The 57,671-nt window shown below is 43.6% G+C and carries 37 protein-coding genes (1 of these 37 running past the window's edge); 16 read left to right on the forward strand and 21 right to left on the reverse strand.

The window, feature by feature from the left end; all coding sequences use genetic code 11:
• Positions 1 to 463 precede the first annotated feature (463 nt).
• From OS173_RS10315 to OS173_RS10335, 5 genes are all read left to right on the forward strand, one after another.
• Positions 464 to 1,699: a hypothetical protein gene (locus OS173_RS10315; RefSeq protein ID WP_267184205.1), complete on the forward strand. Its 1,236-nt coding sequence runs from the start codon at positions 464 to 466 to the stop codon at positions 1,697 to 1,699.
• Positions 1,689 to 2,624 carry a hypothetical protein gene (locus tag OS173_RS10320; RefSeq protein ID WP_267184206.1) on the forward strand — a complete coding sequence of 312 codons (936 nt, stop codon included), beginning with the start codon at positions 1,689 to 1,691 and terminating at the stop codon, positions 2,622 to 2,624. Before OS173_RS10315 ends, OS173_RS10320 begins: the two co-directional genes overlap by 11 nt.
• Positions 2,621 to 3,433 carry a crotonase/enoyl-CoA hydratase family protein gene (locus tag OS173_RS10325; protein WP_267184207.1) on the forward strand — a complete coding sequence of 271 codons (813 nt, stop codon included), beginning with the start codon at positions 2,621 to 2,623 and terminating at the stop codon, positions 3,431 to 3,433. Before OS173_RS10320 ends, OS173_RS10325 begins: the two co-directional genes overlap by 4 nt.
• Before the next feature lie 684 nt (positions 3,434 to 4,117).
• Positions 4,118 to 6,337 (forward strand): S9 family peptidase, encoded by a 2,220-nt coding sequence (locus OS173_RS10330; RefSeq protein WP_267184208.1) that lies wholly within the window; start codon positions 4,118 to 4,120, stop codon positions 6,335 to 6,337.
• Positions 6,338 to 7,076: 739 nt separating this feature from the next.
• Positions 7,077 to 8,303 (forward strand): phosphopentomutase, encoded by a 1,227-nt coding sequence (locus OS173_RS10335; protein WP_267184209.1) that lies wholly within the window; start codon positions 7,077 to 7,079, stop codon positions 8,301 to 8,303.
• 8 nt (positions 8,304 to 8,311) lie between these two features.
• On the opposite strand, the gene OS173_RS10340 is transcribed toward OS173_RS10335, so the two are convergent.
• Both OS173_RS10340 and OS173_RS10345 read right to left on the reverse strand, forming a co-directional pair.
• Complete coding sequence (locus tag OS173_RS10340) at positions 8,312 to 8,926, reverse strand: rhomboid family intramembrane serine protease (protein ID WP_267184210.1); 615 nt, start codon at positions 8,924 to 8,926, stop codon at positions 8,312 to 8,314.
• A gap of 57 nt (positions 8,927 to 8,983) precedes the next feature.
• Positions 8,984 to 10,120: a CSLREA domain-containing protein gene (locus OS173_RS10345; protein WP_267184211.1), complete on the reverse strand. Its 1,137-nt coding sequence runs from the start codon at positions 10,118 to 10,120 to the stop codon at positions 8,984 to 8,986.
• A gap of 212 nt (positions 10,121 to 10,332) precedes the next feature.
• Between OS173_RS10345 and OS173_RS10350 the strand changes: the two genes are divergently transcribed.
• Complete coding sequence (locus OS173_RS10350) at positions 10,333 to 11,169, forward strand: pirin family protein (RefSeq protein ID WP_267184212.1); 837 nt, start codon at positions 10,333 to 10,335, stop codon at positions 11,167 to 11,169.
• 29 nt (positions 11,170 to 11,198) lie between these two features.
• Positions 11,199 to 12,173 (forward strand): glutathione S-transferase family protein, encoded by a 975-nt coding sequence (locus OS173_RS10355; RefSeq protein ID WP_267184213.1) that lies wholly within the window; start codon positions 11,199 to 11,201, stop codon positions 12,171 to 12,173.
• Here the strand turns inward: OS173_RS10355 and OS173_RS10360 are convergent.
• The 6 genes from OS173_RS10360 to OS173_RS10385 form a co-directional block, all read right to left on the reverse strand.
• Positions 12,170 to 14,323 (reverse strand): acetyl-CoA hydrolase/transferase C-terminal domain-containing protein, encoded by a 2,154-nt coding sequence (locus OS173_RS10360; RefSeq protein WP_267184214.1) that lies wholly within the window; start codon positions 14,321 to 14,323, stop codon positions 12,170 to 12,172. The two genes, OS173_RS10355 and OS173_RS10360, sit on opposite strands and share 4 nt — an antisense overlap.
• A gap of 96 nt (positions 14,324 to 14,419) precedes the next feature.
• Positions 14,420 to 15,799, reverse strand: a complete 1,380-nt coding sequence (locus OS173_RS10365) for a cryptochrome/photolyase family protein (RefSeq protein WP_267184215.1) — start codon at positions 15,797 to 15,799, stop codon at positions 14,420 to 14,422.
• Positions 15,800 to 15,925: 126 nt separating this feature from the next.
• The gene (gene holA, locus OS173_RS10370; RefSeq protein WP_267184216.1) at positions 15,926 to 16,936 is read right to left on the reverse strand and encodes a DNA polymerase III subunit delta; all 1,011 of its coding nucleotides are present in this window, start codon (positions 16,934 to 16,936) and stop codon (positions 15,926 to 15,928) included.
• Positions 16,936 to 17,445 carry an LPS-assembly lipoprotein LptE gene (locus tag OS173_RS10375; RefSeq protein WP_267184217.1) on the reverse strand — a complete coding sequence of 170 codons (510 nt, stop codon included), beginning with the start codon at positions 17,443 to 17,445 and terminating at the stop codon, positions 16,936 to 16,938. The genes holA and OS173_RS10375 overlap by 1 nt, the downstream gene beginning before the upstream one ends.
• Entirely contained in the window at positions 17,442 to 19,883 is a 2,442-nt protein-coding gene (gene leuS, locus OS173_RS10380) for a leucine--tRNA ligase (RefSeq protein WP_267184218.1), read from the reverse strand. Before leuS ends, OS173_RS10375 begins: the two co-directional genes overlap by 4 nt.
• 174 nt (positions 19,884 to 20,057) lie before the next feature.
• Positions 20,058 to 20,582 (reverse strand): peroxiredoxin family protein, encoded by a 525-nt coding sequence (locus tag OS173_RS10385; RefSeq protein ID WP_267184219.1) that lies wholly within the window; start codon positions 20,580 to 20,582, stop codon positions 20,058 to 20,060.
• Positions 20,583 to 20,917: 335 nt separating this feature from the next.
• Between OS173_RS10385 and OS173_RS10390 the strand changes: the two genes are divergently transcribed.
• The 4 genes from OS173_RS10390 to OS173_RS10405 all read left to right on the forward strand — a co-directional run bounded on the left by OS173_RS10390 (position 20,918) and on the right by OS173_RS10405 (position 29,542).
• Positions 20,918 to 24,919, forward strand: a complete 4,002-nt coding sequence (locus tag OS173_RS10390) for an Ig-like domain-containing protein (RefSeq protein WP_267184220.1) — start codon at positions 20,918 to 20,920, stop codon at positions 24,917 to 24,919.
• A 140-nt stretch (positions 24,920 to 25,059) separates the two neighbouring features.
• A complete protein-coding gene (locus tag OS173_RS10395) occupies positions 25,060 to 27,015 on the forward strand; it encodes an acetoacetate--CoA ligase (RefSeq protein WP_267184221.1) in 1,956 nt (651 codons plus the stop codon).
• A gap of 2 nt (positions 27,016 to 27,017) precedes the next feature.
• The gene (locus tag OS173_RS10400; RefSeq protein ID WP_267184222.1) at positions 27,018 to 27,968 is read left to right on the forward strand and encodes a helix-turn-helix transcriptional regulator; all 951 of its coding nucleotides are present in this window, start codon (positions 27,018 to 27,020) and stop codon (positions 27,966 to 27,968) included.
• The gene (locus OS173_RS10405) at positions 27,965 to 29,542 is read left to right on the forward strand and encodes a DUF748 domain-containing protein (RefSeq protein WP_267184223.1); all 1,578 of its coding nucleotides are present in this window, start codon (positions 27,965 to 27,967) and stop codon (positions 29,540 to 29,542) included. The genes OS173_RS10400 and OS173_RS10405 overlap by 4 nt, the downstream gene beginning before the upstream one ends.
• On the opposite strand, the gene ppnN is transcribed toward OS173_RS10405, so the two are convergent.
• Complete coding sequence (gene ppnN, locus OS173_RS10410; protein ID WP_267184224.1) at positions 29,539 to 30,924, reverse strand: nucleotide 5'-monophosphate nucleosidase PpnN; 1,386 nt, start codon at positions 30,922 to 30,924, stop codon at positions 29,539 to 29,541. The genes OS173_RS10405 and ppnN overlap by 4 nt on opposite strands.
• Before the next feature lie 319 nt (positions 30,925 to 31,243).
• On the opposite strand from ppnN, the gene OS173_RS10415 reads away from it, so the two are divergent.
• The gene (locus OS173_RS10415) at positions 31,244 to 31,573 is read left to right on the forward strand and encodes a DUF3301 domain-containing protein (RefSeq protein ID WP_267184225.1); all 330 of its coding nucleotides are present in this window, start codon (positions 31,244 to 31,246) and stop codon (positions 31,571 to 31,573) included.
• A 2-nt stretch (positions 31,574 to 31,575) separates the two neighbouring features.
• Entirely contained in the window at positions 31,576 to 33,336 is a 1,761-nt protein-coding gene (locus OS173_RS10420) for an ABC transporter ATP-binding protein (protein ID WP_267184226.1), read from the forward strand.
• On the opposite strand, the gene OS173_RS10425 is transcribed toward OS173_RS10420, so the two are convergent.
• The 5 genes from OS173_RS10425 to dksA all read right to left on the reverse strand — a co-directional run bounded on the left by OS173_RS10425 (position 33,331) and on the right by dksA (position 37,405).
• A complete protein-coding gene (locus OS173_RS10425; RefSeq protein ID WP_267184227.1) occupies positions 33,331 to 33,972 on the reverse strand; it encodes a LysE family translocator in 642 nt (213 codons plus the stop codon). The genes OS173_RS10420 and OS173_RS10425 overlap by 6 nt on opposite strands.
• A gap of 7 nt (positions 33,973 to 33,979) precedes the next feature.
• The gene (locus OS173_RS10430; RefSeq protein ID WP_267184228.1) at positions 33,980 to 34,327 is read right to left on the reverse strand and encodes a PilZ domain-containing protein; all 348 of its coding nucleotides are present in this window, start codon (positions 34,325 to 34,327) and stop codon (positions 33,980 to 33,982) included.
• A 22-nt stretch (positions 34,328 to 34,349) separates the two neighbouring features.
• Positions 34,350 to 35,831: a lysine--tRNA ligase gene (gene lysS, locus OS173_RS10435; RefSeq protein WP_267184229.1), complete on the reverse strand. Its 1,482-nt coding sequence runs from the start codon at positions 35,829 to 35,831 to the stop codon at positions 34,350 to 34,352.
• A 16-nt stretch (positions 35,832 to 35,847) separates the two neighbouring features.
• Positions 35,848 to 36,943 (reverse strand): peptide chain release factor 2 gene (gene prfB / locus OS173_RS10440; RefSeq protein WP_267184230.1). Its coding sequence is split into 2 segments (ribosomal slippage): positions 35,848 to 36,870 and positions 36,872 to 36,943, totalling 1,095 coding nucleotides; the frame shifts between segments, so codons are not numbered across the junction.
• Between the two features lie 3 nt (positions 36,944 to 36,946).
• On the reverse strand, positions 36,947 to 37,405 hold the full coding sequence (dksA, locus tag OS173_RS10445; protein WP_267184231.1) for an RNA polymerase-binding protein DksA: 459 nt from the start codon (positions 37,403 to 37,405) through the stop codon (positions 36,947 to 36,949).
• Positions 37,406 to 37,552: 147 nt separating this feature from the next.
• Between dksA and yidD the strand changes: the two genes are divergently transcribed.
• Positions 37,553 to 37,819: a membrane protein insertion efficiency factor YidD gene (gene yidD / locus OS173_RS10450; RefSeq protein WP_267184232.1), complete on the forward strand. Its 267-nt coding sequence runs from the start codon at positions 37,553 to 37,555 to the stop codon at positions 37,817 to 37,819.
• Between the two features lie 50 nt (positions 37,820 to 37,869).
• Here the strand turns inward: yidD and OS173_RS10455 are convergent, their stop codons facing one another.
• Complete coding sequence (locus OS173_RS10455) at positions 37,870 to 39,777, reverse strand: DUF885 domain-containing protein (protein WP_267184233.1); 1,908 nt, start codon at positions 39,775 to 39,777, stop codon at positions 37,870 to 37,872.
• A 155-nt stretch (positions 39,778 to 39,932) separates the two neighbouring features.
• Between OS173_RS10455 and OS173_RS10460 the strand changes: the two genes are divergently transcribed.
• Positions 39,933 to 42,197 carry a TonB-dependent receptor family protein gene (locus OS173_RS10460; protein ID WP_267184234.1) on the forward strand — a complete coding sequence of 755 codons (2,265 nt, stop codon included), beginning with the start codon at positions 39,933 to 39,935 and terminating at the stop codon, positions 42,195 to 42,197.
• Positions 42,198 to 42,285: 88 nt separating this feature from the next.
• Here the strand turns inward: OS173_RS10460 and OS173_RS10465 are convergent, their stop codons facing one another.
• The 4 genes from OS173_RS10465 to OS173_RS10480 all read right to left on the reverse strand — a co-directional run bounded on the left by OS173_RS10465 (position 42,286) and on the right by OS173_RS10480 (position 46,386).
• Complete coding sequence (locus OS173_RS10465; protein WP_267184235.1) at positions 42,286 to 43,335, reverse strand: ABC transporter ATP-binding protein; 1,050 nt, start codon at positions 43,333 to 43,335, stop codon at positions 42,286 to 42,288.
• A 5-nt stretch (positions 43,336 to 43,340) separates the two neighbouring features.
• Entirely contained in the window at positions 43,341 to 44,963 is a 1,623-nt protein-coding gene (locus OS173_RS10470; protein ID WP_267184236.1) for an ABC transporter permease, read from the reverse strand.
• A 21-nt stretch (positions 44,964 to 44,984) separates the two neighbouring features.
• Positions 44,985 to 46,019, reverse strand: coding sequence for a Fe(3+) ABC transporter substrate-binding protein (locus OS173_RS10475; RefSeq protein ID WP_267184237.1), 1,035 nt, complete (start codon positions 46,017 to 46,019; stop codon positions 44,985 to 44,987).
• Positions 46,020 to 46,194: 175 nt separating this feature from the next.
• On the reverse strand, positions 46,195 to 46,386 hold the full coding sequence (locus tag OS173_RS10480; protein ID WP_267184238.1) for a hypothetical protein: 192 nt from the start codon (positions 46,384 to 46,386) through the stop codon (positions 46,195 to 46,197).
• Positions 46,387 to 46,837: 451 nt separating this feature from the next.
• Here OS173_RS10480 and OS173_RS10485 point away from each other — a divergent pair, with 451 nt between their 5' ends.
• Positions 46,838 to 47,596 (forward strand): MipA/OmpV family protein, encoded by a 759-nt coding sequence (locus OS173_RS10485; protein ID WP_267184239.1) that lies wholly within the window; start codon positions 46,838 to 46,840, stop codon positions 47,594 to 47,596.
• On the opposite strand, the gene OS173_RS10490 is transcribed toward OS173_RS10485, so the two are convergent.
• Positions 47,593 to 48,075, reverse strand: a complete 483-nt coding sequence (locus tag OS173_RS10490; RefSeq protein WP_267184240.1) for a glutathione peroxidase — start codon at positions 48,073 to 48,075, stop codon at positions 47,593 to 47,595. The two genes, OS173_RS10485 and OS173_RS10490, sit on opposite strands and share 4 nt — an antisense overlap.
• A gap of 440 nt (positions 48,076 to 48,515) precedes the next feature.
• Positions 48,516 to 57,671, reverse strand: the 3' portion of a protein-coding gene (locus OS173_RS10495) for an isopeptide-forming domain-containing fimbrial protein (protein ID WP_267184241.1). Its footprint extends 219 nt past the window's final position; only the last 9,156 of its 9,375 coding nucleotides appear in the window; the start codon falls outside the window, past its right edge — the gene reads right to left on this strand; it ends in the stop codon at positions 48,516 to 48,518.

Genomic DNA, 57,671 nt, shown 5'->3' on the forward strand with positions numbered 1-57,671 from the left:
GCACATAACTGAAAAACAGTTTTTGCCAAGTCAATGCCAAGTAATTTACAATGTTTCATGATGAATGTCTCCGGTTGTTAGTCCTTGTTATTTTACAAGACAGGTACTTTGATACCGTCCTGGAGGCGTTCATCACATCATACTTACATCCTTGTAAACGATCCATCTCAAAAAGTATTTGGGTTGCCGACTTTTGTCTGCTCCTAAATAGTCAAATTTTTATTTAACGTTTGTAAGTATAAATCTCTAATAACAATTACTTAACATAAAACCTTTAAAGGAATATGTGTTGTTGTCTTACGCGTTTTAATTACGGGTTGTTTTTATTAATCATTAAAATTAGTTATAAAAAAGCTTACGGTGATGGTAACCAGACAAACAGGTATAGTCTTTTGATATACTGCATCAGAAGTCTGAGTTAGAAGCATAGATTAATATAAAATCAAAACATTTAAGCAAAGCCATGAAGAAAAAGTTGTTTGTTATATTAGCTGTAATGTTCTTGGCCATGTGGTTATTTTCTTCAGCTAATAAAACCCACACAAATCAGAAGTCACCAAATATCATCAGTCATGTTGAACAACCACCTGTTATCTTAAAAACCTCGCCAACCACAAATAAAAATCAAAGCCCACAGCCAATCACCTCAATGGCAACACCTCAAGTTCAAACTAAACCACAAAAAACATCCACATATTCCTATCTCCAACTTTATCGAGACTTTCACAGACTTGAAATATGTCCAATTAATAAAAGAAGTTTAATGGCAGCTAATAGCATCAAAGATTTAAAACAACAGTTGCTTAAATCATTTGAACGTTATGGCATGCAAGTTAATCAACCCGTTTCAGCTACTCATCTCAATCATTATGAATCAAATTTAGATCGCTGCATTCAATTGCGTGATAAATATAAGGGCATTGATATGGAGCAACAGTTGTTGAGTGCGCCTACAAAAACTGAAAAAGAAAAACAGCTACAAACATTAAGACGTTTAATTCAACCTTGGGACGATGTTTGGCAACATCTGTTTAATGCATCTAAAGGTATTTCAAGTCCCGAAGCACTAGCAATTAAAAAGAAACTGGATGAATTAGAGGCCATGTGGCGTCAACAATTTCAAGGATCTGAATTTGAATTCACCGAAGCAGAAAGAAACACATATTTTGAAACCAAAAAGACATTACAGGCTCAATTAGAACAATTAACCGATATAAACCCCAAAACAAAAAATCAAGCCTGGCAACAAGTTCAAAAACTGACTGCTAAAATTAAAACATACATGCGATTACAAGACCCTGATTTGTTTTTTGAGGCATCGGCCTTGCTCAATGACGATAGACAACTGCGGTTCTTTAATGCCAGCGCTCATGGAAGAAGCTTTAAGCGAGAGAACTTAGAAAAGCTTAAAATCCCCTATATAAAAGTGGCAGAAGAAGTTAATCAGTTGACCGGTCAAATCAGTAAATTAAACTTTTTGGCGATTGCGCCTTATGCTAACCAGCTGTATTTATGTACTTTAGGCCAAGACTGCTCACCCGGCTCAACACTGATGAATCATTACTGTTTAAATACCGAATACCCGACAGCCTGTGAAAAAAATCTGGTGACATTTTTTATGGATGATTACCTCAGCCCGAACCAACTCCAGGACGTCCTTAATTTACACGAACAACTGGAGATTATCTATGCGCCGTAAGTGGGTATCTGTTTTTATATGTTTACTTTTGACGCTGTTATTTTTTGCCTTTTATTTTAAATATGAACGCTCTAAAACCAACAGTAACAACACCTCAACTGAAATTGAGACTAATCCTCCACTCAATACGCAACAACAAATCGACTATAAAGAAAAAGTACCGAAATCAGGAAAAACCTCAGAACCATACGATTTATCTTCCAAAGAAGAAATCAACGGCATCCCGATATCCCGCTATTTAGCAGAAATTAAAAATCCAATTTACAGCGATGATCCTGTTATAGAAATTGCTTCATTGAGTATGGATTTTCAGGTCTGCAGACTTTGGTATCATAGACTCAATAAAAACATTAGCAGTAACCCTGATTTACAACAATTAAAAAATCAACTGACAGAAAAATGTGAACTATATGGGAAAAAATACCCAGTTTTGTTTGAGTCCAGCAGTCAACATGACAGTGTTTTAAATTTCAAGGCCAACAGTCTATTGGGAGAGCAGTATAAATACCTTCTGGCGGGCTTATATGGTAGACATAATGACATCGATTATAATCAATTGACGGAGAATTTGTTTGAATTAAGTTTGCAAATAAGAAGCCCAAGTCTAATCAGTGTGAGCGCGTTAAACAGCGGCATAGGCCTTTCTGCCGCGGATGGAAAAACTGAATTTTTCAAAGATTTATTACATACTCAGGTCAATATTTGGATTTTTCATGCACATAATCTGGCCCTGCAACTTTTGACATGTGATATGCCCAATAGCCAGACTTGTGAAGCCACCAGTTTTCATATGCTGTACAGATGTGATAATGAACCAGTAGCCTGCGGGTTAACTTTACAACAATGGCATATGAAATACAGTAGTCTAGGCATGAAAAAAGACGTTGAAATTATTAAAAACTATTACCGAGACAATTACTTATGAGTGAAATAAAACGGATTGAGTGTGTGATCAAGGATCAGGTGGCTTATGTCAGCCTGGCACGACCTGATAAACGCAATGCGTTGGATATGGCGATGTTTCGGGAGATTGATGTCACCATTAAACGCTTGCGTAAAGACCGCGCGCTTCGAGCGATAATTATAACCGGCCGGGGTGAAGACTTTTGCTCCGGTTTGGACGTCAAATCGGTGATGGCTTCGCCAAAAAACCCCTTGCGTTTATTGTTCAAATGGTTACCCTGGCGTTCGAATTTAGCGCAACGGGTGTCCACCGGTTGGCGACGGGTTCCGGTTCCGGTGATAGCTACCATTCACGGTCGCTGTTGGGGTGGTGGTTTACAAATTGTCCTCGGCGCTGATTTTCGCATTGCCACTGCCGATGCCTCTTTATCAATTATGGAAGGACGTTGGGGTTTAATTCCGGATATGGGTGGGACCTTAGCGTTACGCGAACATTGTCGACTGGACGTGGCCAAAGAATTGGCCATGACCGCAAAAATAATTTCTGGTGAAGATGCGCTAAAATTGGGTCTGGTAACACATGTAAATAATCAACCCATACAGGTGGCCGAGGCCATGGTCGAACAATTTAAACAGCAAGCCCCCGATGCGGTCGCCGGTGTGAAAAAACTCTATAATAAAAGCTGGTCCGGCAGTCGTGGCATGGCACTACTGCGCGAATCCTGGTACCAAATCCGCGTTCTCACCGGCAAAAACAGCCGCATCAAAGTCTGGAACCAAACCCACGAAACTGAAGAGCATAAGCCCTTTAAAGACCGTAAGCGCTGGTAAATATTCGCTTCGCTTTATTTAATAAAATTTCCAAAAAGTGTCCTTAGAACCGTAGGGTGGGCTCTGCCCACCAAAAACTAAAATTTGGTATTGATGAATTTTGTTAGACTTCACTGTGATGGGCGGAGTCTATCCTACCTGACTATGACCTCTGTGCCTCTGTGGTGAATACAATAAAAGACAACCACAGAGACACAGAGTACACAGAGAAAAGATGTCATTAAATTTATGTCTGAAACAAATTGGCAATTTCTGGTTTTCACTTTGACTTGCTTGGGATTAATTCTTTCGTAGCTGCACTTCTTAAGGTTAACATTTAAAAGAATTCAGAAGATAAAAGTTAGGTTTTACGCTCATATTAAATTCTGATGCGGGGCATGGCTGGGGCAAGCCCAGCAGCTACGATAATAAATTACAAACACTCAACTTAATAGCACGAACTTAATGTCTGCTGTGACGTTAACAAATTCAAACTCTGTGACTTCTGAATCTCTGTGGTGAATATATAAATGTGATGGGCGGAGCCCATCCTACCTTATCTTTGTGACCTCTGTGCCTCTGTGGTTATCTTTTGCCTTTACTACACTGGTCACAGAAAGGTTGAACCCTCAGACATTGATATTTAATCAGTTGACCGTTAGCCGGGATTTCTCTAACATAATGTCTTTTAAATAAAGGAATCCCATGTGGCGTTTTGTTTTGGTTTTATTATTTTCGGGTACTGTGATGGCGGATGAGTTGACTTTAGAGCGGTTGTTTGCAAGTCCGGATTTGGCCGGGGCTTCTTTGCGACAAGCGAAGGTATCACCGGATGGTGCGCGGGTCACTTTCCTGCGTGGTAAAGCGGAGAATAAGGACCGCTATGATCTGTGGGAATACAATATAACCGATAATAAAACACGTCTTCTGGTTGATTCTGACTTATTGCAGCCTGTCCAAATTGAATTATCCGATGAGGAAAAAGCCCGTCGTGAGCGACAACGTTTAGCGGGTTTAAGCGGTATTATTGAGTATGATTGGTCGGATGATGGGCGGTCTTTATTGTTTCCTTTGGGTGGTGATTTATTTGTCTATCATTTGGGTGTGGCTGCGGATAAAGCGGTGACACAACTGACTGATTCCGATGCCTTTGATACCGATGCCCGTTTTTCTCCGAAAGGCAACCATGTTTCGTTTATTCGTAATCAGAATATTTATGTGGTGTCTGTGGATGATGGTGGCGAACGGCAATTAACTTTTGACGGTAAAGGTCCGATTAAAAACGGCATGGCGGAATTCGTGGCACAGGAAGAAATGGACCGTGACACCGGATACTGGTGGTCACCGGATGAACAGCACATTGCTTTTCTGCGAGTGGACGAGTCACCGGTGAGTATCACCAAGCGCTATGAAATTAATGCCAATAATATTGAGGTTATTGAGCAGCGTTATCCCTACACCGGCGAGGCCAATGTCACGCTACGGCTGGGCCGGATTGAACTCAAATCCGGCGATATCCACTGGATTGATACCGGCAAGGAAACCGATATTTATATTCCGCGGGTCAAGTGGCTGCCGGATAGTCAGGCAGTGGCGTATCTACGACAATCTCGTAACCAGCAACATTTGGAAATGATTAAGGTCGACTTAGCCGGAGAAAGTACCTCATTATTCACTGAACAGAGTGATACTTGGATTAATTTGCATCATGATTGGCGGTTTTTAGATGATGGTGGTTTTATTTGGGCCTCTGAGCTGAAAGGCTTTAAGCATTTATACCATGTGGTACCCGGGCAAAAGCCTTTAAAAGCCATTACTGCCGGTGATTGGATGGTGGATGCGATTGTTGGAATCAGTTACGATCAAAGTAAAGTCTATTTTACCGGTACTTATGATTCACCACTGGAAAAACAGTTGTATGTGCAAGACCTTGATACACAAACACCTGACAAACCGAAGAAAATAACCCAAGCTGCCGGCTTTCATGAGATTACCATGGACGATAAGGCCACGGTTTATATCGACACCCGGAGTGACAATGACCAGCCGCCGCAAACCTCTTTGCACCGCGCTGATGGCGAGCGTATTACCTGGCTGAATGAAAACGCCCTCAATAAAAACCATCCTTATTACCCTTATCTGCAAGCCCATCGACCAAATGAATTCGGTACCCTGAAAGCAGAAGATGGTCAGACTTTATACTACCGCATGATTAAGCCAGCCGGTTTTTCTCAAGATAAGCAATATCCGGTGTTTTTCTATACTTATGGTGGCCCTGGCGCGCAATTGGTAAACAAAGCCTGGCCACGGCGTTTATTTGAACAATATATGGCACAGCAAGGCTTTATTGTGTTTGTGCTGGATAACCGCGGTATGGCGCGACGTGGGGTGAAATTTGAAGCACCACTCTATAAGCAAATGGGTTCGGTGGAACTCGATGATCAGTTGGTCGGGGTTGACTACTTAAAATCACTGGACTATGTGGATGCCGATCGCATCGGCATTTTTGGTTGGTCCTATGGCGGTTATATGGCGCTGCGGGCATTAACCCAAGCCCCGGATGAGTTCGCCATTGGCGTGTCGGTGGCACCGGTGTCAGATTTTCGCCTGTACGACACCCATTACACGGAACGCTATATGTCAACGCCACAACTCAATGCCGAAGGTTATGAAAAGACTGCGATTTACGGTGATACGGCAAATTTAAAGGACGGACGCTTATTACTGATTCACGGCATGGCCGATGACAATGTCCTGTTCACCAACGCCACCACGGTCATGAGTAAATTCCAGGATCACGGTATTTTATTCGAGAGCATGGTTTACCCCGGCGCCAAGCACGGCATCAGCGGCGAGCAAGCCCAATACCACGTTTATAAAACCATTTATGATTTCTTTGAGCGGAAACTGACGGGGGTGGATTAATAAAGGGTTTAGATTGGAGTTTACCAAAGCCATAATCGTAAAGCTGGGTTTAATCCCAATCACCCCGTCATCCTCGGGCATCGACCCGAGGATCTCATTAAGTGCGCATAATTTTATAATATTGCAATGAAATAAGAATTTCAAGCAATTATAAGGTATCAGCTTTTATGCATTGCGTGTTAATCAGGAGATTCTCGGGTGGCCTACAGGACGTAGGTCTGTAACATGAGCAGGACGCGGTAGTTACCAAGCCCGAGAAAGACGGCGTTGAGGTCCGTCACCCTCGGACGTAGATCCGAGGGTCTCATCAAGTCTAAGTAATTTTTAAAATTGAGACCATTAAGGTTTTCAATTTCTGAAAACCATTGATTCGTCATGAAATTTTCCATTCACTAACAACAGGGTCTTTCAGGGAGTCCGAGAATGATAAATTTGTTTACTATATTAAAGAACTGAAAGATGGACCTCCGGATCAAGTCCGAAGGCGTCGCAATTTGTGATAGGTTGATTGATTTAAGAACAACTAAAATTTAAAATTTTTTCGAGTCGCGCACAGGATGCAAATGTGACAAGTGAGTATGCAATTATTGCTCTCTGTAATATTTATATCCATGTAAATCGACTCAGTAAGGGTGGGATAACAATTTCGATTGTTAAACATCTGTTGATGTTTGTAGCTTGGCTTTGTGACTCGGTTTATTTATGGTAAATTGTTTCTTTTAGTTATTAGGTTTAACAAATGCCACGAGCGGTAATTTTAGTGTTGGATTCTTTGGGGCTAGGTGCCAGTGCCGATGCCGATCAGTATGGCGATGAAAAGGCCTGTACTTTGGGGCATATAGCACAGGCTTGTGCGGCCGGAGACGCGGATAATGCTGAACGTTCGGGGCCGTTAAAAATTCCGCATTTGACCCAATTGGGCTTAGTGGAAGCACTGGCCGCCAGTTGGGGCAAAAATCCACCGGGCTTAGAACGCATTACAGCACCCACAGGTGCCTATGGCTATGCCGAGGAAATCAGTCGTGATAAAGACACACCCAGTGGCCACTGGGAAATGGCGGGGGTTCCGGTGCCGTTTAAATGGGCCACCTTTCCCAAAGAAGTGCCCTGCTTTCCAAAAGATTTAATCGATGAATTAATTCAACGCTGTGATTTGCCGGGTGTCCTGGGTGAATGTCATGCCTCGGGTACAGAAATTATTGCCCGCTTGGGTGATGAGCATATTAAAACCGGTCAGCCGATTGTCTATACATCGGCTGATTCGGTGTTTCAGATTGCCGCCCATGAGGAACATTTTGGCTTACAGCGTTTACTGCAAGTTTGTGAAGTGGCGAAGGAACTCACCGAACCCTTAAATATTACGCGGGTGATTGCCCGGCCTTTTATCGGCGATGCCCCTGACAATTACCAACGTACCGGTAACCGCAAGGATTTCACCACGGAACCCATCGAACCGACTTTATTGGATGTGATGAAAGATAATGGCTGTGAAGTGGTTTCGGTGGGCAAAATTGCCGATATTTTTGCTGATTGCGGTATCACCAAGAAAGTCAAAGCCAGCGGTAATATGGCCTTGTTTGATGCCATGTTAACAGAACTGGAACAGGCCAAAGACAATACCCTGGTATTTGTCAACTTTGTGGATTTTGATAGTTTATATGGTCACCGCCGTAATGTCCCCGGTTATGCCAAAGCGTTAGAAGACTTTGATGCACGTCTGCCGAAATTACTGGCAATACTCAAAGCCGATGACATCGCTTTAATCACCGCCGATCACGGCTGCGATCCAACCCAACCTGGTTCCGATCACACCCGTGAACATGTGCCGGTGCTGTTTTTCGGACCCAATATCCCGGGGCAAAATATTGGTCTGCGCAATGGCTTTATGGACATGGGCCAAACCCTGGCCAGGCATTTTCAGCTGCCGGCATTAAATCACGGTAAAGTCATTAATTTTCACGATTAATTCGGCGACTAAAACCAGCCGGGATTCAGTAATTGATACCAGAATATTTGGATCATTCTCGGTTCTAAGACGATGGTCATAATTACGCCAAATAATGCGCCATAGAGATGCGCGCTGTGGTTGATGTTATCACTGGCACGTTTATGCGCCTGGATACTAAAGAAAATATATACCACCGCAAACACAATCGACGGAATTGGAATGATGCCGAAGATATATAACAACTCCCACGGTGCAAATAAGATATAAGCAAATAGTACCGCCGTCACCGCCCCGGACGCCCCTAAACTGGCATATTGTTTATTGTCCTTGTTCTGTAGATAGGAGGGAATCATCGCCACCACAATGGCCGCTAAGTAAAACACCACAAAACCGGCACCACCTAAATACTGGCGATAAAATGCTTCAATAATGCGGCCAAAGAAATAAAAGGTGAACATATTAAACAGCAAATGCATACCATCGGCATGGATAAAGCCATGGGTGATAAAACGTTCGTATTGACCTTGTTTAATCGCCGGTGGCCAGAAAATTAAGCGCTCTTGCAAGGCCCGATTTTGCCAGCCCATATAGGTAACAATGCCGGTGACAATAATGATGATAACAGTTTGATTTATGTCCATTGCTCGGTGGTAAAATTAGGGCAGTATAGCATGGACACAAACCAAACCTTTTAGCGATTATTCAAAACCATTTTCAAATATATTATCTTCAACATATTGCTCATAAGCACCCGCATCACAACGTGCACCTTGCGGCCTTGGCATATTGATTTGGTCATATAATACCGCTTGGCCACATTCGGCATCTCCCACCGTATCAAGCACATGGTCTTGGGCGATGCTGGTATCATTTAGAAAAGCGTGTACTTGTTGCTTGCCGCCGGACAAAAACATCAAATCGGTTAAATTTGGATCCAAGCCAATGATGTTATTATCTCCATTTATTGTGCTTGTGGTGGCTTCGATCACACTGTTATTCACAATAATTGGAGACGAGCTGCTCACAATCAGATCAGTCCCTTCATTATCTGCAAATATGGAAGCCTCAATCAGCGTTGGATCGTTGCCACTAACGATAATCCCATTGCCGTTAATATTACCGGCCACAGTTAGATACCGTACAATGGTGGTTGTGCCCGGATTAGAAATAATACTCATACCACTGGTGCCATTTTGATTATTGGAACTGTTACCGCTAACAGTCATATTTTCGATGAGCACCGTGCCGTCACCGCCATTAATGATTACGCCGCCATACGCACTGGAATCGTTACCGGATACTTCGATATTTCTCAATACGGCATTATTTCCATCCGTATAAGATAAACCTGCACCTAAAAACTCATTATAGTTATCAATTATTCTTAAATCCTCTAACAACAGATTACTGGCTCGTGCACTAATACCGGCACCACTTGATGACCCTGTGGCATTGATACTGTTGCCATTGGCAATCGTTAATCCGGATACAGTTATGTTATTGGCAAAATAGCTTATCCATAACACCCGATTGCTATTTTGACCGGACAAAGTAATCACATCCACACCCGGTCCAATGATGGTGATATCATCCCCAGAAATATCAAGTTGACTGGTTAAGGCGATGGTTCCCGTTAAACCTGACTGAAAATCAATGAATGTCGGATTGATTTCAGAATTGGCTATATTAATAGCTTCTCGCAAACTACAGTGCGTATTATCACAACTGCCATCATCACTGTCGCTGAGACTATTCACTTGAAAATAAGTGTTGCCTCCGGCTTGTGCTAAGAAAGCCAGCATGACCCCAAAAAAAATGAAAGAAAATTGTCGCATATGTCACCTTTTAAAATTAAGTTATTTCTATTAGCGAGAAAATTCACCATAACCCTCAAAAACTTCACATATTGCACTTTTTGTCACATCCGATGATCGAGTTCGGCCATATAATAATTGTTCTGATAAATGAAACAGTGTTTTGATATTCAAATGGTTTATTAACGCTAACTATAACAGTACAATGGCCATTATGTTTTGGAGGATTAACTATGACAAACTATAACAGCATTCAAAAGCGCTTGACCGGGCGACCCACATCAGATGGTGCCGGGGTTAAACTGACGCGATTGATTGGTGGTGCGCCATTGCAGGATTTAGATCCATTTTTATTACTTGATCATTTTGGCTCAGAAGAGTCAACAGATTATATCGGTGGATTTCCTGAACATCCGCACCGGGGTTTTGAAACCGTGACTTATATGCTGAAAGGTAAAATGCGACATAAGGATTCAGCCGGTAATGAAGGGGTTATCAGTGATGGCGATATTCAATGGATGACCGCCGGTTCGGGCATTATTCATTCAGAGATGCCGGAGCAAAGCGAAGGTGAGATGAGTGGTTTTCAATTATGGGTGAATTTACCCAAGTCAGATAAAATGACGCCGCCAAAATATCAGGAATATAAGGCCGCTGATATTCCCATTGAACACCGTGACAATGGTGTGCAAATCAAAGTTATTGCCGGTCAAACCGACCAAGACACCCAAGGCGTAATTAACAATGATTATGTTCACCCCAATTATTGGGACGTTAATATGCCAGCCGGTAACACATTGACTGACCACTTACCTGTTGACCACAATGCCTTTATCTATGTCTATGATGGTAAGATAGAAATTGACAAAGCGTATTTAAAAGCCGGTGAATTAGCGGTGTTAACCGCTGCCAAGACGTTATTGGTTAACAGCCTTGAAGATTCACGCTTTTTAGTTATTTCTGGTGAGCCCTTAAATGAACCGGTGGCGCGATATGGTCCTTTTGTGATGAACACGATGGACGAAATCAATCAGGCTTTACAAGATTTTAGAGACAATAAATTAGTTTAAAACACGACACTAACAAACAGGAGCAGACAATGGGATTATTAGTGGATGGCCAATGGCATGACAAATGGTACGACACCGACAGCACCGGTGGCGAATTTAAACGCAGCGAATCACAATTTCGAAATTTTATTACCGCCGACGGCTCCGCCGGACCAACGGGCAAAGGCGGATTTATGGCTGAGGCCGGTCGTTATCACTTATATGTTTGTCTGGCCTGCCCCTGGGCGCATCGAACCTTAATCTTTCGCGCACTTAAAGGCTTACAAGACATGATCGACGTGTCGGTGGTGGATTATTTTATGGGCGAGTCCGGTTGGACTTTTGACCAAGAGCATGACGACATTGTCAGTGACGATTTATACGGGCTGGATTATTTGTATGAATTGTACATTAAAGCTGACGATAACTATTCAGGCCGCGTCACTGTTCCCGTGTTATGGGATAAAAAGCAAGAAACCATCGTCAGTAATGAATCGGCGGATATTATTCGCATGTTCAATTCAGCCTTTGATGACATCGGTGCCAAACCGGGTGATTATTACCCGAGTGATTTACACGCTAACATTGATGAAATCAATGCACGGGTTTACAGCGACATCAATAACGGCGTTTATAAATCTGGTTTTGCCACCAAGCAATCGGTTTATGAAAAGCATGTATCTACACTTTTTGAGGCCTTGGATTGGGTTGAAGGACTGTTAACAGATAACCGCTATTTAACCGGTGATCGTCTCACGGAAGCCGATTGGCGCTTGTTTACCACCTTAATACGCTTTGATGCCGTTTATCACGGCCATTTCAAATGTAATCTAAAACAACTGACTGACTACCCGAATACCAGCGGTTACGTGCGCGAGTTGTATCAAATGCCGGGTATTGCCAAGACTGTGTACATGGATCATATCAAAGCCCATTATTACACCAGTCATCCGACCATAAACCCCAATGGCATTGTGCCACTGGGGCCGATGCAAGATTTCAGTCAGCCGCATAAGCGCGGTTAGTGACGGGTTTGTTGTAACCCATGAATCAATAACCGGCGCATCAGTTTTTCGCCGATGCCCCGGGTTTGATTAAACTGCATCAGTTGTAAATCACTGTGCATATCATCGTCGGCTTTTGCCAAACAAGCCGCTGCCAAAAGTTTTAAGGTTTGCCAGCGGCTTGTTTGTTGTTTTTTAAGCCAGGTTAAGGCTTTGATAATGCGCTGTTCTTGCTCAGTAAAATCATGGCCAAAGGGATATTGAGGAAATAATTTTTGCTGTTGCAGCGGCCCTAAAGCCTGTTTAATTTTTGCCGGGGTATTGTGACGATGATGCTCGGGAATCTGCCAGTCAGCTTTCAATTTTCCATGTTGCACAGCCGTTTGGCGTAAACCTTCCTGAAATTGGCTGTCGGCAATACTAATCAAACGCTGAATGCACACTTCATCACTCTGGCCGCGTAAATCGGCCATGCCGTATTCAGTCACCACAATATCACGCAAGTGTCTGGGGATGGTACATTCGGGGTATTGCCAGACAATATTGGATTCTCTTTTTTGACCACTGCCGTGGGTACTTTTAAGCATTAATATAGAACGACTGTGGCGCAAGGCATGGGCCATGGCCACAAAATTATACTGACCACCGACACCACTGACCACCTGATGATTTTCCAGGGTATCAGAAATGGCGGCACCGGTGACATCAACTTTCATACAGGTGTTGATAAAACGGGCGTTAATACGTTGTGCGCGATCAATGGCTTCGGTGCGATAGAGTTGGTTAATTTGACTGACCGGCGTCATTAAAAACAGCTGGCGTTCAGCATCAGATAATTCCCGCAGAAATTGATAAAAGCGTTTTGAACCTAAAAAGAAGGCCGCGTGTAAAACAGCGCCATGGCCAAGCCGGCTGTTGAGCGCTTGTTCAGCAATACGCTTTAAGTGTTTGGGCTTATTTAAATCGTAACCCAATTTATTGCCTTCACCATCATATAAATTGTTGTTTAAGAATGTGAGGTTATCCTTAAAAATACCGACCTTCTGTAAACGCTGAACATCACGTTCAGTTAATTGTTGGTGGATAATACCTTGATCCAATAAAGTCGTGAGTGTTAAAGCCGACACCTGTTCGCTCAATTGTCCCTCGTTAAGAAGCCGTTGAATATCCGCATCTTCATAGACTTTTCGTTTAATAATACCCGACTTGTACAAATGCATAAAACCTTCGACGAACATCTCACTGGCGGCAAATAAACCGTGTTCGAATGGCTTTGTGCTACCGTGCTCGGCAATCAAATCGTCATAACGCTGATGGATATCCAAAGCCGTTAACGCATCCCGGTAAGCCTGTTGTTGATCATCGCGCAAAATACTGCTGTACACCACCGCATCGGCGAGAGAGCCAATACCAATTTGTAAGGTGCCCTTATCCCGGATTAACGTACTGACATGTAATCCAATGCTGTGATCAATGGCTGAAATGGGCCGGGCCGGTGGTGCATAGGGCTGAAAATAATCATTTGGATTATCCACAATCACATCGAAAAAATCCGCATCCACCACCGCCTCACCTTCTAAAAAAGGCAATTCTTCATTCACCATGGCAATAATCAGCGGACGTGGACGGTTTTTATAGTCAGCGATGCGAACCACATCCAGGGTTAAATCCGGATTACAACTGAGACTATAGCGTGTTTTTTCCCCACGTCGGTCAACGGCAATCATTTGCACAATCACATTAATACCCAGATTGACCATATCACGCGCCACATGGGTGTAATTACAGCTGATGTAATTTTGTTGTGCGGAAACTGTACCTAAAAACTGTCCGGATTGAAAATAAAATTCTTTCAGATGAATATGCTGTGGCACACGGTCTTTTTTGATGTCTTCAATATAACTTAGTTCGGGGTAACTCTTAAAATGACGACCGGTAAATGCCGTTAAAAAACGCTGTTCCAATAAAGAGTCACCTTTAGGTACTTCCAGCGACAAGGCCGTGAATAAAGACATCTCAATGTCAGGTTTATCGACCACATAGTGATATAAGGCGTTAACCAATGGATTGGGTTTACCGATACCCAAAGGTGTACCTATGTGCCAGTTATTGCCAAGTTTATGATGTAAAAAGTCAACGACGTCCTGATTTTCTTGGGTGAACAATGGCATACAGTGCCTTTCTTAGGAAAAGCATTATTGTAACCAATTGTCAGCTCATGATTAAATGTTTTAAGAAAAGCTTTATCATTTAAAAAATAGCGTAATTTATCCAGACTTAAACCAATCCAGTGCCTGCGCCCGGGCTTGCTTATAATCAATAATTGGCGCCGGATAGTCACAGTCCCGCCGCTGTTGTTCGCCGGGATTATGAATCTCTTTGTTCGATAGTTCTTTAAGTTCAGGGACATACTGACGGATGTACTCACCCTGTTCGTCAAATTTTTGGGATTGGGTGGTGGGATTGAAAATACGAAAGTATGGCGCCGCATCACAGCCGGTGGCAGACGACCATTGCCAACCGCCATTATTGGAGGCAAAGTCACCATCAATCAGGTGTGCCATAAAATGCTGCTCACCAATGCGCCAATCATGTAAACACAACTTGGTCAAAAAAGACGCGGTCAGCATTCGCACCCGATTATGCATCCAATGTTCTTGTTTAAGCTGGCGCATACCGGCATCAATGATGGGAAAACCCGTATGGCCGGTTTTCCAAGCCTTAACGATGGCCTCATCATAATGCCAGTCATCCATGGCATCTGTTTTAAAGGTTTTATGTTTCACCAAACGCGGATAAAAAGCCACCAAATCATGATAAAACTCACGCCAAATAAGCTCACTCACCCAGGTGGATTCAAAGGCCGACTCACCCTGTTGTTTTAAAGCCTGTGCAAGACACTGGCGGGCACTGATAATACCCAACGCCAGATAAGGAGACAGTTTTGAAGTTCCTGATATTGCCGGATAATCTCTTAATTTATGATAGCGTTGATTGTCTACAAATTGGCACAACCGTTGTCGGGCTGCGGATTCTCCTATCGGCCACCATGGGTGCTGCCAATCTACGCATAACGAATCTCCTGGTAACTCACCCAAAAATTCATTTTTCACCTGATCAGGCATTGTTAAAGGTGACTCATAGCTGTTCTTAATCTGTTGGATAAACTGTTTTTTATAAGGGGTGAAGACGTGATACATGCCGCCTGAATTTTTTTCGATGGATTTTGGTGATAATAAATAGGCGGGCTCTTTCACTTGTACAGTAACCTGATGTTGCTGTAACAATTCAATCACAGCTTGATCACGTTTCTGCTCATTCAACAAATAATTGCGACTGAAAAAAACTTTCTTTATCGCGTGCATATCCAATAATGACTCAAAAACCGCCGGTACATGATCAAAAAGCGGTACGGATTTTACCATGGATGAAATATTGATTTTCTGAAGTCGCGGTATCAAATCAGCGATATTGGCATCGATAAAGTCAGCTTGTGCTGGGGCACGGTGGTGCTTCTCATCTTGCTCGGGGCATCGTATGAATAAAGCAATTAACGGGCAGTTATCTTGATTGGCCTGATTGACGGCTGCTGTTAAGGCCGGATTATCTGTTAACCGTAAATCATCTCGAAACCAAATAATATGCATACTTTTTTTGATTCTAAATGTGTCATTTAAGCAAATAAACCGTGAAAAATAAGTCTAAAACAGGCTCGTGTATTAATCGTGACCAGAGCTTAAGCCATTTTGGTTTAAATTCATGGGCTTTAGAATTTATAGCCGCTGATTAAAATTGGCCAGCCATTGTTCAGTGGCTTGCCATGGACTGCCTTGGCGACGACCTTTAATCATAAAATCAATGTCACATAATTGTTGCAACAAGTGCTCAATTCTAATTCGATTTAACCGATTTAATACCCGTTGAAAGGTGGCTTGTTGTTTTGGCCAGATCCGCATACGTTGATAATCCGCATTGGAAATATTACTGTTTTTTTCACGCAAAAAAGCCAACTCAGCCAATTGTCTGGTCAGGCTTTCTAAAGCCCAATGCACAATGACCGGCGAGGTGTCATTTTGTTGCAATGATCGCGCCACACGGATGGCCCGACCACTGTCACCATCCATAAGAGCATCCGTTAATCGGAACACATCGAATCTGGCATTATCCGCCACCAGACCTGCAATGTCTTTTATATCAAGATGCTGATCGCCGAAGCGCATTTTTAATTTTTCAAGCTCTTGCGCGGCTGCCAATAGATTGCCTTCTAAACGATAAGCTAACAGCCCAATGGCTTGCGCATCAATATTGAGTTTTAATTGTCGACAACGGGCGGCCATCCAATTGGGTAATTCTTTAACATCAGGTTGATAAACACGCATAAAGACACCTTCGTCTATGAAGGTTTTAACCCATTTGGTTTTATCATTGGCCATGGTCCATTCATCACAGCGAATGATTAACAGTATATCCACAGGTAAATTTTTAACAAACTCGGTCAGGAATTTAGAACCTTTTTGACCGGCTTTACCCGAGGGCATATGCAGATCTATGATGCGCTTTTCTGCAAACAGGGATAAATTGGCTGATGCATTTTGGAGATCGTACCATTGGAACTTGGTATCAACGATGTGCCGCTCTCGCTCGGTAAAGCCCTGCTCTCGGGCTTTTTTTAGTACCGCATCAAACGCTTCTTGTTTCTGTAATGGCTCATCACCCACCAACAAGTAACACTTATCCAACGTGTTATTAATACGAGATTGAAACTGGTTGGCGTAAAGTCGCATTAGGGTTGTGATTCAGCTGTTAGTATCTGACTGCTTTGATTCGCTAAATAGCGGATAATTATCTCAGCCATATCTTGGTACAGTTGCTCTCTTAACAACTGTTCTTCGCTTTGGGCGCCGGTAATTTGACTAATGTCAAAGGCATAATCTTTACTAATCTGTAAGCGTCTAGACGCTAACGCCAACTCACCGTCTATATAGACCTTAAAATCAAGTTGATAATCTAATCGGTATTCCTGCACACGATTATTCACACCAATGGATTGTACTTCTTTTCGCAGTTGGTTAAAGCCAATCACCATTAATGCATCGGCAGAATCCGTATCAACCAAATTAATGCCTTGATTGGTTAAGGCGGTAGCCAGCGGTTGATATAAGGGTGAGGTTAACGCCAGATTTAAATGTGTATTATTTAATGCCGGATGTAACTGGTAAGGCTGTTTTAAATGATAGCCACAACCAACAAATAGCAATACCGTACTTAAAAACAAAACACGAAAATAGATCATGAGACCACCACATTAACCAATTTTTTTGGCACCACAATAATTTTTCGAATGGTTTTGCCATCGACAAATCGCTGAACATTTTCTTCTGCCAATGCAATGGCTTCAACAGACTCTTTGTCAGCATCCGCAGCAACTTTAACTTTTGCCCGTAGTTTACCGTTAACTTGGACCACAATCTCAACCTCATCCTGAACCAATGCGCTGTTATCCACAACCGGCCAATCAGCTTCTGCTAACAGTCCTGTCTGCTCTAAATCTTCCCACAGCACTTGAGTTATATGTGGTGCGAATGGACTCAGCATTTTAACCAGCGTTAACCACCCTTCATGTAACAACGCCACACCGTTGCTACTGTCATCTTTGAATTTAGTCAGTGCATTGGTTAATTCCATCATCGCAGCTATGGCAGTATTAAAATGTTGTCGTTCATCAATATCACCGGTAACCTTGCCAATGGTTTGATGGATTTTATAACGTATTTGTTGCTGTTCAGACGTCATATTTTGTTTATCCAAAGAACCCACTTTGTGATTTTGTGCAATAAATTCCTGAACATTGTGCCATAAGCGATTCAGGTAACGAGAAGCCCCTTCAACACCTTCATCAGACCACTCCAGTGATTGTTCCGGTGGCGCGGCAAACATGGAAAATAAACGCACGGTATCGGCACCATATCGGTCAATTAAAGCTTGTGGATCGACGGTGTTGCCTTTGGATTTAGACATCTTAGCGCCATCTTTCAGTACCATGCCCTGAGTCAGTAAGCGTTTAAAAGGTTCATCCGAATTAATCAGACCTTGATCACGCAGGACCTTATGATAAAAACGGGCGTACAGTAAATGTAAAATGGCATGCTCAACACCGCCAATGTATTGATCCACCGGCAGCCAATAATCGGCTTCATCACTCAGCATTCCCTGATCATAGTCAGGACAGGTATAACGCGCATAATACCAGGATGATTCCATAAAAGTGTCAAAGGTATCGGTTTCACGGGTTGCCGGTTCATGACATTTTGGACACACAGTTTCATAAAATTCAGGCATTTTTTTAATCGGAGAACCACCGGTATCATCAAACACCACATCTTCCGGTAATATCACCGGTAAATCATTTTCTGGTACCGGTTGGGCGCCACATTTATCACAATAAATAATCGGAATCGGACAACCCCAATAACGTTGTCTTGACACGCCCCAATCACGTAAACGGTAATTTATTTGCAAGCGACCGGTACCTTTATCTTCAAAATAGTGCTGCATACGCTGAAAGGCCTGATCAAAATTCAGACCATCATACTCACCTGAATTGATCAGGATACCGTAGTCCGTTTCCGGTGTGGCTTGAATATCGCCATCACCTTCAATCACCCGTTTAATTGGTAAGTTATATTTCAGGGCAAATTCATGATCGCGTTCATCATGACCGGGTACAGCCATCACTGCACCGGTGCCATAAGACATTAACACAAAATTCGCTACCCACACCGGAATCTCCTCACCGGTGAGCGGGTGCACAGCGATTAAGCCGGTGGGCATACCTTTTTTCTCCATGGTGGCCATGGCCGCTTCATTGCTTTGTTCTTTACTGCACTGGGTTAAAAACTCAGCCAAATCAGGGTTGGTGGTTGCTGCTTTTAACGCCAAGGGATGTTCCGGTGCCACCGCCATATAGGAGACACCAAACAAGGTATCCGGTCGGGTCGTAAAAATACTGATGCGACCAAATTCAGGTACCTCAAAATCAAGCTCAAGGCCCTTGGACTTACCAATCCAATTCTTTTGCATGGTTTTAACTGAATCAGGCCAACCCGGCATATTGTCTAAAGACTGTAATAACTCCTCAGCATAATCCGTTATTTTTAAAAACCACTGCGGAATGGTCTTACGCACCACTTCTGCGCCTGAGCGCCAACCTTTGCCATCGATGACTTGTTCATTGGCCAATACAGTTTGGTCAACCGGATCCCAGTTTACAGTCGCATCTTTACGATAAACCAGGCCTTGTTTAAATAATTGCACAAATAACCACTGCTCCCAGCGGTAATAATCCGGATCACAGGTGGCTAATTGCCGAGTCCAGTCATAGGCAAAACCCAGTCTTTTCAATTGACTGGTCATTTCCGCCATATTGGCATAAGTCCATTTCGCCGGTGCAGTTTTGTTTTGAATGGCGGCATTTTCAGCAGGCAAACCAAACGCGTCATAACCGATGGGATGCAGTACATTTTTGCCCTGCATTTTTTGAAAACGCGCAATGACTTCACTTAAGGTGTAGTTTCTCACATGCCCCATGTGCAATTTTCCACTGGGGTAAGGGAACATGCTTAAGCAGTAATATTTTTCTTTATCGTTGTCAGGAGATACCCTGAAGGTCTGTTGTGTATCCCATAATTGTTGGGCATGTTGTTCTACTTTTTGTGGGTCGTACAGTTTCATTGTCAAGTCAGCAAACTCTATCTAAAGGCTAAAAACCAAAACCAGTAGTCAGCGTTAACTGAATACTGGTTTATACAAGCCGTAATTATAGTGTGCCTTGCACTGACATTCATGGATTTTTTTATGAGACTTCTTTGCACACGACCTTGATTGACAAAAAAAGGCTTTAATTGCTTAGCGGGTTCGCAAACGCATACCCAATTCAGTACTGTAACCAATTGATCGAGAAGCCAACTCACCCTGTTCGTTAATCACATAATAGGATGGGAAACCTTTAATCTTATAATCAAGCATTTGTTGTTCACCACCTATTAATACCGGTACCGCTAAATCCAGGTCAGCAACAAATTCCTCAACGGCAACAATTGATTCATAGGATTGCGCAATCATAAAAATCATGACATCCTCTTCACTACGCGCAGCGCGCAGATCATTTAAATTGGGTGCAGAAGCACGACAAATATGGCACCAGGGGGCAAAAAAATATACCAACACCTGACGACCACGATAATCAGATAACTGATAAGTATCGCCATTTAAGGAGGCTAAGTTAAAATCCGGCGCTTGCTGACCCTTGGCCGCTAAGGTGCCTTTATTTTGCCACCAAGAAAAAGCCACCAAAACCATAACAATAAATACCGCATCCATTAACAAAGCATTGTATTTATTTTCTCTGAGCTTCTTATAGGTCTTTAACATGTTGTGTCACTGAGGTGATCTGTGTGTAATCACAGCCTTGGACTTCGCCTGAATGAAATAGTTTAGAAATTTTGAATTAATCCAAAGTTTTATAAATATTTTAATATTTTGTTGTGATTAGCTCACTATTTTTGATGTTATTTTAAGCACAAATTGATGCGTATTAAACGATTTACGTTGAAACATGACAAATTACGTCATTCCCATGACGAATTGATATTTATGTGACCCAATTCACAAAAAAATAAATTTAATCGAGGACTATTTGCAAATATTCGCTTTTCTTGTGCTGTTTTTGTGATATAAATCACAAAATCTAAAAATAGGGTGTAAAAATGACCTCGAGAATCATACTTTCTTTTCTTATTTTAAATGTTTTAACGGCTTTTAGTGGCCAGAGTCAGGTGACACGAAGTTTTGAAGACCGTGTCAGTTATAACGTTAATGGTAATATTACCATGGCTGGTAATACCTTGTTGACATGTGATGCCAATGACTGGTGGTGTGATAATTATCAAAATGGTGAATATAATGGCTCGAATAGTACAGGGATGGTTTTTGTTAATGTTGACACCGCTGCAGGTTACAACAATTCCTCCAGCGCCAATTTAACCATTCCCAATGGTGCCACGGTTCTCCACGCTGAACTTTACTGGAGTGGACGTCATAACAGCACAGCCAATAATCGCGATAAAATCCGCATTAAAGCACCCGGTAGCAGCACATACAGTCAAGTAACAGCACATACCATTGATACCTTCACAACAGAAGGCGCTTCGGGATCTCGCCCTTATCAAGCTTCCGCTGATGTCACTCAAATTGTCGCCACCGGCGGTTCCGGCAATTATACGGTGGCCGATTTAACCGCCAAAACAGGTAATGACGGTTTAGGTTTTTATGGTGGTTGGGCCATCGCCGTTATTTATCAAGACAACAGCCAGCCCTTTAGACGTCTGATATTATTTGATGGTGCGGCTAAAATAACCGGCACCAATACTGTATCAATCAGCACAGACAATTTAGTGACGCCCTATTCCGGCAGTTTTAACACTTACTTAGGTGCTTTGGTTTGGGAAGGAGATCAATCCATTACCGGTGATGCCTTTGTTTTTGAAGGCAATACGTTAAGTGATTCATTGAACCCGGCCAATAATTACTGGAACAGCAGTATCACTTCTTTTAATTCACGGGTAACCACAAAAAATCCGGATTATGTCAATCAATTGGCCATGGATTTAGTGATGACTGATGTTTCTGGCTTGCTGTCAAACGGCAAAACCCAAGCCAACATCGACTTTGTGACCAACGGCGATTCTTATTTTCCGCATGTACTGGCATTTGTCACCGATTTATACCTGCCTGATTTTGATTCCAGCATGGATAAAACCGCCACTGATTTGAACGGTGGTCAGGTTGAACCCGGTGATGTCATTGAATATCGCGTTGCTTTTGAAAACACCGGTCAAGATGTGGCTATTAATACAGTTGTCACCGATGCATTGCCTGTTGGTTTGACTTATGTAGATAATTCTTTAGAAATTGTCACTGCATCGGCAGGTCCTGCCGGAGCCATGAGTGATTCTTCCGGTGATGACAGTGCCGAATACGATGCCAATAATCGCACCATTACTTTTTGGGTCGGCAACAACGCCGGGGCCAATCAAGGTGGTGATTTTCTACCCGGCGAATCAGCCGTGGTAAAATTTCAGGCCACCGTTGACAATCAAAACTCCGGTTCTTTAACCAACATAGCAACCATTGATTTTAATCCTCAAACAACGCCAAATGAATTATTAACCGCTGAAGATGATGCCATCATTAATGTGGTTGCATCAGCAGGTATTAATATCACAAAAACTGCGCAACTAACCATTGATAACGGCAATCCCGGAACGGCTGATGCCGGCGATGAAATTACTTTTAATATCAGTGTTGAGAATACCGGCAATATGAGTATGTCAAACATTGTATTAAACGATGACATGGCGCCATTGGGTGTAACTTGCCCAAGCAATAGTTTAGCGGCTTTTACAAGTATGAGCTGTGACAGCTACACCTATATGGTTACACAAAATGACATGAACACCGGTGGCACAATTGATAACACTGTTGATTTAACGGCTGTTGATGGTGCCAATAACAACCACCAGGACTCTGATACAACCCAAACGGTCATAACTTTATTGGCACCGGTGATTTCTTCACCAAGTGACAATGATTTGCTCAACGATAACACCCCAACTATCAGTGGCACCGGTCAGCCGGGTGCTCAAATTGATGTACTCACCAATCAAGGTGGCAGCTGTCAGGCCACTGTCAATCCTCAAGGTAACTGGTCTTGTGATATTTCACCGCCACTAACTGATGGCAGCGTTATTATTTCAGCCTTTGCCAGCGATGGCGGCAGTAATCAATCCGCCACCACTTCAGTAACCGTTGAAATAGATTCGCAAGCTCCTACAGCACCCAGCGTGGATGCACCAACCAACGGTCAACCCATTACTGGTACCGGCGAACCCGGTGCCACGGTAACAGTGACCACTGAAAGCGGCGGAGAATGTACCACTGTGGTACAACCCGATGGCAGTTGGTCTTGTACATTAACCGGTCCCTTTGCCGATGGTGATGACATCACCGTTAGCCAAGAAGATGCCGCCGGCAATACCTCCGATCCAACCATCGTTGCAGGTGGACTGGATACCCAAGCACCTGCTGTTACTATTACAGCGCCTGTTAATAGTGACTTAACCAACAATAATACCCCAACTGTGTCAGGCACCTCTGAAGCCGGTGCTGAGATTAGTGTTACCATTGGTGGTGTTGAAGTTTGTAGTACCACTGCCGATGTCAATGGCGATTGGTCTTGTGATGTACATCCGGCGGTTAATGACGGCTCGGTACAAATTGATGTCACTGCCAGCGATGTCGCAGGTAACACATCTAATCCTGAATCTGTCACCATTACAGTTGATACCATGAAGCCTGATGCGCCTGTCGTAAGTTCACCAAGCAATGGCCAGTCTGTCACCGGAACCGGTGAACCCGGTGCCACTGTCAATGTAACGACTCCCGGCGGTGCGTTTTGTAGCACCACCGTGCAACCAGATGGCACATGGTCATGTGCTTTAAACGGTAACTTAGTTGATGGTGATGACATTATTGCCACACAAACTGATCCGGCGGGTAATGAATCTGACCAAACCGAAATATCGGGTGGCTTAGATACCCAAGCACCTGCTGTTCCGACCATTGACACACCACAGAATGGGACCACCATCAACAATGCATCACCTGTCATCAGTGGTACCGCTGAAGCGGGCAGCACACTCACTGTGAGCGATCAAAGTGGTAACCCTGTGTGTGTGGCAGACGTAAATTCCTCAGGTCAATGGTCTTGTACCCCGATCTCACCATTAACCGACGGCTTACAGCAATTACAAGCCATAGCCAGAGATGCCGCCGGTAATGATTCAGATCCGGGCACTGTAAGCTTTACAGTTAACGCAGGTGCAGCCTATACCTTAGTAGTCAATGCATCTGCTGAGTTAACGACCACCGAAGCCGGTGGTAGCGACAGCTTCACTGTGGTCTTACCGCTGACACCATCCGCCGATGTCACCGTTGATATCAGCAGCAGCGATACCAGTGAAGGCACTGTATCACCAACTTCAGTGACCTTTACCACCGCTAACTGGAATCAACCGGTAACCATTACTGTGACCGGTGTCGATGACAATGACTATGATCTTGATCAGTCTTACACCATTAATTTCAGTCCTTTGAGTTCACAAGACAACAACTATAATGGCGCTCAAGTGAATTCAATCAATGCCGTGAATGAAGATGATGATGCTCGACCTGATTTATCCGTCTTTATTACCAATTGTATTAATGGCAGTTTGCCTCAACAATCGATTACTTACTATTTAACAGTTAGTAACGAAGGTAATAAAGCCATTCAAGGTGCTCGACTAACCACTCAGCTTCCTGAAAATATCACCACAGCAGAATGGGATTGTGCCACACAAAATGGCCAAGTGTGCAACCATCCCACGACTGGTCAAGGTGAGATTGATGAGCTGATTAATCTTGATGTGAACGAATCGATGATGTTTACCATGAATGCCAATGTCGATGGTTCACTGTATGACTTCATCGATGTCACTACTGCAGTTGTTATGCCAAGTGGTGAAACAGATGTTAATCCAACCAATAACCAGGCAGAGGACAGTGATTTGTTGTACCAGTTCCTCTATAAAGATGGTTTCGAATGTGCCGCACCCGGCACCATTGAATCCACCAATTTACAATTGGAGCAATTACTAAACCTCCAGTGATCCAGGGGGATGACCGCAACGGCGAAACGGTGATTATCATCGTTTCGCCGTTTTTTTGATGCCGCTTAAGATAATAATAGGTAAACTTAAGCTGTTTCTTGTTAAAATTAATTTTTTAACAAGAAACTGATTAGGTAAAAATGACTGAACAACCCATCTGGCAACCCAAACCACAGCATATTAAAGACAGCCAATTAAGCCGTTTCACGGACTTTGTTAATCAACAACATAATTTAACACTCAACGGCTATTCCCAATTACATGACTATTCAATTAATAACCGTGGTCAGTTTTGGCGCGACATTATTAATTTTTGTGGTGTTATTTATCATCAAGATGCTGTCCAAGATTTACAAGATGACGGTCACATGATTGAAGCGGAATGGTTTGCCGGCATGACACTGAACTTTGCCGAAAACCTATTACGCAAAAATGATGATGATTTGGCCATTAACTTCACCGATGAACAAGGCCAAACTGTTAATTATAGTTATCGAGAGTTACATCAAAAAGTCGCCCAAATTCAACAAAAACTAATGCAGTGCGGCGTCACCAGTGGCGATCGGGTGGTGGCTTTTATGCCTAACATTCCCGAAACCATCATGGCGATGCTGGCGGCCACTTCCTTGGGTGCGGTGTGGTCATCAACGTCGCCTGATTTTGGCATGAACGGCGTGGTCGACCGCTTTGGCCAAATTGAGCCGAAAGTTTTGTTTTGTGCCAACGCCTATTATTACAACGGTAAAACCCATGATTGTCTGGAAAAAGTCGGACATATTAACCAACAAATAAGCAGTATTGAACACATTGTGGTGGTTGATTTTGTCGAACAAACCAATGATACACTGCCGGATAATGCGGTTTACCTGAGTGATTGGTTGGCGAACACGGATAACACTGCACAAGTTGAATTCACACCGGTGGCGTTTGATCATCCACTGTATATCCTCTATTCTTCCGGCACCACCGGCAAACCCAAATGTATCGTCCATCGCACCGGCGGTATTTTGTTACAGCATTTAAAAGAACTGCAAATCCACAGCAACATCACCAGCGACAAATCACTGTTTTATTTCACCACCTGTGGCTGGATGATGTGGAACTGGTTGGTGTCAGGACTGGCCACCGGTGCCACCGTGGTGCTATATGACGGCTCGCCGTTTTATCCTGACGGTAACCGCTTGTTTGATTTAATTGATGCACAAAAAATCAGCCATTTTGGCACTTCAGCCAAATGGATTTCTGCGGTGGAAAAAGCCGGTTTAAAACCCAAAAAAAGTCATGACTTGTCGAGCCTTGAAACCATTTTTTCTACCGGCTCACCATTATTACCGGAAAATTTTGATTTTGTTTACCGTGATGTTAAACAAGATGTCTGTCTGTCTTCGATTTCAGGTGGTACCGATATATGTTCATGTTTTGCCTTGGGCTGCAGCGACTTACCGGTCTATCGCGGTCAATTACAATGTTTGGGTTTGGGCTTATCTGTTAAGGTCCTGGACGAAGATAAAAAAAGCCTTATCGGTGAACCGGGTGAACTGGCTTGCGACAAAGCCTTTCCTGCGATGCCGGTTTATTTTTGGCACGATGAAAATAACGAGAAGTATAAAGCGGCTTATTTTGATAAATACCCGGATATTTGGTGCCATTCAGATCGAGCCGAAATCACCCCACAAGGCGGCATGATTATTTATGGTCGTTCTGACACCACCTTGAACCCGGGTGGCGTACGCATTGGTACCGCAGAAATATACCGACAAGTGGAGAAGCATACTGAAATCTTAGAGAGTATTGTGGTCGGCCAGGAATGGGGTGATGATACCCGGGTTATTTTGTTTGTGGTAATGCAAAAAGGTTATCAATTGGATGATGAATTGATTAAACAGATTAAAACCACCATCCGCCAAAACACCACTCCACGCCATGTCCCGGCGAAAATTATTGCAGTCACCGATATCCCAAAAACCATCAGTGGGAAAATGGTGGAATTGGCGGTGCGTGATGTGATTCATGGTAAAGAAGTGGCTAACACCGATGCGCTGGCCAATCCTGAGGCTTTGGATTTATACAAAGACTTACCGGAATTAAACAGCTAACTATGAAGCGTTTGGAACAATTGGATCAGATTCTACAAGATCGGCGCTCACCGATAACAGTTGAGCAGCTGATGGATCGGCTTAATTGTTCCAAAGCCACCGTTTACCGCCGTATTAACGAACTGAAAACTCATTACCAAGCACCCATATTACAGGATGATGAGCACCGTTTTTACTACGATAAAAAAGCCAACTTTGCCCTACCCGGTATCCGTTTTACGGCTGAAGAAGCCCAGGGCTTATTAATGGCCGCCGATATTCTCAATAAATTACACGGTGACAATCTGGCGGCACCCATTGCGCGCATAACGAACGGTATTGCTGATTTGCTGGCAGAACAAGGGATTACCAACCAAAAGCTGATTCAATTTATTCCAACCCTGGTGAGAAAAGCCAGTCCTCAGATTTTTTTAACCGTTCTGACGGCGTTACAACAGCAAAAAAAACTCAACATGACTTACCGATCACGTCAGGGATTAACATCACAACGCTTGGTATCGCCTCAACATTTGACATATTATAAAAATAATTGGTATCTGGACGCCTGGTGCCACAAGAAAGAAGGTTTGCGGTTATTTGCTGTTGAACTTATTGAACAAGCCCAGGTTGATATAGAACGCAGTCAGCAACATGATAAAGATGAATTACGTCAACATTATGCCAATAGCTACGGCTTGTTTGCCGGTAAGGCCACCGAACATGCCAAAATCCGCATCGATTTACAACAAGCGCCTTGGGTAGAAAATCAAATTTGGCATTCGGGACAAAAAATTGTTGAACAAAAAGGCCACCATTTAGTCATTGAAATCCCCTATCAACATGATGCTGAATTGTTGGCCGATATTCGCCAATTGGGTGAAGCCGCAGAAATTCTAGCGCCGGTGAGTCTACGTCAAACCATGCAGCAAGATTTGCGAAATACCTTAGCTCACTATAATCAACCTGCGTCATGACAAAATCCAAGCGACGTCGACAACGAATCATTGGTCTTTTTTTCTTAATCGGCATGGTGGTTTATTTTGTGGCTCTTTTGTGGGTACTGCCAAGCTGGCTCAAAGCCCCCATCAATAATCGGCTGAAGGAACAAAATTTGCAGATTGATTACCAAAAATTATGGATTAATCCGCTGACCTTGAATATTCATATCAATGATTTATCCGTAAAAGATTTATCTCAAACCAACATACTGAGGGCACAACAAGCTCATATTGACTGGCATATAATTCCATTAATGCAAGAACAAGTAGACATACAAAAGATTCGATTAGAACATGCGCACTTAAACATTGTTTTTGATGAGCAAAACCAACTTATCAGCCCAAAGTTATCGCAATCAAACAATGAGCCCAGTGTCTGGCAGATCAACTTTGGTCAACTTGACATTATAGACAGTGTTGTCACTGTAACAAGACAACAACAACAATTTAAAGTTACTGATATCGACGTTGATATTAACTTATCTGATATAACTAACGAAGAATCCATGTTTGTCAGCCTAAAAACACAACCTGATGGCGAACTAAAAATCCAAAAAAAGCCCGCTGGAAATCAAGATTTTCATTGGCAGCTGTCCGACTGGCCACTGACCAGTTTAGCCATGTGGTTACCGGCAGAATTTTCCGAGACAAACATAACAGGTCTGCTCAGCGCACAAGGTGTTTTAAGGTGGCCGAAAAATCAACAACCAATCATGCAAATATCGAATTTCACTGTACATATGAGTCAATTACAATGGCCACCATTAAACCTGGTAGAAACCATTTTTGAAGGCCAAGCCATAACTGTCGATTTCAATACCTATAACGCAGACATTGGCCAAATCAGTAGTAACAAAGGTCAACTCATGGCCAATATTGACCCTCTAAATATAATGGAATACTTTCCTGAATCAGAATCATCAGATGCCAGCTGGACATGGCAATTACAGAATTTATCACTCACCGATTGGCAGATCAGTTTAGCGGAACAAAAGCCCCCTGTTATAGCACAAATACAAGAGCTGTCTTTAACAGAACAAAAAGGTGTGCAGATTCTTACCATGGCTGGTCATTTAACATCACCCTTTGAACATCCAGTCAATATAAGTACCAGTGGTTTTCTCAACCCAGTTCGTTTAAAGGGAGAAATTGTTGCTTCAGAGCTTGATTTATCACGTATGAACCCTTGGCTTGTTGAGTTGAGTCCTTGGCAAATACAACATGGCGAACTAACAGTTAATAGTGCGTATTGTTTTCAACAAGGCGTCATCAGCACGCAAGGCATGTGGCAATTACCAGACTTAATGGCGAGTGATAACAAGCAACAAGTTAAAGCCCAACAGTTGAATCTGGCGTCAATCGTTATTGATAGCAATCACAGGACATTGTCGTTAAACGACATCACCACTAACCAAATCGAGGTCCGCCAAATGGATGAAGAAACTTTGACTAAAGGTGAAAATATTTTAAACCAAGCACCACCGCCACAAGTCGAGGGCCTGTGGCGGGTGCTCATTGATCATGACAACACAAAGGCTTGTCACTTTTAGTTTTCTTTAACCACTTCAAATACCGGCACATATTCGCTGCCGGGCAATTTCATGCGTTTTTGATCGATAAAGGCTTTTAGCAGGGTATCGAGTTTATCCATCAGTTCGGTTTCACCGTGTATTTGATAGACGCCATGTTCCATCACCTGCTGGCGACCAAACTCTTTTACATTACCGGCGACAATACCTGAAAAAGCTGCCCGTAACGAGGCGGCCAATTCACCCAAAGGTCGATCACGATAGAGCTTCAATGACGCCATATTTTCATGGGTAGGAATAAATGGAAATTGTAATTTCTCATCGATGTGTAAAGCCCAGTTAAAGTAATAACTGATTCTGTTGCGACTGCGGTGCAGTTTAACCGCGGACATACCAGCCATCATTTTCACTGCCACTTGCTCAGCATCATCAATGATGATTTCATACAAATCAGCCACCTCATCACCCAAAGTAAAGCGTATAAACTCATCAATTTGATAAAAATAGTCTGCTGACTCTTTCGGACCTGTCATAATGAATGGGAAGGGAATACCTTGGTTTTTTTTGTCGGATAGAATACCGATTAAATACAGAATTTCTTCTGCTGTTCCCACACCGCCGGGAAACACAATAATGCCATGACCCAGTCGCACAAAGGCTTCCAGACGCTTTTCAATATCCGGCATAATCACCAAATTATTGACAATCGGATTGGGCGCTTCAGCGGCAATAATACTGGGTTCAGTCAAGCCCACATAACGGCCATTGTCTATACGTTGTTTGGCGTGACCGACACTGGCACCTTTCATTGGCCCTTTCATGGCACCGGTACCACAGCCGGTACAGATGTGTGCGCCCCGTAAACCCAGTTGATAGCCCACATCCTTGGTGTACTGATACTCCACGCGATTAATGGCATGACCACCCCAACAGACCACCAAATTAGGCTCTAAGCCATACTCATGAACTTCAGCACGACGCAGTATTTCAAACACGTAATTGGTGATATCAAAAGGCTGTTGTAAATCGAAGCTGTTAACTTCTGCTTGGGCACTTTGAAACACGATGTCTCTTAATACCGCAAAAATAGAATCCCGAATACCGGAAATCATCTTGCCATCGACAAAAGCTTGCGCCGGGGCATTGGTAAATTGCAAATGAATACCACGCTCCCGCGGAATCAATTTGACATTAAAATCCGGGTAGCGTTGAAGTACCGCCATGGCATCATCATCACTGGCGTCATGGTTTAACACCGCCAAACAGCATTTTCGGAACAACTCGTGAACACCGCCCTGACCAACGGCCATCATGCGGTTAATTTCCTCTTGTGACAATAAAGTCATACCACCCCGAGCGGCAATGGTACATTTATCAATGGTTTTTATATCGTTATAATTCATAATTTTTTCCTTTTTTTATAGTTATATGAGACTGCTTTATAACCTAATTAGATTTAATTCTGGTTAAATAGCGGGTCAAAAAAGATATTTTTTTGACTAAAAAGCCGACACTGATGGCCGGCTTTCTAATGGGATATGGAGTACTCCATAGCTTATTATAACGCTTTCGGATCTGAAAAACCATGGCCAAAATCAAATCCAAACAACCACAACGATTAACTTGCTTTAAAATTTAAAACCTCTGAACAATCAGTTTCATTTGCTTCCTAGACCACTTACAATCAACAGATTGAAACCTTAACTGTAACCACAAAATAATATGTTTGAATTAACGTTATTGATGCTTTTAGGTTTTATTATTGCCTATTGGTACAACCAAACCAAAGCCATAGAAGAAGTGCGTCGTTACGGTAAACAGTTAACCCGTGAGCGCGGCTATGCGTTTTTAGACGATTCAGTGGTGCAACAAAAAATTAGAATAAAGCCACGTTTAGGCCGTATGGCTTTGTTACGGGTTTTTGATTTTGAATTCTCTGACGTCAACGCTCAGCGCCACAGCGGACACATTAAGCACCATGGCGGAATCGTTATTGAGGTTCAATTCAACCGCGGTAACGACATTGAAACCCTGCGCTTACAAAATTTTTAACCATGACCTTATTTAAAGTTCTGTCTTACGCCAAAGCTTTTAAACGTCAGGCCATCTGGGCGTCAATCTGCTCGGTGGTCAATAAATTATTTGATATTGCCCCGGAAATTCTGATTGGTATTGCCATTGATGTGGTGATTCAAAAAGAAGACTCCTTTGTTGCCCGAATGGGCGTGGTAGAGCCTCAGCATCAGTTATTTTTATTGGGTTTTTTAACCTTACTAATTTGGTTTGGTGAGTCTCTATTTCAGTTTTTATACCTTAAAAATTGGCGCGAACTGGCACAGAAAATTCAACACCGTTTCCGCGTGGATAGTTATCGTCACATTCAAAATATGGATATGGCGTTTTTTGAAGAGCAACCCAGTGGTCGCTTAACAGCGATTCTTAATGATGATGTTAATCAATTGGAGCGCTTTCTTAATGTGGGTGCCAACGATATTTTGCAGGTATTGACGTCGGTATTGGCCGTGGGTGCGGTGTTTTTTGTGTTATCCCCAAAATTAGCATTATTGGCTTTTACTCCAATTCCGCTGATAATTTTCGGTGCCTTTTATTTTCAAAGAAAAGCCGAACCTTTATATACCAAAGTACGTTCCACCGCAGGCAAATTGGCTGCAGCCATTAACACCAACATTACCGGCATTGCCACCATTAAAAGCTTCACCAAAGAACAATACGAACAACAACGTATCAGTGCCATCAGCGAAGACTACGTTAATGCCAACAAAGCCGCCATTAAAGTCAGCTCTGCATTTACTCCGGTGATTCGGATGGCTATTTTAATGGGCTTTTTGGCCACCTTTATAATTGGTGGTTTGGATACTTTGAAGGGTGATTTGGCTGTGGGTGCTTATGGTGTACTGGTGTTCTTGACTCAGCGATTATTATGGCCTTTTAGGAGTTTAGCCATCACCATGGATTTATACGAGCGTGGCATGGCTTCAGCGCGACGCATTCTTAATTTATTGGATCAACCAATCACCATTCGTTCAAGCAAAGAGGCTAAACAGATTTCACTGAGCGGTGATATCTGCTTTGCCGACATTAAATTCACCTATCCCGGTCAGCACACGGCTGCTGTACGTGACATTAACGTTCATATCAAAGCCGGTCAAACCGTGGCCTTTGTCGGTCAAACCGGTTCCGGTAAAAGCACCCTTATTAAGTTATTGATGCGCTACTATCATACTGATACAGGCAGTCTATGTGTGGACAACCACCTCATTGACACTATTGATCTCAAATATTTACGTGCTCAAATCGGACTGGTTTCGCAAACCACCTTTTTATTCAATGACAGTATTTATACCAATATCCTCTATGGTAACCCAAGTGCCGATGAGTCAGCAGTTTATCAAGCAGCCAAACAAGCCGAAGCACATGGATTTATCAGCGCCCTTCCCCAAGGCTACAACACCAAAGTCGGTGAACAAGGCAGTAAATTATCCGGTGGACAGATTCAACGCATAGCTTTGGCTCGGGCTCTGTTAAAAGACCCACCGATAATGGTTTTAGATGAAGCCACATCGGCGGTAGACAACGAAACCGAAGCCGCTATTCAAAAGTCACTGACAAACATCGGTCATGGACGAACGGTTATTGTGATTGCCCATCGACTGTCGACTGTGGTCAACGCAGATTGCATATATGTCATGGATCAAGGGCAAATTATCGAATCCGGTGATCATCAGACACTCTTAAATCAAAATGGTCGCTATCAAAACCTATGGGCGATTCAAACCGGCGCTATGCGTTCATAACACCAAGGTAAAAAACATGAAAGCTGCCAAGAACACAAAGACCAAAATGCTAAACCAATCCATCATGACTTTATAACGCGGATTGGTCATTTGTTTTTGACCGAGCTGAGCAGTCAACCATGCCACCAGAGCAAATGCAGCGAAACTGCATACAATAAAAATAACCGCCAACAAAACAATGCGAAGCTGATAGCCGGCAACATCTAATTGTGCGAACTGGGGAAAGAAAGCCAAAAAAAACAGCAACACTTTGGGGTTGCTGATGTTCATAATAATACCACGCCAAAACCGCGATCGATTTTGATTGGATACCAATACCTGCGCTGAACCCGCCGCACCATTTTGAGAAACCGATGCGTGCCGCTCTTTAAAAGTCATCCAGGCTAAATATAATAGATATAACATACCGAATGTGGCCATCAACCGCATGGCACCGGGCATCGCGATAATTAAGGCTGAAACGCCTAACAATAAGAGTAAAGTATGAAACCAGACACCTGTAACCAGTCCGGAGATAAATAATAAGGCGGGTTTCAGACCTTCACGGGCTGACAGGGTAATCACCATTAACATATCGGGACCCGGTGTGAAGGCCAGAATCAAGGAAGCTAAAGCAAAACCCAGGTATAAGGACAAAGCTTATTCAGTAGTCTATTGGCTCAACTTCATGGACATAGTCGCCCAACAATTGCCATAGGGCCACCTGTTTGTCTTCAGGAATGGCGATGAAATGTAGCCCCAGTTGATTGTTATCAATACGGGTTACTTTTGAGGACACATGGATGTTGAGCGTTTCATTGACCACAATTTCTAAGATACAAATGGACTCTAAGCTGATATCTCTTACCGATTTATCTTCTATCAGCTCCACCAAAATTCCAGTGGCTGAAATATTGATAACGCGGGTTACATAAGAATGACCGTTAAAAAGCAATAAACAAGATGCATCCATCTTCTTTCTGGCGTACCTAACATCTTGGCGATTGTCCATAACTAACCTCTAAAAAATTCTATCACTCTGGCTTCATATAGGGAAATAACAATACATCACGTATAGAAGCCGAATCTGTGAACAACATCACTAAACGGTCAATGCCGATGCCTTCTCCGGCCGTTGGCGGCATGCCATACTCTAAAGCCCGAACATAATCTTTATCATAATGCATGGCTTCATCATCACCGGCTTCCAGATTGGCCACCTGTTGGTGGAACCGTTCTGCTTGGTCTTCCGGATCATTTAATTCAGAAAAACCATTGGCTATTTCATGACCACTAATAAACAACTCAAATCGGTCAGTAAATTCCGGATTATCATCGGAACGACGCGATAAGGGCGATATCTCTATTGGATATTGTGTCACAAAAGTGGGCTGAATAAGTTTATCTTCCACATAAATATCGAACAATTCTGCAATCAAATGCCCTTTTGAGGCGTTTTTATCGTAACCAATACCCTGTTGTTCGAAGTAATTTTGTAATTGTGACAAATTATTACACTTTTCCTGTGTTAAATCGGGGCTATATTTGACCACTAAATCCGTCATGGTTTCTCGAGCAAACGGCTTTGAAAAATCCAACTCTATACCTTGATAGGGAACCACTGTCTTACCAAGTACAGTTTCTGCTAAATGCTTGAACAGGATTTCGGTTAAATCCATGAGGTCAAGGTAGTCACTATACGCCCAATAAAACTCCATCATGGTGAATTCAGGGTTATGTTTTGTTGAGACACCCTCGTTTCTAAAATTTCGATTAATCTCAAAAACTTTCTCAAAACCACCCACCACCAAACGCTTCAAAAATAACTCTGGTGCCACCCGTAGATAGAGCTCCAGATCAAGCGCATTATGATGCGTGGTAAATGGTTTTGCCGCTGCACCACCCGGTATAACATGCATCATGGGTGTTTCCACTTCCAAAAAGTCATGTTTTTCCATAAATCGACGCAGTTCTGATATTAATTTAGAACGGGTTTTAAATACCTGTGCCGAATCAGCGTTCATGATTAAATCCACATACCGGCGTCTATAGCGGGTTTCCTGATCAGATAATCCGTGAAATTTTTCCGGCAAGGGGCGCAGTGATTTTGTCACCAAATGTAAGGAATGTACTTTGACGCTTAATTCGTTGGTTTTGGTTTTAAAGAGGACGCCTTCTCCGGCAATGATGTCACCAACATCCCACCCTTTGAATGCCTCAAATGTGTCTTCACCGACACTACTCAGTTGCACAAACAACTGAATATCTCCGGAGACATCACGCAACACCGCAAAACCACCTTTACCGAACAAACGTTGACTCATCATACGACCAATGACCTTAACAGGCACATCTTTTTCAGCCAATGTGTCTTTATCGTATTGATCATACAAAGTGTGTAACTTCGCTGCCACATGGCTACGTCTAAACTGATTCGGAAAAGCCACTTCTTGCTGCTCACGAATGTGTTGAAGCTTTTGACGTCGTTCGGTAATTAATTTATTTTCTTCACTCATGATTATCGTGTCTCGGTTAAACCCCTTGTTTTAAACTGGCTTCAATAAACTTATCCAAATCACCATCAAGAACGGCTTGGGTGTTGGTGTTTTCTACGCCGGTACGGAGGTCTTTAATACGTGATTGATCCAGTACATAGGATCGAATTTGACTACCCCAACCAATATCAGATTTGTCGTCTTCCACGGATTGTGACTGTTCGTTTCGTTTTTGCATTTCCAATTCGTACAACCGTGATTTTAATTGTTTCATGGCAGCGGCTTTATTTTGGTGTTGTGATCGACCATTTTGACACTGTACCACGGTGTTGGTTGGTAAATGAGTAATACGCACAGCCGATTCAGTTTTATTAACGTGCTGACCACCGGCACCGGATGAACGATAAACATCAATGCGTAAATCAGCGGGGTTTATATCCACTTCAAAGTCATCATCCACTTCAGGTGAAACAAAAACCGCCACAAAACTTGTATGACGTTTATTATTAGAATCAAAAGGAGATTTTCGCACCAGCCGGTGAACCCCGGTTTCGCTGCGTAACCAGCCATAAGCATAATCACCTTCAACTCTAATGGTGGCAGATTTAATACCTGCCACATCACCGGCGGAGACTTCCATTAATTCGGCTTTCCAGCCACGAGATTCAAACCAGCGCAAATACATACGCAATACCATATTGGCCCAATCCTGTGCTTCGGTACCTCCGGAGCCGGATTGAATATCCACAAAGGCATTATTGGCATCCATTTTGCCTGAGAACATTTTTTGGAATTCCATGCGTTCCACTTTTTGTTGAATGTCTGCCAGCATTTTCACCACTTCCTGGAAACTATCAGCGTCTTCTTCCTCATCCACCAAACCCAAGAATTCCTCGGTATCAGTTAAGGCAAGTTGCAAATCATCCAAAGTGGAAACCACATGGTCTAAAAGAGCCCGTTCCTTGGACAGACTTTCGGCTTTTTCCTGATTATTCCAGACATCAGGGTTCTCTAATTCTAAATCAACTTCTTCTAAACGTTCTTTCTTACCATCATAGTCAAAGATACCTCCTCAACGCATCGACACGTTGTCTGAAGTCATCAATTTGAGCCTCTTGCGGGGCAGTTTCCATAAATTATCCTTCGCGGGTTATTTTTTGTTTGAGTTCCCAACGCTCTTGGGCATCAATACACAACGTAGCAATGGGTCTGGCAATGAGACGTGGTAAACCAATTTCTTCATCAGTCTCTTCACAGTAGCCATAATCACCGGATTGAATCCGGTCCAATGCCTTATTGACTTTTTTCAGTAATTTACGGTACCGATCTCGGGTTCTTAATTCAAAGGTATTCTCAGTTTCTCTGGAGGCCCTTTCAGCTTCATCACTGATATCTCTGGCTTCAGAACGTAAATTGGCAATGGTCTCATTAGACTCATTCAGCAATTCTTCTTTCCATTGTTCGATTCTGCGACGAAAATATTCAATGTGCTTATCACACATGTATTCTTCTTTTTCAGTGGGCACATAGCCTTCTGGTAATTCTAACTTAGGGGTATAACCTTCAGGTAAGTCGTTAATACTTCTTTCAGCCATAATTGTCTCCTTTATATGCCACCGAATTTGGTGCACATGCTAAAATATGGATTCATGGTTAATTTTCAATGCTGGATACAATCCATCACGTGTACAAATTAAGCCGAACTTTATACCTGAATCTGACCAAAAGAACAACTGTTTTTAATGATAAGATCACTATTCATTCAACTTTTGAAAGGCTACCAGTTGCTTATTAGCCCGTTTCTTGGCAACCGCTGCCGGTTTTATCCCAGCTGTTCAGAATACATGATTATTGCGGTACAGAGATTTGGTATTTTTCGTGGCATGTGGCTCGGCTTTAAACGCCTCGGTCGATGTCATCCACTAACGGAAGGCGGGGTTGATCCAGTACCGGAATCAAAATCAACAAAACAAACAGAACCACCTAAAAACGAACAAGGCGCCAATTAATACCCATTGTAGAGACAAGGCATGCCTTGTCTCTGTCTAATGTGCATTTATCATTCCGATTTGTCAGCCATTTGTTCATTTATGGCCTGATTTACACGTTTTTTCAAAAGGCCCATCGGCACCGCACCACCGGTGAGAATCCAATCGTGAAAATCTTTCATAGAGAAATCATCACCAAGTTGTTTTTGTGCATATTCTCGCAGTTTTAATATCTCAATCATGCCAAGTTTATAGCCCAAGGCTTGTCCCGGCCACACCATATAGCGTTCCACTTCAGCCACAGCATCCGATTCAACCACCGCGCCCACGGTTTTCATGTAATCGATGGCTTGCTCCCGACTCCACTTTTTATGGTGTAATCCGGTATCCACCACCAAGCGTACGGCACGGAATAATTCTGCTTTTAAGCGGCCCACATCACTCATCGGATCATCTTCATATTGACCCATTTCCTTGGCCAACAACTCTGCATATAAAGCCCAGCCTTCACTGTAGGCATTAAAAGAAGCGATTCGTCGCAATAACGGTAAATCATCTTGTGCCAAGTTGGTGGCAATCTGCCAATGGTGCCCGGGATTGGCTTCGTGATAGGTTAGGGTTTTCATCTCAAAAGTCGGCACAGCTGTAATGTCCCGCAAATTAATCCAATAAATCCCCGGCTGACTGCCGTCAATACTGGGCGATGAATACATACCGCCGGGCGCAGAGGCCTCACGCGCTTTAGAGAAGGGCCTAACCTCAATGCCATAAGGCGGTGTTGAATTAAACATCGCCGCTAATTTCGGGGTAAATTCATCAATATAGCGATTCAAATCAGCAATCACATTCAATCGACCGGCATCACTGTCTTCATATAAATAAGCAGGATCCTGATTGACAGCCATTAGACGCTCTGCCACCGTGCCTTCGTCATAGTCTAGAGATTGAAGCAATACATCCAATTCCGAATTAATACGTGCAACCTCATCTAATCCCAATTGATGAATTTCATCTGGTGTTAAATCCGTATCTCCCAGGTTTTTAACCGCCTCCCGATAATAGGCGGCACCATTGGGCTGTGCCCAGATTCCGGCCTCCGGTCGGGCTTTCATAACTAATTGTTGCTGTAAATGAATCATCAGGCCATACGAGCCATAAACATTTTGTTCAATGGCCTGCTCGGCTTGCGCCAAGAGATCATCACGACGTTCAGCCGATACATCATTTATGTTCGGTAATTCTGTGCTTAAACGCAGATACAGCGGATGTTCCTTGACCACGGGTGCCACAAAACTTTGCAACGCCTTAATGGCTTTTTCAACAATCACTTTCGGCGGTATCCAGTCCTGACTGACATCGGCATCGAGTTTCGCCACCAGCGACTGTACAAAACCGTCAAACGCTTCCAAACGCGCAATATAAGCCAACACATCCGCTTCGGATTGAAGCGGCTGATTGGTAACAATTTGATTGGGCACATCAATTAACGGCCCATTGATTTGATTCACTATAAACGGCGACAAACCCATCCAAGGATCAATATAACCAATCGAAAAATCATCAGCCCCGCCATAATATCGATTAAGATGCATCATCACCGCTTTATTCTCCGCCGCCTGCCCTGTGTTGGTTTCCTGTGTTTCAATCTGTTTATTCAGTGCCCTGAACCCTTGTCGAAGTTGCTTGTCAGCATCCGGACTGTAATCACCTAATTTAGACTGAAAACCATCACCGGCCACGCTTTCATCAACCCCCAATACCGTGGCATAAGTGGATCTGGCTGTTAACAGATTTTGTACGCTTTGCCGGTAATATCGTAATAATAACTGATCTGGTTTTTGAGCTTGTTGCTCACTTTCGACGGCTTTTGAATGTGCCTGCTCAGGCGCAACCCCGCTTGGACTGGAATTATCTGTCGTTGACTCACCTTGACAAGCTGTTAAACCTAAAACACACATTAAAGTAATTAGCAGACGCATGGTTATTCCTGATTCTTAAAGCCATAGATAATAGTCCATCACCGTTTGTTAATCTATCATTTATTAATTTATAACAACAAGATTATTTTATTATTGTTAATCGTTCTCATTATCACTATAATTCGCAACCTCTTAAAATTTATAAATTAAATACCATGAATCAAAGACATTACATGTCAGTATTGTTGGCTTTGGTCGCAGGATCAGCAGCTGCAGAAGACGTAACAACCGCGAGTCAAAGCATCAAACTGGATCCGGTGGTTATCATCGGTTCATCAGAAGACGCCCAGGAAGTGACCGGTTCGGCACATGTTCTGGATGAGACTGATTTTGAAAAATTCAAAAACACCGACATCCAGAAAGTATTACGACAAGTACCCGGCGTATCCATTCAAGTAGAAGACGGTTACGGCTTAAGACCCAACATCAGTATTCGTGGCGTTGTCACCGAACGCAGTGGTCGAATTACTTTATTAGAAGACAATGTCTTAATCTCACCAGCACCCTACTCCGCACCCTCAGCTTATTACTTTCCTACCACCGGCCGTATGAATGGTATTGAAATACTCAAAGGCCCGGCAGCCATTACCCAAGGCCCTTACACCATTGGTGGTGCCATAAACATGATTTCGACACCCATCCCCAATGATACCGCTGGACGCTTAAGCTTTGAGTACGGCGAAGACGCCACATGGCGTTTACATGGCCATTATGGAGATTCTTTTGAAAACTTTGGTTATTTGGTTGAGACGCATAATTGGCAATCTGACGGTTTTCAAACCATTGATCGCAGTGATACCGATACCGGTTTGGATAAAGACGATTATATGGTTAAACTGCGTTTTAATAACTCACCCCAAGCCGGTGGCATTTACCAACAATTTGATTTAAAACTCCAATCAGCCGATGAATCATCCAATCAATCTTACTTGGGTTTAACCGATGATGATTTTAAGGCAAACCCTTATCGACGTTACGGATTGACTGAATTAGATAACATTAAAACAGATCACGAGCAAGTGATTGCCCGTTATTCTCTTGAGTTTAATGAAAATCTGGCTTTACGTGCCACTGCTTATAACAATGAACATGCCAGAAACTGGTTCAAAACCCAAGGTTTTGACGCAAATGGCAGTGCCAATGCCCAAGATTTCAGTGGCACCGGCTGGGGTTCAATTATCAACGCAGTAAACCGTGGCACTGATATCAACGGTTTAACGGCAGCCGACTTGCAGGCTATTTTGGATGGTGCAGATACCGCTGATGGCGCCATCCAAATTCGTGCCAACAACCGCGAATACCACTCACGCGGCATCCAACTTAATTTGGACTGGGGTACCACCATTGGTGATGCCAACCATCAATTTGAGTTTGGTTTACGCTGGCACGAAGATGAAGAAGACCGTTTACAGAGAAATTCAACCTACAGTCAAACTGACGGCCAGTTGTTGTTAAGTGATCTGGGTTTATTGGGCAATGCGGGTAATCGTATCCAACAAGCCGAAGCCTTGGCTTTACACATATATGACCGCATTGAAATCGGTCAATGGGTGTTTACACCGGGACTGCGTTACGAAAACATCGATCAAAAACGTATTCGCTATGAAACCCGCAGTGACCGCACAGATAATCCAGCTTCCAGAACCGCAGACAGTATTCGTGACATTCGCGAAAATAGTACTGAAGTGCTGTTACCAGGCGTTGGTGCTTTGTACAAATTTGGTAACGGATTCTCTCTGGTTGCCGGTATTCACAAGGGCTTTACGGCGCCGACCAACGCACCGGGTGTCAGAGAAGAAAAAGCCATTAATTATGAAGCCGGTTTACGTTTCAATAAGGGTTTGTTTCGCGCGGAAATGATTGGTTTCCACAGCAATTACGATAACCTCTTGGGTGTCTGTACCGTGTCCAGTGGCTCAAACTGTGAAATTGGCGATGCTTTTAATGGCGATGCTGCCAGCATTACCGGCTTAGAAGCAAATATCAACCACCAGTGGGACTTAGCCTCAGGATGGTCGGTACCGGTATTAGCCAGTTACACTTACATTGATGGCACCTTTGACAGTGACATTGCGGATACTGACTTCTTCGGCGATGTCAGTAAAGGCGACCCGTTACCCCAAATCCCTGAGAATCAACTTTATGCTGAAATCGGCTTAGTCAATAACAAATGGGCATTCTATCTATCAGGTAACTACATAGATGAAACTTGCACTCAGGCCTCTTGTGGCGAATTTGAGTCCACTGACAGTGCTTTTTTTGTCGATCTATCAACACGTTTTCAAGCCACCAATAGGCTGTCTGTGTTCGCCAAAATTGAAAATCTGAATGAAGAAGACGCCATTTTAGGCCGCTTACCCTATGGTGCAAGACCCTATCGCGGTCGCACCGCAGTGGTGGGCATGCAAATGGACTTTTAATCTGAATTTTGATAATAAACAGCCATGTTTATCATGGCTGTTTATTCATCGTGATGGCGCAAACATAATCTCAACGGACGAGAATTGATTACTCTGTAATCAAAAAGCCGTTGTATTGATTATTGTTGAATGGTTCAATGCATATTGACTGTTGTGATTTGATGGCAAACTCATTGCGAAATTTAATGCGATTGCCATCCTCAAGTAAGGCTGTAATCAGGTAAAAACCACCTTGGTAAACACAGGCAGACACCACTGCGTTGCTGGTTTGCTTTGGGTTGATGAACAATTGGTTTTTATTCACTGCCACTTGTACTTGTTGCTGAGGTGCAAACTTATTTTTGTTGGATAAATCGAAAGATCCAATGGCGGTGTTTAAGCGACCATCTGCGGAGATGCGGCCGCTGACTAAATTGGCGTGATTTAAAAAGCGCACCACATCGGGATGTGCGGGCTTTTGATACAGATTTGTCGGGGTGTCCCATTGCAATAATTGACCGGATAACATCACACCCATCTGATCAGCCACAGCAAAAGCCTCCTCTAAACTGTGAGTTACCCACAACGCCGTTGAATGATCAGCACGCAACATTTGTTTCACTTCATGCACCAGTTCACTTTGCAAACCGGTTTCAACGCTTGAAAAAGGCTCATCCAATAAAATTAATTGCGGTTTAGGCGCCATCGCCCGAGCCAAGGCCACCCGCTGTCGTTGGCCACCGGATAGTTGATGCGGATAGCGGTGTTTAAATTCACTCAAACGACATAATTCCAAGACATCATCCACACGTTGATTTTGTTGTTGCTGGCTTTGGTTCTGTAAACCGAAAGAAATGTTTTTAGCCACGCTTAGGTGCGGAAACAAGGCCAGATCCTGAAACAGCATGCCCACATTACGCTGCTGGGGCGGCGTCATCTGCTGAGCACTGGCCACACAATGGTTGTTAATTTCTATACATCCTGAATCAGGCTGTTCAAAACCGGCAATAAGACGCAATAAGGTGCTTTTGCCGCAGCCGCTGGGTCCCAGCAAACACGCAATCTCACCTTGATTAACGGTTAACGACACATCACTCACAACCTGTCGATAATCGTAAGAAAAGGCAATGGATTGCAGTTTTAGTGTTTGATTAATCATAACTATTAATTATTGATGCGTTTATTTAACCACAACACCGGCAACAATCCGACCACTACAATACAAAGTGCCGGTAAGGCAGCATCTGCCAGGCGTTCATCCGATGCCAGTTCATAGGCTTTCACGGCCAAGGTATTAAAATTAAATGGCCGCAACACCAAGGTGGCGGGTAATTCTTTCAGTAAATCCACAAACACCAGCAACAGTGCCGTCAAAAGTCCGCTTTTTAACAGCGGCAAATGGATTTGTTTAAAAGTAACGAGATTGCTTTTACCTGTTAATAAGCTGGCTTCATCAAGATGAGGTTTAATACCTTGATAAGCGGCATCAATGGGTTGCATGCCAACCGCCAGAAAACGAATTAAATAAGCAACCATCAAAGCCATGAAGCCGCCGCTAAAAATTAACACAGGTACGCTGTTTGACCAGCCGGACGAAAGCCAGCGGAAACCGACATCTAACCAGCCAAACGCAATGGTAACTCCCACCGCAATCACGAGCCCAGGTACCGCGTAACCGAGTCCCAATGCCGTTATCAGACGTTTAATGCCAGCTTTTTTAGCATTTCTTTTTATATACATTAAAGTGACTGCCACCAAGACAATCAAAATGGCGGTTGCAGCGGCTAACAAAATACCATTAGCAGTTAGTTCAATAAACTCACCCAACCATTGGCTGAAGTTTGACTGACTAACCATAAAAATCAATAACAAGACCGGCAGAATAAAACCTAACAGCACCACTAAACCACACCAAAAGGAGGCCATCCACTTGGCAATTCCCGATAACTGAATCGGACGCGTGTTGACTTGACCGCCGTGAACCACATCATAGCGTGCGGATCCACGCAGGTTCTTTTCCAATACCATGATAACAACCACAAATAACAGCAAAATACCGGCAATTTGTGCTGCACCACCCAATGAACCCATACCGAACCACGCTTTTAAAATACCCGTGGTTAAGGTATTAACGCCAAAATAATCAACAGTGCCGTAATCAGCTAAGGTTTCCATCAAAACCAACGCCACACCACCAAACACAGCAGGCCGTGCCAAAGGTAAAGCAATTTGTGAAAAATAAGACCAGGTACTGCCGCCTGATAACTGATGAGCTTCCAGCAATTGCTTGGATTGTTGATTAAAAGCCGCGCGGCTCATTAAGTATACGTAGGGATATAAAACCACCGTCAGCACCATGATGGCACCACCCAATGAGCGGATATTGGGAAATAAATAGTCACCGTAAGACCAGCCCGTCACACCTCTCAAAGCGATTTGTAAAGGACCGGAAACATCCAAAAACCAAGTGTATGCATAAGCCACAATATAAGCCGGCATAGCCATGGGTAATATTAACAACCAGGTAAAATGACGACGTCCGGGAAAATCATGCACTGCCACCAACCAAGCACAACTAACACCCAGCAGTAAAGCACCCAAACCAACGCCGATAACCATCAACACTGAATGCAACAAATAGCTGCGCAAAACCGTGGTCACCAAATGCCGCCAAAGATCAGCCTCCGGTGTCAGCAGTTGCAGCAATAATGCCAAAAACGGTAAACAGAATAAAGCGGCAATCAGCCACACAACGACATGCGTTGGATTAGATTTAACAACCCCCATGTCGGTGCTGATTTATTGTTCCTAGGGCCATTCAACACGATCCATAATTTTGACGGCTTCTGGTCCTAATTTTCCCAGTTCAGCCAAATTAATGGCATCTTTCTTAAATTGTCCCCAACCGGCCAAGGTGGGATGAACCACAGTGTTGTCCCTGATGGGGTATTCACCATTGACATTGGCATACCAACTTTGAGACTCTTCATTCAGTAGAAACTCCATCAGCTGAACTGCATTATCCGGATTTTTCGCAGATTGGGTCAAAGCAATACCGGAAATATTGACGTGAGTGCCTCGGCCTTGTTGATTTGGCCAAAATACCTGAACTTGTTCCGCGGCTTTTACTTCTGCGTCATTTTCGGAGGACAACATCCCAAAGAGGTAATAGGTGTTTGCCACGGCCACATCACAAACACCGGCCGCCAATGCTTTAATTTGATCTCGATCACCACCCACCGGTTTTCGAGCAAAATTCTTAACCAATCCAGCTGCCCACTGCTCAACCGCATCCACACCATCAGAAGCCACCATTGAGGCCACTAAGGATTGGTTATAAATATTACTGGAAGATCGGATACACACCCGCCCTCGCCACGTCTCATCTGCCAAATCCGCATAGGTTGATAAATCAGCCGGATTAACCCGATCCTTGGCATACATGATAGGTCGGGCTCGCAATGACAAACCGAACCAATGTCCTTCAGGGTCTCGGTAGGCAGCAGGAATTAAAGTCTGCAACTGTTCACTGTCAACTGCCTGAGTCAATTGTAATGACTTGGCCCGATGTAAACGCCCGGCATCTACCGTAATCAAGACATCAGCAGGTGAAGCCACACCCTCCGCTTTTAAACGCTCAATTAGGGCATCGGCATTACCGGTAACTAAATTAACTTTAATACCTGTTTCAGTCTGAAAACGATCCAAGGCCGGTTTAATTAAGGCCTCTTTTCGCGCTGAATAGACATTCACTTCATGGCTGTTTTGTTGCTCACAACCGGACAACAAAAGCGACAATACCAGACTAAGCAATAGCAGAGAAACTAAGCGAGATTTATGCATAATATGGACCATTAAAAAGAATGCGCTATTTTAGTGATAATGATTATTGTTTGCAACGAATTGAGTATAATTTAACACTAACTAACGGTATTTTACTGCTTTTTACCCGATAATAGATATAACAGCCCCATACATTAATCATCAAAACATATACGAAATCACTCGATTAAATCTATTATGGCTGATAAGCCAGTGAAATGCTTGTTGCATTGTAATAGAGCCAGCCACTGGTTTGTGATGATGCTGACCAACCCATTCCTAAGTCGTTTATCTCCAGGCTTAAACGGCTACCATTATTTGTGATGTGCCGACCTTTCGAAGTTTCTGCAACAACTTCATACTTTTCATAAAGCACATCTTGACCCATATTTTAGGCTGTGTGAGTGAATGCCAAAAGTAATTAACTTTCCCCATATTTTGTGCGGTTAACAGTAATTCATATTTCTCACCTGAGCCTAAGTGCTCCACCCTTAACGGTCTATCATAGGCCACATGAAATTTTTGATAATCTCTGGAGACTTCGCTTTGTGTCGATATAGATTTATACAATTGTTGTTGCTGGTGGTTTTGTCGTGCGATGAAAATCACAAACCCAAACATGATACCAAACAGAAAAATAAGTGCGTATTTAGGGTATCTTTTCATCGTTGTTAAGATATTTTTTTGAATTATCGTTTAATTTAGCAAATTAGACGGCTAAGCTTTAAATTGAGCAAATCATATTTGAATCACTCTTTAATTATAACTGTCAAATTAACTTTGACCTTCTTTTCACAGGTTTACACGGTACAATAAGCAAAAATATATAAAACACCATTATGATCTATAAACGATTTATTCCAACTTTAACTTTGCTTTTAATGACAAGCGCCCTATTGGCTCAAGACGATATACCCGATGACCACCGTTTGCGGGTGGGTGTCGCTGCGGTCAGTAGTAACAGTATATATCTTAATGGTGAGCGACAAAATGTTGTTTTCCCGGCTTTCGATTATGAGTATAAGAATTTCTACTTTCAGGCGGGTGACGCCGGCTATAAAATTTTGGATCAAAAAATATGGCAGTTAGATGTCGGCTTAAGTATCGATTTTTCTGGGGATGTGGATCGTGGTGATTCACCATTATTTACTCATTTACCGGACTTACATTATCCACTTTATTCCTTTGTCACTTTTGGCGCTTTAACCGATTACGGCTTATTTGATGTGCGTTATGATCATGAAATTAATAATAAGCATAATGGCCATATAATTTCTGCTAATTACACCGCTTACTTCAAACTTAAGGACTGGAAATTTTACCCAAAACTCAGTCAACGGCGTTACAGTGGCGAATTTGTTAATTATTTTTATGGTGTAGATACCGAGTTTGCCAACGATGAGTTACCGGCATACCGCGGCCAAAAAAGCGATGTTACTGAGTTGTCTTTGACTATTTTAAAGAATATTACGCCGCAATGGTATTGGGTTAGCAGTGTTCGTAATCAGTGGTTTAACGATGAAATCACCAACAGCCCGTTGGTCGATGATGACCAACGGCTGTCACTTTTTATCGGTGTACTGTACGAGATATTTTAAGCATTTAAAGCTTGTTCAATATCACGCGTTAGTTTTTCAGGTTTAGTGGTCGGCGCATAGCGTTTGAGCGGTTTACCATCTTTACCGATTAAGAACTTGGTGAAATTCCACTTCACTTTATCACCCAAAGTACCAGACAGTTCATCTTTTAGATATGTAAATAAAGGATGGGCATCATCGCCATTAACATCGATTTTATTAAACATCGGAAATTCAACGCCATAATTCACTTCGCAGAATGAATTAATGTCCTCGGCATCACCGGGCTCCTGACCACCAAACTGGTTACAAGGAAAGCCTAACACCGTAAAACCACGGTTTTTATAACTTTCATACAATTCTTGCAAACCTTTATATTGTGGCGTAAAACCACATTTACTGGCAGTATTCACCACCAACACCACTTGACCTTTATAATCAGCCAAACTGCGCATATCACCATTTAAAGTCTCAGCACTAAATTCATAAAAATCACTCATAATTAACCCACCTTTAAAAAAATTTCAAAATCTACTAATCCGCCAGCCTATTTGCTCACCTGAACAAATTATAAGGTTGCGTTTCAATCGATGACGTATTCGCAGCGGCCGCTCTAGTCACTTCCGCATCAATTAGTATGGATACAGGGAATGCAGATATTATCTGACCTCCAAGAGTAGGCCCTTAAGGCAACGGCAAACAGCCGCTTTGCCATGCGAAGCAACCCTAAGGGCTGATGACATGGCTGTCATTAAGTACAACAATAACTGCCTGCTCACGCCTATAGACCTACATTCTATAGGCCACTTTTCACACTCATACCATTTGTCATCAAAAGTGAATTACGTCCCAAGAACATTTCTTATTTGGGGACAAAAAAGCCGAAAAGCAAGTCAATGCTTTTCGGCTTTTAAGTTTTTACCGCTGTTCAGTTAAGCGTTTAGCTTCTGCGACGAATCGCAGGTAAAGCCAAACCTAAACTCAGTGCAATTAATAACAGCAGCGCCCAGGTACTTAAAGTAGGTATCGGGAACGCGGTTCTAACACCGGTTGGATCATTAACATCTGTGGTGGTCGGATCATCGGTCACCACAGGCTGTTGCCCGCCCTGCTCATCATCATTGGGGTCGCCGTTATTATTTTCATCCCAATGTGCCATGGCCTGGTTTTCAATGCTGACCGAACCACCCGCTGTAATGCGGGTATCGAATCGAATCACCACTTCATTGGCCAAGTTCGCCATGGTTTCATTCGCCGGCGCACCCGGATCCGGGCTGATAACAGCGTTTAATTCAATGCGATTTAAGCCACTGTTATATATCGGAGTGGTGCATGTACTGGTACCATCAGGCGTACAACTCGCCGCCGGCACATAGGTGGTTCCGGCCGGAATTTCGTCATAAATAAACACCGGCAGATCGACATTATTGTTGGGGTTATACCAATAGAACGTCCAGTGTAATAAACGCGGATCGGATGGGTCCACTTCAACGGTCTTCACGCCCACCGGTGGATTTAAGAATAATCCGGTGGTTTCATCATCATCATTGTTACTGAGATCTTCATCCGGACCGTTACTGCCATCATCACCAATATTCACGCTGTTCAGAATCTGCTGAACACTCTGCGGTAGGGGATCATCCACATCAACGGCGAAGACCACTGAACCTGTATCACCGACATTCAGGTTACCCACAAAGTACGTGCAGGAATTACCCGGTGTGGTACCACTACAGCTCCAGGCAGGATTACTGGCTCCAGCATTAAACGTGGTATTCGCTGGTATCGTTTCAGTAATAACCACGCCCACAGTATCTTGTGAACCAACATTTTCATAATTCAGGGTATAAACAATGGTTTGACCCGGACCTGAATTAAGACCACCATCCGTTTTGGTAATGACCAAATCAGGGGCGGCCACCACATCGGTGGGCTCAGAATCATCGTTATTGGTCGGATCAGTATCATCACCGTTATTTCCATCATCATTAATACTGACGGTATTGTTCAAGGCATCAATTCCGGACGGTACGGTGTCATCCACCAACACAGCAAACTGAACCGTTTGTGCCGGATCACCGGCATTAACAGGTCCAATGGCTAAGGTACAGCTGCTTCCGGCATTACCATTTGGAGAGCAAACCCAACCAGCTGAACTGCCTGAAACGCTGAACGTCGTGTGCAATGGTACGATTTCCGTAATAACCACACCCGTGGCATCTTGATCACCGATATTTTCATAACTGATGTCATAGATTAAAACATCACCGGCATTAACACTGGCTTGCTGGTCAACTTTAGAAACCGTCAAATCAGGTGCAGCCGACACAGGGGTATCATCTGAATCATTGTTATTGCTTTCATCAATATCATCACCATTGTTGCCGTCATCATCGATACTCACACTGTTATCGATTTGATCAACACCACTTGGTAGCGGATTGTCCACAGTCACAGCAAAGGCCACTGATCCGGCCGCACCACCTGCAACGACACCCACAGCCAAGGTACAGGAACTACCTGCTGTGACACCTGCACAACTCCAAGCAGGATCAGAATTACCGGCATCAAACGTACTATTTGCAGGCACAACCTCACTCAACTCCACGCCGGTTGAACCGATGTTACCGTTATTACCGTAACTAATGGTATAAATCACAGTGCCACCGGCTATCACCGTGGTGCCACCATCATCTTTAGTAACCCATAAATCAAGGGCAGTTCCATCTAAACTATCGGTATCACCGTCACTGTTGTTACTCGGTGTTGGGTCAGCGCCATTATTTCCGTCATCGGTAATACTGGCGACATTGACCACAGATGTTGCTCCTGCTGCTAATGGGTTATCGACATTGACCGCAAAATTGACTAAACCTGACGAACCACCGGCTACCGAGCCTACAGCATATGTACAGACACTTCCGGCCGTAACGCCGCCACAACTCCAACCTCCGGTACTACTGCCGGCATTGAACGTTGTATGGACAGGAACAGTTTCAGTAATGACCACACCGGTGGCTTCTTGGTTGCCGACATTTTCATAAGCAATCGCATATATTAATGTATCACCCGGGTTTGCCAGAACCACGCCATCATCTTTAACCAAAGTTAAATCAGGGGTCGCCGTAACCGGCGTATCATCGCTGCCATTGTCTGTATTACCGTCATCATCTGCAATAGCAACTGAATTGTTTATGGCAGTAACCCCGGCAGGCAATGGATCATTGACCTGAACGGCAAACGATAAAGAGCCTGAATCGCCAGCGGCCAGTGTTGCCAGCGTTTGGGTACAGGCCGTACCACCCGGCGAACCATCAGCACAGCTCCAACCCACAGACGAACTGGCATCAACAAAAATGCTGTTCATCGGCACAGTTTCAGTAATAACCACGTTTGTGGCATCCTGATTACCTGTATTGGCATAGTTAATGGTGTAAGTCACCACATCATCGGGCTCAACTGTTACACCACCATCATCTTTAGTAACCTCTAACGTCGGTGAAGCCGTAATTGGTGTATTATCATCGTCATTATTATCACTTGGATCAAGATCTGACCCATTATTACCATCATCTGTAATCGATGTACTGTTGGAGAGTTCAGTGACACCTGAAGGTAATGGATTAACAACAGTAACTGCAAAGTTCACGGTACTAACAGAACCATCACCTGGGACAGTACCCGCTATATTTAAGGTACAAACGGTACCGGCAGGATCGCCATTCACACAGCTCCAACCGGCATCTGAATTAGCGGCATTAAATGTACTGTTTGCCGGCACTGTTTCGGTAATTTCCACACCGGTTGCATCCTGGGTACCGTTATTTGAATAACCCAGGGTGTAAACCACAACGCCACCCGGCGTCGTTATAGCACCGCCATCATCTTTAACGATCGTTAAATCTGGCGCGCCATCGACCGGGATGATGGTTGGATCATCGGGATCGGTGGGTGTATTCGGATCGTCAGAATTAAAATCAGGAATTTCTTGCGAAGTAATTTGCGCCTGATTAACCAACTCCTCAACACCTGAAGGTAATGGGTCATTAATAACCACCTGATAAGTAATGGTTACGGTTGCGTCCACAGCCAATGTGCCGACATTCACGACAACCGTGGTATCACCGCCTGTATTACCAGTGGTTACAGAACCGACATTTGTGGTCACAGAACCCACAACCAAACTACCATTGGGGTCAGGGATATCTGTGACAACTACGGAGGTTGCCGGCGCATCACCTGAGTTCACCACAGTGATGGTGTAATTTAAGGTTTCACCGGGACTGGCACCACCGGAACTGTTGGTATCATCATCCAACACCACAGATTTAAATGAATCCAGTGCCGGTAACAATAAAGTATCCGTACCATCCACAGGAGGGAAATCCCGCTCATTCGGATCATTACCGGGTAATGAACTTGATTCTTCAATCGTCGCTGTATTTGGAATACTGGTAACACTGACATCATCCAGTAAAGTTGCATTAAACACAAAATTAACCACCTCATTAGGTTCCAGCGAACTGTCTGGTGGCGAAGACAGTGGATCAGATTCAATTCGAATTGTGGTAGAACCCACCACCGGATCATCCACCGATACAGTCAAGGTAAAGCCGGTCGGGACAGTCACAGCACTAAAACCGTTTTCATCCCAAATATTGGCTGTATCGAACACATCTTCCAGCACTAAATCGTAAGCCGCTGCCGTTCCACCCGTGTTGTTCATGGTTAAGGTAATTGGCACCACATAGTCATTCACTGTACCAAAGGACTTAGCTAAACCTAAGTTAGGCTCAACCACTTCCACATCAGCATCATCCGTTAAAGGCGTACCTGTGTCGTATTCAAATGTGACATTATTGGTTAGCATATCAACCGCTGTATTTCCGGCAACGTCCAATAAGCGTGCCGTCACAATCATGCGAATCCAATTGTTTGTATCGTCACCATCATAGACATTGGTAATATCACCAAAATCAAACACCACCTGATCATTATAGGTGTCACTGTTACTATCACTAATTGCAGCAGGCAAAGGTGTGCCTGAATAACTAATACCCGGTCCCATGGTGATACTTCCGGCATTAACCACCTCCATACCAACGGGTAAATTATCCGTGACCACAGCACCGGTTGTAATGCCATGCGGTACCACTATCGTTAAATCAAAATCAATGGTTTCGCCAATTGCCAGATCAGGCGCCATGGGATCACCAATATTATCACCGGTGTCACTCAATGAACTGTTTCCAGCTTCTTTCAGCACATTCGGATCCGGCGTCACAAAACTGGTACCATCGGAATCACTATAGGTTCGCGTTTCAGCTTCGCTGCCCGGCGTCGACGTGTATTCCATGTTCGCCACATTGGCATACGTTTCAGATGGATTCACAGCACTGTTAACCAAAACATTATATCTAATGGTACAAGAGCCTGGACTCAAAGGCAGTTCATCAAAGTTAAATTCAATGATGGGTTCCGCTGATGAATCAACAGTCCAAGCTGGACAGGTAGATGTCACTGTACCGTCATTAATCCATTCAGTACCGGGAACAGGCAAGTTATCGGTAACACTAAAATTAAACGCATCTGCACTTGAACTTGCATCATGTGCGATGGTTAACTGATACGTTAATGTTTCACCCGCAGACGCTATAACAGTGGCCGGATCAGTGTTTTTAGTCACCGTTACGACTGGCTCAACAATGTCGACCAATGCAGAATCAGTCACACTACCCGGATTAGCACCAGAGCTATCTGTCACTGTTAAGGTGGCAACATTCGCAATATCATTTAAAACACCTTGGTTAACAGGCTCATTAACCACCACAGCAACCACTTCAAACACAACTTGATCATCTGTGTTATTAAGACCATCCGGTGTATTAACAACATTTCCTAAGGTCCAGGTAATTAAATCATCATATGCATCCACATTGGTATTGCTGTGTACGCCCGCATCACCGGTCGAAACACCCGGAACAGTGAGTTGTCCGCCAATTGAAATTATTTCTGAACTCACCACAGATAAAACAGCTGTCGTATTCGGCAGCTGGTCAGTCATAACTGCATTGTAAGACGTGCCTTCAGGAAAAGTGACTACCATGCGATAAGTGACTTCCTCACCAATGGTCAAATCATCTTCCGGTCCACTTTGAGACGTACCTGTACTTGATTCCGAGGTTGACAATACAGTTTTACTTAAACCAGATTCAGTAATGGTTACGGTATGTTGATCTGAATCACTATTATTTCGCTCATTTGGGTCAGTACCCGGTAACGATGACCAGTCTATATCTGCCGTATTGGTAATGACTTGTTCCGGATAAACACCCGGATCCACCGTCACCTGATAAGTGAATGTAGCTGTTTCGCTGATTGGGAAGTGAGTCCAGCCGGCAGAAATAGAACCACCACTCTCTGTCGGACCAACATCCGGCGCTAAACCACTGTCATGGGTCAAACTTCCACCCACATAAGTCAATCCGGCAGGAATCATATCGGTCATAGTGACATCATAGGCATCGGCCGATGAAGTCGCATTAGGATTAGATACCTCAATAGTATAGGTGATGGTATCACCGGCATCAGCACTATTTACATCACCGGCTTTATCAACAAGCATATTCGGCTCAACCACCTCAATATCAGCAGAACCGGACACATCAGCGCCCGTGTCATATTGAATTAATACGGTATTGGTTAAAACTTCAATGCCTTCATTTACAGATGCATTAGTCACCAATGCTGTTACTTGAACAACAATTTGGTCGTTGCCATCTACAGTACCGTCAGGAACGTTCACTACAGATCCAAAATCAAAAGTCACGACATTATTGTTGGCACCACTGACAACACCTGGATCACCTACTAACCATGCATTTGTCGGTGTTAGGTTTCCTCCAATTGAGATTAATTCAGAGCCGGTTACCACCATTTGACCCGTGGCATTATCCGGTAAGGTATCAGTAATAATGACTGAGGGCGACACACCTTCGGCTAAGGTAGCAACAATATTAAAAGTCACTTCTTCACCAATGGTTAAATCCACCAATGAGGGGTCGCTTTCTCCTGACGGCGCACTGGCCTCGTCTTGATTGGTGCTGGTGGCGGGTAAAACTGATTTCACCACTTCTGCCGGAGCAATCGTGACATCCGCATCATCGGTCACAGGACCATAATCACGTTCATAGGGATCATTGCCCGGTAATGAATCACCTATGGTTGAAGCCACATTATTTAACACTGAGCCGGACACTGCGGTCGGATCAATAGTCACATCAAAAGTCACTGTCACAGAACCACCAACGGGTACTGAAGACACATCTACCTGAACCGTGGTGTCACCACCCGCATTACCGGTCGTAATGGTACCTGAGGAGGTCACAACAGAACCTGCCACCAAATTCAAATCTGGATCACTCAGCGAATCACTAATCACCACATCAAAGGCCGGACTGGTACCGTTATTAGTCATAACTATGGTGTACGTCACGGTATCACCGGCATCGGCATTAGCCGGGGAAACGGTTTTGTTTAATCCCAAAGAAGGTTCCCGAATCGTTAAGTTCGGCGCACTGTCGCTGGCAGAACCGTTGTCTGAACTAAAGCTGGCGTCATTGATTTTATTTTCGCCATTTTGATTGGCTCCAACATCATTCACCAACACACTGTAGGTTATGGTCAGGGTTTCTGCAGTATTATTATCCGTATTACTGTTGCCAAGGGTGCCGAAATTAAAACTGGCATCTCGTGTTCCGATGCCACTTGCACCCGCCAGCACGGCAGCAAAGCCACCGGCCACGTCTGTTGTAATATCTCCACTTGATGGCACGATGGAATCAAACGATAAAAAGGTTAAACCATTATCCAGTTGATCCGTCACAACAGCATTACTGGACACACCTTCTGGAATGGTCACTTCAACCTGATATTGAATCACTTCACCAATGGTGATGGTGCCATTATCACTGTCCACATTGGGCGTAACTGAGACAATGGTTTTATCCATAGTTGGTTGGCCGATTGTGGCTGTGGCATTATCTGAAACTGACGGGAAATTAACCGCGCCGGATTGAGATGCATAATCAGCCGTGGCGGTATTGGTCAAGGTGCTACCAATTTCAACCGCAGAAGCCACTGTACAATTAACTGTCACCAAAGCCGTGTCTGTGCCATAAGGCGCTCCAATGGTACCATCGTTGGCTGCCAAAGGGTTCGTGAGCGTTATACCGGTCCCAATACTTCCGCTATAAGCCAAAACATCGCCATTGCCATCGGTCACTGCACTGACTGAACAAGCCGTTAAGCTCGCCACAGCCGGGTCAGTAATCACCACATCATAAGCCGGCGCTCCACCAACATTTTCAAGTGTTAATTGATAACTAATGCTGTCTCCGGCATCTACGTTTGTAACATTACCATCCACCGGTAACACAGCCGGTGATGGGTTGATGTTACCTTGGTCAGCAGATACAACACCTTTGGTCATGTGCAATTCTGGTGCGCGAACCTGGATCAAAACCGGGGTGATACCTGTCGACACCTCTGCTTCAGTATTCGAGGTGCTAACACGCAATAAATTAGCTAAACTCAGATTATCTGCAAACGGATCATCCGTGACAACCACATCCACCAGTACCGATAAGGTTTGCGGTGTTGTGGTGGTAATATTCGGCCAGTTAATCGTCAGGCTATTGGTGCCCGCATCTGTCGTTATACTGGTTGGCGTTAATCCCAAGGTATCTGATGGATCCAGGCTAATGCTGCTGTTGGGTAAAGGTAAACTCGTATCAATGGTGGTGGCATCAAATACCGGTAATGGAAAAAAGTCTTCAAAAACAACCCCATTGGTGTCCCCGGAAGGAACGGCCAAACTCAGCCGATATGTGACAGTATCACCAGGCATATAGGGTCCGGTGCTCACAACATCTTTACTAATGGCAACCGGTGCAACCAGAATGGTCGCCGCAGAGTCATCACCACAAGCCGACGCGCCTTCAACTAAATCATAATCCAAATCAACCGTATTGCTTAAGGGGTCACTGGCTAAAACTGCGTCTGTATTGGCATAGGTTTGATCTACACTGGCATCATAACTAATTGTTAAGCCGGTTCCGGCACTCAGTGTTCCCAAAGCCGATGTGATATCAAACTCCACAGTGGTTTGACCGGCTGCAGGTGTGTCGTTTGATATTGTTGGTGTTACACCACCACTTAAAACAGAATTAAAAGTGACGCCATCGGGTAATATATCAGTAACAATAACACGATCAGCGTTGGCATAATCACTGAGTTGGATGTTCAGATTATAGGTCACCAAATTACCGGGTGTTACTTGACCGGGGGATGCCCCTTTTTGAACACTCATGTGCTCCAGCTCGATGTTATTGCTGTCGGTTAATTGAGGAACAGCAACGGCATTAAATTCCGCATCAAATGTGGCGTTATTGACAGCAGTATCCTTGCCACATGCCGTTTCATCCAACACATCATCAAAATAACCACTGTAAGTAATGACCAAATCATTACCGGCTGCCGTACCGTTAACGCTATCGCACGTTATACTAATGTTCGGCAATCCTGAAACACAGTTAACACCACCCGAGATATTAATAGAACCTGTATCCAATACAAATTGTGACGGTAAAACATCATTAATCACGATGTTATCAATGGTGTTATTGTTGGCAACATCAACATTTAACGTATAGCTTACCGGCCAGCTTGGCCCTGGTGGCCGCTCGCCTTCAGGGACATTACTACTTTTTTCAAACGTCACCAGTATTGGGGTGATATTAAAATCATCCGTCGTGCCAACTATCGGCCCGTTATCTCCAGTCGGCGTATCTCCAAATTCATAGGCAGGAGTTACTGAAACCGGCAACGGTACATTGACAGTCGCAGTCGGGTCTATGTCTAAGCAAACATTAAACGTTAAAGGCGGCCCGCCTGCAACCACAGATCCAATTTGTGGTTTTAAAATATAAAAACTGTCACCTGGATTGCCGGTAACCACATCACCGGTCACCGGATCAATTAATTCATGTGGCGGTGCCACCGGAAAAGTCCCCACTAAAGTACTGGGCACGGGCAA

The sequence above is a fragment of the Marinicella gelatinilytica genome (genome assembly GCF_026410405.1).
Lineage (GTDB): Bacteria > Pseudomonadota > Gammaproteobacteria > Xanthomonadales > Marinicellaceae > Marinicella > Marinicella gelatinilytica.

Bases quoted from the DNA above. Each gene is read 5' to 3' on its own strand.
- OS173_RS10345 (WP_267184211.1), bottom strand. From the start codon at position 10,120: ATGCGACAATTTTCTTTCATTTTTTTTGGGGTCATGCTGGCTTTCTTA.
- OS173_RS10405 (WP_267184223.1), top strand. From the start codon at position 27,965: ATGACAAAATCCAAGCGACGTCGACAACGAATCATTGGTCTTTTTTTC.
- OS173_RS10480 (WP_267184238.1), bottom strand. From the start codon at position 46,386: ATGGGTCAAGATGTGCTTTATGAAAAGTATGAAGTTGTTGCAGAAACT.
- holA (WP_267184216.1), bottom strand. From the start codon at position 16,936: ATGCGACTTTACGCCAACCAGTTTCAATCTCGTATTAATAACACGTTG.
- OS173_RS10490 (WP_267184240.1), bottom strand. From the start codon at position 48,075: ATGAGTGATTTTTATGAATTTAGTGCTGAGACTTTAAATGGTGATATG.
- OS173_RS10355 (WP_267184213.1), top strand. From the start codon at position 11,199: ATGGGATTATTAGTGGATGGCCAATGGCATGACAAATGGTACGACACC.
- OS173_RS10340 (WP_267184210.1), bottom strand. From the start codon at position 8,926: ATGGACATAAATCAAACTGTTATCATCATTATTGTCACCGGCATTGTT.
- OS173_RS10485 (WP_267184239.1), top strand. From the start codon at position 46,838: ATGATCTATAAACGATTTATTCCAACTTTAACTTTGCTTTTAATGACA.
- dksA (WP_267184231.1), bottom strand. From the start codon at position 37,405: ATGGCTGAAAGAAGTATTAACGACTTACCTGAAGGTTATACCCCTAAG.
- OS173_RS10390 (WP_267184220.1), top strand. From the start codon at position 20,918: ATGACCTCGAGAATCATACTTTCTTTTCTTATTTTAAATGTTTTAACG.
- OS173_RS10350 (WP_267184212.1), top strand. From the start codon at position 10,333: ATGACAAACTATAACAGCATTCAAAAGCGCTTGACCGGGCGACCCACA.
- OS173_RS10460 (WP_267184234.1), top strand. From the start codon at position 39,933: ATGAATCAAAGACATTACATGTCAGTATTGTTGGCTTTGGTCGCAGGA.
- OS173_RS10375 (WP_267184217.1), bottom strand. From the start codon at position 17,445: ATGATCTATTTTCGTGTTTTGTTTTTAAGTACGGTATTGCTATTTGTT.
- OS173_RS10365 (WP_267184215.1), bottom strand. From the start codon at position 15,799: ATGCATATTATTTGGTTTCGAGATGATTTACGGTTAACAGATAATCCG.
- lysS (WP_267184229.1), bottom strand. From the start codon at position 35,831: ATGAGTGAAGAAAATAAATTAATTACCGAACGACGTCAAAAGCTTCAA.
- ppnN (WP_267184224.1), bottom strand. From the start codon at position 30,924: ATGAATTATAACGATATAAAAACCATTGATAAATGTACCATTGCCGCT.
- OS173_RS10400 (WP_267184222.1), top strand. From the start codon at position 27,018: ATGAAGCGTTTGGAACAATTGGATCAGATTCTACAAGATCGGCGCTCA.
- OS173_RS10395 (WP_267184221.1), top strand. From the start codon at position 25,060: ATGACTGAACAACCCATCTGGCAACCCAAACCACAGCATATTAAAGAC.
- OS173_RS10470 (WP_267184236.1), bottom strand. From the start codon at position 44,963: ATGGGGGTTGTTAAATCTAATCCAACGCATGTCGTTGTGTGGCTGATT.
- OS173_RS10335 (WP_267184209.1), top strand. From the start codon at position 7,077: ATGCCACGAGCGGTAATTTTAGTGTTGGATTCTTTGGGGCTAGGTGCC.
- OS173_RS10385 (WP_267184219.1), bottom strand. From the start codon at position 20,582: ATGTTAAAGACCTATAAGAAGCTCAGAGAAAATAAATACAATGCTTTG.
- OS173_RS10315 (WP_267184205.1), top strand. From the start codon at position 464: ATGAAGAAAAAGTTGTTTGTTATATTAGCTGTAATGTTCTTGGCCATG.
- OS173_RS10325 (WP_267184207.1), top strand. From the start codon at position 2,621: ATGAGTGAAATAAAACGGATTGAGTGTGTGATCAAGGATCAGGTGGCT.
- leuS (WP_267184218.1), bottom strand. From the start codon at position 19,883: ATGAAACTGTACGACCCACAAAAAGTAGAACAACATGCCCAACAATTA.
- OS173_RS10475 (WP_267184237.1), bottom strand. From the start codon at position 46,019: ATGCATAAATCTCGCTTAGTTTCTCTGCTATTGCTTAGTCTGGTATTG.
- OS173_RS10330 (WP_267184208.1), top strand. From the start codon at position 4,118: ATGTGGCGTTTTGTTTTGGTTTTATTATTTTCGGGTACTGTGATGGCG.
- OS173_RS10455 (WP_267184233.1), bottom strand. From the start codon at position 39,777: ATGCGTCTGCTAATTACTTTAATGTGTGTTTTAGGTTTAACAGCTTGT.
- OS173_RS10430 (WP_267184228.1), bottom strand. From the start codon at position 34,327: ATGGACAATCGCCAAGATGTTAGGTACGCCAGAAAGAAGATGGATGCA.
- OS173_RS10415 (WP_267184225.1), top strand. From the start codon at position 31,244: ATGTTTGAATTAACGTTATTGATGCTTTTAGGTTTTATTATTGCCTAT.
- OS173_RS10320 (WP_267184206.1), top strand. From the start codon at position 1,689: ATGCGCCGTAAGTGGGTATCTGTTTTTATATGTTTACTTTTGACGCTG.
- OS173_RS10360 (WP_267184214.1), bottom strand. From the start codon at position 14,323: ATGCCATTGTTCACCCAAGAAAATCAGGACGTCGTTGACTTTTTACAT.
- yidD (WP_267184232.1), top strand. From the start codon at position 37,553: ATGATAAGATCACTATTCATTCAACTTTTGAAAGGCTACCAGTTGCTT.
- OS173_RS10420 (WP_267184226.1), top strand. From the start codon at position 31,576: ATGACCTTATTTAAAGTTCTGTCTTACGCCAAAGCTTTTAAACGTCAG.
- OS173_RS10465 (WP_267184235.1), bottom strand. From the start codon at position 43,335: ATGATTAATCAAACACTAAAACTGCAATCCATTGCCTTTTCTTACGAT.